The sequence below is a fragment of the Candidatus Gastranaerophilales bacterium genome, assembly GCA_028696075.1.
GTDB lineage: Bacteria > Cyanobacteriota > Vampirovibrionia > Gastranaerophilales > JAILCC01 > JAQVHS01.
In genome coordinates this window covers 173,014-220,036 of sequence record JAQVHS010000003.1, presented here as the reverse complement: position 1 = coordinate 220,036, position 47,023 = coordinate 173,014, and the positions used below count along the sequence as shown (strand labels likewise).

General features: G+C 36.8%; 54 protein-coding genes (1 of these 54 cut by a window edge). 33 read left to right on the top strand and 21 right to left on the bottom strand.

The window, feature by feature from the left end; genetic code table 11:
• Nucleotides 1–540: 540 nt before the first annotated feature.
• Genes PHX18_03705 through PHX18_03690 form a run of 4 tightly spaced genes read left to right on the top strand, consistent with a single transcriptional unit; the run spans nucleotide 541 to nucleotide 4,883 of the window.
• Complete coding sequence (locus PHX18_03705; GenBank protein MDD3593715.1) at nucleotides 541–2,142, top strand: SulP family inorganic anion transporter; 1,602 nt, start codon at nucleotides 541–543, stop codon at nucleotides 2,140–2,142.
• Between the two features lie 9 nt (nucleotides 2,143–2,151).
• Nucleotides 2,152–3,498 (top strand): aminotransferase class I/II-fold pyridoxal phosphate-dependent enzyme, encoded by a 1,347-nt coding sequence (locus PHX18_03700; protein ID MDD3593714.1) that lies wholly within the window; start codon nucleotides 2,152–2,154, stop codon nucleotides 3,496–3,498.
• Nucleotides 3,499–3,534: 36 nt separating this feature from the next.
• On the top strand, nucleotides 3,535–4,431 hold the full coding sequence (locus PHX18_03695) for a polyprenyl synthetase family protein (protein ID MDD3593713.1): 897 nt from the start codon (nucleotides 3,535–3,537) through the stop codon (nucleotides 4,429–4,431).
• Nucleotides 4,428–4,883, top strand: coding sequence for a divergent PAP2 family protein (locus PHX18_03690; GenBank protein MDD3593712.1), 456 nt, complete (start codon nucleotides 4,428–4,430; stop codon nucleotides 4,881–4,883). The genes PHX18_03695 and PHX18_03690 overlap by 4 nt, the downstream gene beginning before the upstream one ends.
• 156 nt (nucleotides 4,884–5,039) lie before the next feature.
• Here the strand turns inward: PHX18_03690 and pdxA are convergent, their stop codons facing one another.
• Genes pdxA through ssb form a run of 3 tightly spaced genes read right to left on the bottom strand, consistent with a single transcriptional unit; the run spans nucleotide 5,040 to nucleotide 7,591 of the window.
• Nucleotides 5,040–5,969, bottom strand: a complete 930-nt coding sequence (gene pdxA / locus PHX18_03685) for a 4-hydroxythreonine-4-phosphate dehydrogenase PdxA (GenBank protein ID MDD3593711.1) — start codon at nucleotides 5,967–5,969, stop codon at nucleotides 5,040–5,042.
• A 1-nt stretch (nucleotide 5,970) separates the two neighbouring features.
• Nucleotides 5,971–7,269 carry a four-carbon acid sugar kinase family protein gene (locus PHX18_03680; GenBank protein MDD3593710.1) on the bottom strand — a complete coding sequence of 433 codons (1,299 nt, stop codon included), beginning with the start codon at nucleotides 7,267–7,269 and terminating at the stop codon, nucleotides 5,971–5,973.
• Nucleotide 7,270: 1 nt separating this feature from the next.
• Nucleotides 7,271–7,591 (bottom strand): single-stranded DNA-binding protein, encoded by a 321-nt coding sequence (gene ssb / locus PHX18_03675; GenBank protein ID MDD3593709.1) that lies wholly within the window; start codon nucleotides 7,589–7,591, stop codon nucleotides 7,271–7,273.
• Nucleotides 7,592–7,941: 350 nt separating this feature from the next.
• Here ssb and PHX18_03670 point away from each other — a divergent pair, with 350 nt between their 5' ends.
• From PHX18_03670 to fliI, 12 genes are all read left to right on the top strand, one after another.
• Nucleotides 7,942–10,062: a hypothetical protein gene (locus tag PHX18_03670; protein MDD3593708.1), complete on the top strand. Its 2,121-nt coding sequence runs from the start codon at nucleotides 7,942–7,944 to the stop codon at nucleotides 10,060–10,062.
• Nucleotides 10,063–10,366: 304 nt separating this feature from the next.
• Nucleotides 10,367–11,251 (top strand): N-acetylneuraminate synthase family protein, encoded by an 885-nt coding sequence (locus PHX18_03665; protein MDD3593707.1) that lies wholly within the window; start codon nucleotides 10,367–10,369, stop codon nucleotides 11,249–11,251.
• Nucleotides 11,248–11,727, top strand: coding sequence for an HAD hydrolase family protein (locus PHX18_03660; protein MDD3593706.1), 480 nt, complete (start codon nucleotides 11,248–11,250; stop codon nucleotides 11,725–11,727). The genes PHX18_03665 and PHX18_03660 overlap by 4 nt, the downstream gene beginning before the upstream one ends.
• Nucleotides 11,728–12,110: 383 nt before the next feature.
• Complete coding sequence (locus PHX18_03655) at nucleotides 12,111–12,827, top strand: response regulator transcription factor (GenBank protein ID MDD3593705.1); 717 nt, start codon at nucleotides 12,111–12,113, stop codon at nucleotides 12,825–12,827.
• A 21-nt stretch (nucleotides 12,828–12,848) separates the two neighbouring features.
• The gene (locus PHX18_03650) at nucleotides 12,849–14,105 is read left to right on the top strand and encodes a HAMP domain-containing sensor histidine kinase (GenBank protein ID MDD3593704.1); all 1,257 of its coding nucleotides are present in this window, start codon (nucleotides 12,849–12,851) and stop codon (nucleotides 14,103–14,105) included.
• Between the two features lie 19 nt (nucleotides 14,106–14,124).
• Complete coding sequence (gene flgB / locus PHX18_03645; protein MDD3593703.1) at nucleotides 14,125–14,601, top strand: flagellar basal body rod protein FlgB; 477 nt, start codon at nucleotides 14,125–14,127, stop codon at nucleotides 14,599–14,601.
• On the top strand, nucleotides 14,601–15,101 hold the full coding sequence (flgC, locus tag PHX18_03640; protein ID MDD3593702.1) for a flagellar basal body rod protein FlgC: 501 nt from the start codon (nucleotides 14,601–14,603) through the stop codon (nucleotides 15,099–15,101). Before flgB ends, flgC begins: the two co-directional genes overlap by 1 nt.
• A 12-nt stretch (nucleotides 15,102–15,113) precedes the next feature.
• Nucleotides 15,114–15,554 (top strand): flagellar hook-basal body complex protein FliE, encoded by a 441-nt coding sequence (fliE, locus tag PHX18_03635; GenBank protein MDD3593701.1) that lies wholly within the window; start codon nucleotides 15,114–15,116, stop codon nucleotides 15,552–15,554.
• A 75-nt stretch (nucleotides 15,555–15,629) separates the two neighbouring features.
• Nucleotides 15,630–17,228 carry a flagellar basal-body MS-ring/collar protein FliF gene (gene fliF / locus PHX18_03630; protein MDD3593700.1) on the top strand — a complete coding sequence of 533 codons (1,599 nt, stop codon included), beginning with the start codon at nucleotides 15,630–15,632 and terminating at the stop codon, nucleotides 17,226–17,228.
• Between the two features lie 5 nt (nucleotides 17,229–17,233).
• Complete coding sequence (fliG, locus tag PHX18_03625; GenBank protein MDD3593699.1) at nucleotides 17,234–18,250, top strand: flagellar motor switch protein FliG; 1,017 nt, start codon at nucleotides 17,234–17,236, stop codon at nucleotides 18,248–18,250.
• A complete protein-coding gene (locus PHX18_03620; protein MDD3593698.1) occupies nucleotides 18,243–19,124 on the top strand; it encodes a FliH/SctL family protein in 882 nt (293 codons plus the stop codon). Before fliG ends, PHX18_03620 begins: the two co-directional genes overlap by 8 nt.
• The gene (gene fliI / locus PHX18_03615) at nucleotides 19,117–20,427 is read left to right on the top strand and encodes a flagellar protein export ATPase FliI (GenBank protein ID MDD3593697.1); all 1,311 of its coding nucleotides are present in this window, start codon (nucleotides 19,117–19,119) and stop codon (nucleotides 20,425–20,427) included. The genes PHX18_03620 and fliI overlap by 8 nt, the downstream gene beginning before the upstream one ends.
• A 1-nt stretch (nucleotide 20,428) precedes the next feature.
• Here fliI and dapA read toward each other — a convergent pair whose 3' ends face one another.
• The 6 genes from dapA to PHX18_03585 are packed head-to-tail and all read right to left on the bottom strand — an operon-like array spanning nucleotide 20,429 to nucleotide 25,152.
• Entirely contained in the window at nucleotides 20,429–21,307 is an 879-nt protein-coding gene (dapA, locus tag PHX18_03610) for a 4-hydroxy-tetrahydrodipicolinate synthase (GenBank protein ID MDD3593696.1), read from the bottom strand.
• An 11-nt stretch (nucleotides 21,308–21,318) separates the two neighbouring features.
• Nucleotides 21,319–22,344, bottom strand: coding sequence for an aspartate-semialdehyde dehydrogenase (locus tag PHX18_03605; protein ID MDD3593695.1), 1,026 nt, complete (start codon nucleotides 22,342–22,344; stop codon nucleotides 21,319–21,321).
• A gap of 10 nt (nucleotides 22,345–22,354) precedes the next feature.
• Complete coding sequence (gene dapB, locus PHX18_03600) at nucleotides 22,355–23,149, bottom strand: 4-hydroxy-tetrahydrodipicolinate reductase (protein ID MDD3593694.1); 795 nt, start codon at nucleotides 23,147–23,149, stop codon at nucleotides 22,355–22,357.
• Nucleotides 23,150–23,164: 15 nt separating this feature from the next.
• Complete coding sequence (locus PHX18_03595; GenBank protein ID MDD3593693.1) at nucleotides 23,165–23,707, bottom strand: 5-formyltetrahydrofolate cyclo-ligase; 543 nt, start codon at nucleotides 23,705–23,707, stop codon at nucleotides 23,165–23,167.
• On the bottom strand, nucleotides 23,704–24,714 hold the full coding sequence (gene aroF, locus PHX18_03590; protein MDD3593692.1) for a 3-deoxy-7-phosphoheptulonate synthase: 1,011 nt from the start codon (nucleotides 24,712–24,714) through the stop codon (nucleotides 23,704–23,706). The genes PHX18_03595 and aroF overlap by 4 nt, the downstream gene beginning before the upstream one ends.
• A gap of 18 nt (nucleotides 24,715–24,732) precedes the next feature.
• Nucleotides 24,733–25,152, bottom strand: coding sequence for a hypothetical protein (locus tag PHX18_03585; GenBank protein ID MDD3593691.1), 420 nt, complete (start codon nucleotides 25,150–25,152; stop codon nucleotides 24,733–24,735).
• 137 nt (nucleotides 25,153–25,289) lie between these two features.
• Between PHX18_03585 and PHX18_03580 the strand changes: the two genes are divergently transcribed.
• The gene (locus PHX18_03580; protein ID MDD3593690.1) at nucleotides 25,290–25,430 is read left to right on the top strand and encodes a hypothetical protein; all 141 of its coding nucleotides are present in this window, start codon (nucleotides 25,290–25,292) and stop codon (nucleotides 25,428–25,430) included.
• Nucleotides 25,431–25,497: 67 nt separating this feature from the next.
• On the opposite strand, the gene PHX18_03575 is transcribed toward PHX18_03580, so the two are convergent.
• From PHX18_03575 to PHX18_03565, 3 genes are all read right to left on the bottom strand, one after another.
• Nucleotides 25,498–27,687: an S-layer homology domain-containing protein gene (locus tag PHX18_03575; protein ID MDD3593689.1), complete on the bottom strand. Its 2,190-nt coding sequence runs from the start codon at nucleotides 27,685–27,687 to the stop codon at nucleotides 25,498–25,500.
• Between the two features lie 147 nt (nucleotides 27,688–27,834).
• On the bottom strand, nucleotides 27,835–28,458 hold the full coding sequence (locus PHX18_03570; protein ID MDD3593688.1) for a hypothetical protein: 624 nt from the start codon (nucleotides 28,456–28,458) through the stop codon (nucleotides 27,835–27,837).
• Nucleotides 28,452–29,246 (bottom strand): hypothetical protein, encoded by a 795-nt coding sequence (locus PHX18_03565; protein ID MDD3593687.1) that lies wholly within the window; start codon nucleotides 29,244–29,246, stop codon nucleotides 28,452–28,454. Before PHX18_03565 ends, PHX18_03570 begins: the two co-directional genes overlap by 7 nt.
• A 372-nt stretch (nucleotides 29,247–29,618) precedes the next feature.
• On the opposite strand from PHX18_03565, the gene PHX18_03560 reads away from it, so the two are divergent.
• The 12 genes from PHX18_03560 (at nucleotide 29,619) to rpsI (ending at nucleotide 35,813) form a co-directional block, all read left to right on the top strand.
• Nucleotides 29,619–30,449, top strand: a complete 831-nt coding sequence (locus PHX18_03560; GenBank protein MDD3593686.1) for a septal ring lytic transglycosylase RlpA family protein — start codon at nucleotides 29,619–29,621, stop codon at nucleotides 30,447–30,449.
• Between the two features lie 85 nt (nucleotides 30,450–30,534).
• Nucleotides 30,535–30,696 carry a hypothetical protein gene (locus PHX18_03555; GenBank protein MDD3593685.1) on the top strand — a complete coding sequence of 54 codons (162 nt, stop codon included), beginning with the start codon at nucleotides 30,535–30,537 and terminating at the stop codon, nucleotides 30,694–30,696.
• Nucleotides 30,697–30,841: 145 nt separating this feature from the next.
• Entirely contained in the window at nucleotides 30,842–31,060 is a 219-nt protein-coding gene (gene infA, locus PHX18_03550) for a translation initiation factor IF-1 (protein MDD3593684.1), read from the top strand.
• 4 nt (nucleotides 31,061–31,064) lie between these two features.
• Nucleotides 31,065–31,178 (top strand): 50S ribosomal protein L36, encoded by a 114-nt coding sequence (rpmJ, locus tag PHX18_03545; protein MDD3593683.1) that lies wholly within the window; start codon nucleotides 31,065–31,067, stop codon nucleotides 31,176–31,178.
• Nucleotides 31,179–31,284: 106 nt separating this feature from the next.
• On the top strand, nucleotides 31,285–31,650 hold the full coding sequence (gene rpsM, locus PHX18_03540; GenBank protein ID MDD3593682.1) for a 30S ribosomal protein S13: 366 nt from the start codon (nucleotides 31,285–31,287) through the stop codon (nucleotides 31,648–31,650).
• Nucleotides 31,651–31,675: 25 nt separating this feature from the next.
• A complete protein-coding gene (gene rpsK, locus PHX18_03535) occupies nucleotides 31,676–32,059 on the top strand; it encodes a 30S ribosomal protein S11 (protein ID MDD3593681.1) in 384 nt (127 codons plus the stop codon).
• A 27-nt stretch (nucleotides 32,060–32,086) separates the two neighbouring features.
• Complete coding sequence (rpsD, locus tag PHX18_03530; GenBank protein ID MDD3593680.1) at nucleotides 32,087–32,689, top strand: 30S ribosomal protein S4; 603 nt, start codon at nucleotides 32,087–32,089, stop codon at nucleotides 32,687–32,689.
• A gap of 19 nt (nucleotides 32,690–32,708) precedes the next feature.
• The gene (locus PHX18_03525) at nucleotides 32,709–33,692 is read left to right on the top strand and encodes a DNA-directed RNA polymerase subunit alpha (GenBank protein ID MDD3593679.1); all 984 of its coding nucleotides are present in this window, start codon (nucleotides 32,709–32,711) and stop codon (nucleotides 33,690–33,692) included.
• A gap of 18 nt (nucleotides 33,693–33,710) precedes the next feature.
• On the top strand, nucleotides 33,711–34,148 hold the full coding sequence (gene rplQ / locus PHX18_03520; GenBank protein ID MDD3593678.1) for a 50S ribosomal protein L17: 438 nt from the start codon (nucleotides 33,711–33,713) through the stop codon (nucleotides 34,146–34,148).
• A 3-nt stretch (nucleotides 34,149–34,151) separates the two neighbouring features.
• Nucleotides 34,152–34,973 (top strand): tRNA pseudouridine(38-40) synthase TruA, encoded by an 822-nt coding sequence (truA, locus tag PHX18_03515; protein MDD3593677.1) that lies wholly within the window; start codon nucleotides 34,152–34,154, stop codon nucleotides 34,971–34,973.
• A 6-nt stretch (nucleotides 34,974–34,979) separates the two neighbouring features.
• The gene (gene rplM, locus PHX18_03510; GenBank protein ID MDD3593676.1) at nucleotides 34,980–35,414 is read left to right on the top strand and encodes a 50S ribosomal protein L13; all 435 of its coding nucleotides are present in this window, start codon (nucleotides 34,980–34,982) and stop codon (nucleotides 35,412–35,414) included.
• A gap of 3 nt (nucleotides 35,415–35,417) precedes the next feature.
• Complete coding sequence (gene rpsI / locus PHX18_03505; GenBank protein MDD3593675.1) at nucleotides 35,418–35,813, top strand: 30S ribosomal protein S9; 396 nt, start codon at nucleotides 35,418–35,420, stop codon at nucleotides 35,811–35,813.
• Between the two features lie 62 nt (nucleotides 35,814–35,875).
• On the opposite strand, the gene PHX18_03500 is transcribed toward rpsI, so the two are convergent.
• Both PHX18_03500 and PHX18_03495 read right to left on the bottom strand, forming a co-directional pair.
• On the bottom strand, nucleotides 35,876–36,061 hold the full coding sequence (locus PHX18_03500; GenBank protein MDD3593674.1) for a hypothetical protein: 186 nt from the start codon (nucleotides 36,059–36,061) through the stop codon (nucleotides 35,876–35,878).
• Nucleotides 36,062–36,165: 104 nt separating this feature from the next.
• A complete protein-coding gene (locus tag PHX18_03495) occupies nucleotides 36,166–37,017 on the bottom strand; it encodes a hypothetical protein (protein ID MDD3593673.1) in 852 nt (283 codons plus the stop codon).
• 125 nt (nucleotides 37,018–37,142) lie between these two features.
• Here PHX18_03495 and PHX18_03490 point away from each other — a divergent pair, with 125 nt between their 5' ends.
• Nucleotides 37,143–38,087 carry a polyprenyl synthetase family protein gene (locus tag PHX18_03490; protein MDD3593672.1) on the top strand — a complete coding sequence of 315 codons (945 nt, stop codon included), beginning with the start codon at nucleotides 37,143–37,145 and terminating at the stop codon, nucleotides 38,085–38,087.
• Here PHX18_03490 and PHX18_03485 read toward each other — a convergent pair.
• From PHX18_03485 to uvrB, 7 genes are all read right to left on the bottom strand, one after another.
• Nucleotides 38,074–38,379, bottom strand: a complete 306-nt coding sequence (locus PHX18_03485) for a YlxR family protein (GenBank protein ID MDD3593671.1) — start codon at nucleotides 38,377–38,379, stop codon at nucleotides 38,074–38,076. The genes PHX18_03490 and PHX18_03485 overlap by 14 nt on opposite strands.
• Nucleotides 38,366–39,547, bottom strand: coding sequence for a transcription termination factor NusA (gene nusA, locus PHX18_03480; protein MDD3593670.1), 1,182 nt, complete (start codon nucleotides 39,545–39,547; stop codon nucleotides 38,366–38,368). The genes PHX18_03485 and nusA overlap by 14 nt, the downstream gene beginning before the upstream one ends.
• A gap of 11 nt (nucleotides 39,548–39,558) precedes the next feature.
• Complete coding sequence (locus PHX18_03475) at nucleotides 39,559–40,035, bottom strand: hypothetical protein (GenBank protein MDD3593669.1); 477 nt, start codon at nucleotides 40,033–40,035, stop codon at nucleotides 39,559–39,561.
• Nucleotides 40,036–40,282: 247 nt separating this feature from the next.
• Complete coding sequence (locus PHX18_03470) at nucleotides 40,283–40,756, bottom strand: hypothetical protein (protein MDD3593668.1); 474 nt, start codon at nucleotides 40,754–40,756, stop codon at nucleotides 40,283–40,285.
• On the bottom strand, nucleotides 40,753–41,178 hold the full coding sequence (locus PHX18_03465) for a hypothetical protein (GenBank protein ID MDD3593667.1): 426 nt from the start codon (nucleotides 41,176–41,178) through the stop codon (nucleotides 40,753–40,755). The genes PHX18_03470 and PHX18_03465 overlap by 4 nt, the downstream gene beginning before the upstream one ends.
• Entirely contained in the window at nucleotides 41,165–41,860 is a 696-nt protein-coding gene (locus tag PHX18_03460; protein MDD3593666.1) for a M48 family metalloprotease, read from the bottom strand. The genes PHX18_03465 and PHX18_03460 overlap by 14 nt, the downstream gene beginning before the upstream one ends.
• Nucleotides 41,861–41,948: 88 nt before the next feature.
• Nucleotides 41,949–43,931: an excinuclease ABC subunit UvrB gene (gene uvrB / locus PHX18_03455; protein MDD3593665.1), complete on the bottom strand. Its 1,983-nt coding sequence runs from the start codon at nucleotides 43,929–43,931 to the stop codon at nucleotides 41,949–41,951.
• Nucleotides 43,932–44,303: 372 nt separating this feature from the next.
• Between uvrB and rplJ the strand changes: the two genes are divergently transcribed.
• The 3 genes from rplJ to rpoB form a co-directional block, all read left to right on the top strand.
• Nucleotides 44,304–44,825, top strand: coding sequence for a 50S ribosomal protein L10 (gene rplJ / locus PHX18_03450; GenBank protein ID MDD3593664.1), 522 nt, complete (start codon nucleotides 44,304–44,306; stop codon nucleotides 44,823–44,825).
• 30 nt (nucleotides 44,826–44,855) lie between these two features.
• Nucleotides 44,856–45,230, top strand: a complete 375-nt coding sequence (rplL, locus tag PHX18_03445; GenBank protein MDD3593663.1) for a 50S ribosomal protein L7/L12 — start codon at nucleotides 44,856–44,858, stop codon at nucleotides 45,228–45,230.
• A 216-nt stretch (nucleotides 45,231–45,446) separates the two neighbouring features.
• Nucleotides 45,447–47,023 carry the start of a DNA-directed RNA polymerase subunit beta gene (rpoB, locus tag PHX18_03440; GenBank protein ID MDD3593662.1) on the top strand. The gene runs 1,738 nt beyond the window's last position, so the window shows 1,577 of its 3,315 coding nt (coding positions 1–1,577); it begins with the start codon at nucleotides 45,447–45,449; its stop codon lies off the right edge, out of view.

The following is a 47,023-nucleotide window of genomic DNA, read 5'->3' as shown; positions in this document are numbered from 1 at the left end:
TTAATTTATCAAATTATAACAGGCGCAGTTGGTAAAATCAAAATGTCTACGCTGGCTCCGACTTGGTGCCAATCGCCCGTTAAGAATATTAATTTATCAAATTATAACAGGCGCAGTCGGTAAAATCAAAATGTCTACGCCGGCTCCGACTTGGTGCTAATCGCCCGTTAAGAATATTATAATAAAATAAAAGGCATAAAAAAGCTATGCTTTCTTTAATCAGGGATGCATAGCTAGATAGGGATATGTGTATCGTCTTCTAAGGAGTATGTTATTATTTTATCCGTACACCCTTGGTATTACATCATTCATACTTACGATTTACTAATCTGATACTACATCATTAAGACTAGCTAATATCTGCCAAGTTGGGGTAAAACCCAACCTACATAAACTTCTCAGCTTCCCAGCTTCCTAGCCTCTCAACTTCCTTAAGCTCTTCACCTCTTCACTCCTTAAACCTAATCCCAGCCTCTCAGCTTCTTAGCTGCCCAACTTCCTTAAGCTGGCAAGAATATTTTATTGTATAATAATTAATGAATGAAAAATTATATGTTTAAACATTTTAAATCAGACTTATTTGGCGGCGTTACCGCTGCAATAATTGCTCTGCCATTGGCTTTGGCGTTTGGTGTCGCAAGCGGACTGGGAGCAAGCGCAGGGTTATTAGGCGCTATTATTGTAGGCTTTTTTGCTGCATTATTAGGCGGCACACCTTCACAAGTTTCAGGACCTACAGGACCTATGACCGTAGTGGTTGCTTCTTTGGTTGCTCTTTATTCAAATGATTTGAACATTGTCTTTTGGGCAATATTTTTAGCAGGGATTTTTCAGATTGCGGCAGGATATTTAAAATTCGGTAACTTAATTAAATATGTCCCTTATCCTGTTATTTCGGGGTTTATGAGCGGAATAGGAATTATTATTATATTGCTTCAGATTAATCCTTTGTTAGGTGAAAAATCTCTGGGGTCTACGTTAGATGTTATTACTTCTTTTGTTAATACACTAAATAACATAAGCTTAAATGATACTATAATCGGCGTTTTAGCGTTATTAACGGTTTTTTTGACTCCAAAGTCAATAAACAAAAAATTCCCTGCACCGCTGATTGCTTTGGTTGTTTGTACTGTTTTGGCATATTTTTTTATTCCCGAAGTTAAAACAATCGGCGAAATACAAGGTATAGTTCCTCATATAAAAATTGGCCTTATAAATTTAAGTGAGCTTGTTAAAATAATACCTATGGCAGGAACATTATGTATTTTAGGCTGCGTAGATTCTTTGCTTACTTCTTTGGTGGCAGATTCTGTTACAGGTTATAAGCATGATTCTAAAAAAGAACTTATCGGGCAGGGAATAGGGAATTCCATAGCAGGGATTTTTGGAGGGTTAGCCGGTGCAGGCGCTACAATGCGGACTGTTATTAATATTAAAGCAGGCGGAACTACCCGCTTATCAGGAATTATTCACTCTTTATTTTTAGTTCTTATCGCATTTGCTCTTTCGCCTTTGGTGGCAAAAATCCCTTTAGCTGTTTTGGCAGGTATTTTAGTAAAAGTAGGTTTTGACATTATAGATTATAAACTTCTTAAATTAGCTTTCGTTGCGCCTAAAAGAGATTTGATTGTTGCTATAACGGTATTATTAATAACGGTTTTAAACGATTTGATTTTTGCCGTGGGTGTAGGGATAGTACTTTCGGCAATTTTATTTGCCGTAAGTGTTGCAGATAAAACAAAAGTCAGCGTAAAACCGCTTGATAACAATGACTTTGATATTATCCCGGATAAATTAAAACAAAAAATAATACTTGTAGAGCTGGAAGGGGCATTGTTTTTTGGCACTACTCCGAAAATTATTGAAACTATAGAAAACCTCCTTGATACAAGAATTATTATTTTAAACTGTTCTTCCAGCCCTGATTTTGATATTTCGGCGGTTTTTGCGATAAGAGATTTGGCTTCAAGGCTGCACGAGCAGGGGGCAGCTGTATATTTAGTGCTTTCAAACAAAAAGAATATTAATAAATTTAATAACTTGATACCGGAAGATTTAATTTCAAAGAAAGAAATCTTTACTTCAATTTCAAAGGCTGTAGAGCAGGCAACATTAAAACTGTCAGAAAGTGAAAATAGTTAGGTTATATTTATGGAAATAATTTCTGCTGTAAAAAAACTAAAAAAATCAAGACGGGCATTTTTCGCAACGCCTGCGCATGCTCAGGGAACAGTTTTTCCGAGAGTTTTAAAGAACTTGCTTAAAGATGGTGTTTACAGATCTGATTTTTCGGAAGTAGACGGGCTTGATGATATCAGAAAACCTCAAGGCTGTATTTTAAAATCGCTTGAGCAGGCTGCTAAAATATACAACAGCAAAAAGACTTTTTATCTTTTTAACGGTTCTACATCAGGGATTTTAGCGCTTATGCTAAGTACTTTATCAAAAGACGATAAAGTTTTAGTTGCCAGAAACTGCCATATAAGTGTTTATAACGGATTAACCCTGACAGGGGCAAAGCCTGTTTGGATTATGCCCCAATACAATAAAGAATTCGGCGTTTTTTCGGATATAAATATTGAGGATATTAAATTTGCGGCAGAAAAAAATCCCGACGCTAAAGTCCTTATAATAACAAGCCCTACTTACGAAGGTATTTGTTCGGATATAAAATCAATATCGGAATATTGTAAGTCAAAAAATATTATATTTATTGTAGATGAAGCGCATGGGGCTTTGTTCAATTTTTCAAAACAGCTGCCGACTCCTGCCATATTACAGGGCGCTGATGCTTCCGTGCAGTCTTTGCATAAAAATGCCCCCGCACTAAACCAATGTGCGCTGTTACATTTATCTGAAACCGCCCTTATCTCGGAAAAAATATTACAAAAAAATCTTAATATAATAAATTCCACCTCCCCGTCGTTCATTCTGTTGGCATCAATAGAAGCTTCAATAAATTGGTTACATTCAGCAAAAGGTAGTTATGAAATAGAAAAATTGCTGAAATTTATAGCAGATTTTAAGAAAAAACTGCCGAATATAATTTTTTTAGAAAACAATGACCCTTCAAAACTGTTTTTTAGGGTTGGAGGCTACAGCGGTGAAGAATTGTCGGCATATTTAGACAGCTTTAATATAGAAGATGAACTATACAGCGCCAAGGGAGTATTGTGTCTGTGCGGAATCGGAACTTCCGCTAAAAAATTACAAAAGCTCAAATCAGCTTTGCAAAAAATACCTCTTAAAACATCAAAAAATTTTATGGAGTATACCCCGAAACTACCTAAACAGCTTCTTACTCCGTATGAAACTATGGATTATAAACATAAAAAAGTTTCGCCAAAAGAGGCGGTGGGGAAAATAAGTGCAGAAGTTCTTGTGCCTTATCCGCCCGGAATCCCTGTTTTACTGGAAGGAGAGGTTGTAGAAGAGCGGCATTTGCAATTTTTAAACCAAGAGAATGGAATTAATATTGTAGATAAAGAAGATTTATAGCTTTGCAATAGACGACCTTTATTTTATAATTGGGAGATGAAGTTGAATTTAAGAGAATATTTAGCAGAGAATAAAAAAATAATTAATGCCAAGCTTGGCGAATATTTAGAAATTCGTTTCCCTGAAATAATTTGGGAGGCAATGAGATATAGTGTTTTGGCTGACGGTAAAAGAATAAGACCGATACTTTTGCTTGAAGCGGCAAGGGTTTGCGGAGCTGATGCAGAGGTTGCTTTGCCAACAGCTTGTGCTTTAGAGATGGTGCATTGTTATAGTTTGATTCATGACGATTTACCTTGTATGGATAATGATGATTTTAGGCGAGGCAACCCCACTAACCATAAAGTTTTTGGCGAAGGTATGGCTGTACTTGCAGGGGATGCTCTTTTATCTTTTGCACCCCAGATAATAATAAAAAAGACCCCTGACTGTGTTGATAAAGCTGTTTTGTTAAGAGTTTTGAATGAATTTTATACCTCAATAGGTCCCGTGGGGATGGTTGGCGGTCAGGTGGCTGATATTCAATCAGAAAACAAAGAAATAGATATTTCTACATTTACCTACATACATACACATAAGACAGGAGAGCTGTTTAAATTTGCGCTTATGGCCGGCGGATTACTCGGCGGTGCAGATGAGAAAACCTTGAATGCGCTTGTGGATTACGGTAAATTCTTGGGTTATGCGTTTCAAATTGCGGATGATATTTTGGATATAGAGGGTGATTTGAAAACATTAGGCAAGACCCCTCATAAAGATTTGGATTCCAACAAAAACACACATCCGAAACTCTTTGGGTTAGATAATTCTAAAATAGAACTTAATGCACTTTGTGAAAAAGCAAAAAATGTATTAAAATTAAATAATATTTTATCAGAAGCTTTTGATGCCATAGCTGATAGCATTGTAAACAGTATAAGGAATAAAGAATGATTGTGAATACAGGCAAAGAAATAATAATTTCTTCATTTATAGCAACTTTTACCGCCCAGTTTTTAAAGTTTTCGTTTTATTACATAAAAAATAAAAAAATTAATTTTAGAATTTTTGCATCTACAGGCGAAATGCCGAGTTCTCACAGTGCGGCTGTTATAGCCTTGACTACGAGTGTTGGGCTTATAAGAGGATTTGAAAGTGTAGAATTTGCAATTGCTTTGATTTTTTCTTTAATTGTAATGTATGATGCAGCGGGTTTGAGGCGCAGTGCAGGTAAAATGGCTACTCAGCTTAATCTCCTGGCAGATGCTATGTGGGAACATAAACCTATCAATTGTCAGGAAAAATTGGGTGAACTTTTAGGGCATACCCCTTTAGAAGTTACAATGGGAGCGCTTTTGGGCGCTGTGGTTGCATTTTTCTACCATTTTTGGATGCTTGCAGGGTAGCAGGCAGTTCAACTTCCCAGCTTCCTTTAAAATTTAAAAAAACAACTGTCACCCTTGTATATGTCAACTAATTCGATGACAACAAGGACGTTGGGTTAAAACCCAACCTACATGAACTAAACCCCAGCCTCTCAGCTTCTCAACTTCCCAGCTTCCTTAAACCTCTTCAACTAATTTGAGGGCATTTAGCATGCTTTTGTGCGAGGCAATATTTTGATATGCAATATCAAACGCTGTTCCATGTGATGGCGAAACCCTTAGTATATCAAGCCCGATAGTTACATTCAGTACATTATCCGCCCCCAGACTCTTTATGCAGGTTAACCCCTGGTCATGGTAGCAGGCTATATAGCAATCGTAGTTTGTTTGGTTTAAAAACCCTTTCGGCAAAATAACATCTGCTCCGAATGGTCCTTCTATATCCACGCCTTCCAGGTTTAGTTCCTTAATTGCAGGTATTATTTGGGTAATTTCTTCATCGCCAATCAAGCCGTTTTCGCCTGCGTGCGGATTTAGTGCGCACATTGCGATTTTGGGATTTTGAATATTAAATTTATTTTTTAGTTCGTTGTTTAAAATTTTAACTGTTTCAATAATATTTTCTTTTGTTACGGCTTGCGGAACTTCTTTTAAAGGGATGTGTCTTGTTAAAAGAAGTATTTTGAAGTTACCTGCAACAAATAACATTTGAGCCTGATTTTTATGAGTTGACAATTCTTCCCCCAGTATTTCAGTTTGACCTGAATAGTTATATCCTGCCAGATTTAGTGCGTTTTTTGAAACAGGCGCTGTAATAATTGCTTTAATTTGTTTATTTTTGGCTAACTCACAGGCTTTTTTCAGGCATAAATATGATAACTCTCCCGAAAATCGACTCTCTACCCCGGGTTGAATTTTTTCTGTATCATAATCTATATTTATAAATTTTATTTTTGGCAAGGAAATATTTAACAGCTTTTCCGCTTTGCCGAATATTTCCCTGTTGCCGATTAAAACAAAGTCATCGGTATTGATTTCATTAAGGGATTTTATGATAATTTCGACCCCTATACCCGACGGGTCGCCCATTGTTATAGCTGTTTTCATTTTATTTATGTCTTTCAAAATATTTAAGAACATTAATTAAAGTAGACGAATTACCAAGATTTCCTGATTTAGTTACAATCCATTGTGCCTTGAAGTCTAAACAAAGAGGAATCGCAATATCAGCCTCATCTATAACCTGCAGAGTTGTACTGTCAATAGCACGGCAGCACTTGTAAGAAGTTTCGCCGCCTACAAGCACCAGTATAACATCCTGGAATACAACAACATCTTTGGTAAGTCTGGCTAAATAATCTGTAATCATGCCGGGAACATCCTCCGGATTGATTCCATGTTCCTGTGCGTATTGTGTATTTTGTTCCTCAATATGTTCTATTGCAGAAAAATGAACAACCACCAGTCTGTATTTAATTAAATTATTTAATATACGTGAAAGAATTTCATCATAAGAGTTGTTGTTTATATCTTCTAACGAAAGTTCGACAATATAAGGCTCAAATTCTTCGCTCTCTATCACTTTGGCAATTTGTATTTTTGTCAAGGTAGTTGAGCTTCCTGATACAATTAACACGGGGTTGTCGGGAATGGTTTTGTTTATATGCTGATATTCGGTTTCCGGCAGCCAAACATCAGAAAAGCATTGGGCCATGGCGGCTGTACCGCATGGAAGGATATTATAAGTGCTTTTTTCTGTGGCTAAAACGATTTGTTGTATATCTGTTGTAGAAACTGCATCTATGACAATTAACTTACGTCCTTCATCTATTAACCTTTGCAATTCGGTAAGAATGGGGCCTGCGCCTTTGGTAACGGTTTTTAAAGGAATTAATGCCACTAAATCAGGGTTTTCTATTTGTTGTCTTAATATAGTGGGAATATAAGACTCTCTTACCGGTGATTTGGGATCCCTTGCAAATTCTGTCCTATCGAGAGGCACCCCATGCAGAAGATGATATCCTCCTACTGTAGTGCGCCCTTCTGACGGAAAAGCAGGTACAACGACAGCACAATCCCAACCTAACGCTTTTAATACGGTCATGCATTCTGATGCAATATTGCCTCTAAGGGTTGAGTCTATTTTTTTGTAAAAATATTCCGTATTAAGCTTTTCGGTTAATATTTTAACGGCATTTTCTATAACAGGTATTGCCGCTTCTTTTTTTAAGTTTCTTGTTTCTGTGCTTATTGCCCATACCTGGGTTTTTAACAGTCCTTCGGGTTGTTCGGCATAATCAAATAATATTTGAGTATTAGCCCCGCTTAAATGAAACTGCAGCGCTGTATCATTCGCACCTGTTAAGTCGTCGGCTATAATGCCGATAGTTCCTGTTTGTATAAACATATTATTCTTCTTTTTTACTGCCTAGTAAGCGTATATTATTTGCACGGACAAAGTAGCGTTCTCTTTCTTCGCCGGAAGCATCTTTCCATTTGCTTATAGCAAGTTTGCCTTCTATTGAAACCAGTCTGCCTTTTTTAACATATTCACCTGCAAATTCTGCGTTTTTATCCCAAAGTTCAATGTTAAACCAATCTGTTTTTTCGCCTTCTTTGCTCCATCTGTTTACTGCCACGGAGAAAGAAGTTTTAACTTTTCCGGATTCAAAATATTTAATATCAGGATCTTGCCCTGTTCTGCCAACTACTACAACGGAATTTATCATAACTGTCCTCAATTTAACTATAGAGTGCATTATACATTAAAAGATTTTTTTTAACAAACCCTTAAGGAAGTTTGGCAGCTGAGAGGCTTTTTACTGTCATGCTGAGGAGCGGAGCGAGTCCAGTCTCTCATTATTGTACGCTCAACCATGCGACCCTGAAACGAGTTCAGGGTGACAACCTTACTGTCATGCTGAGGAGCGGAGCGAGCCTAGTATCTTACCGATTTGGAAGTTGAGAAGCTGGGAAGCCAGGCAGGTAAAGGGAAAATAATTAAAGCTATTTTAAAACGCAATTTTTTTCGCGCGATTGTTTTTATTTAAATAAGAGATGAAAAATAGAGGATAAAAGCATGACAGAAGTTTCAGCTATTGCAGCTCAAGCAGCGGCTAAAGAAGTCGTTAAACAACAGAATGCTACTAACCCCAATAATACTAACCCCAACAATGATGGTCTTATAGGCGGTTTGTTTGGTGTTGTGAATGGACTTTTAGGTAATGTTTTTGGAACATTAGGTACTGTTACAAACGGTGTTTCAGGTGTCGTAAGTCCTGTTTTATCCTTAGTTAATCAGCAGTCAAACGGCGGCGGAGTTTTCGGATATGGCTATGGAAATTCTTACGGATATTTCCCTAACTTTACCGGTACGGCAATTTCACCATTTGAAGGTATGTGCTATACAGGCGGCGGCGGTGCTAATATGTCAGGCATGCTTAATTATATGTCAGGAACATTTAATTCATATGCACCTGGTGGTATTGCAGCTTTTGGGCAGTTTCTTAATAACGTTGCTCCCGGAGTACAGCCCGTAGCTAATCAATTTGCAAATTCAAATGGTCAAGTTGATATGGGTTATGCAGATATTCTATCTAAATTGACACCTGATAACTTAAAAAGATTACAAGGGCTTGAAGCTCAAATCAAAGCTTTGGCATCAAAATCAGATAAAACTGATACTGATAAGGCTGAAATGAAAAAATTAGTAAGCGAATTGAAGTCTTTAGAAAAGGGTGTTTATGGAACTGATACTGATGAAGAATTACCTTCTGCAATATTTAAAGACAAAGATGGCAAGTCCTATATCTATTCTAATTTAGATGAAAAAGAATTGAAGCAAATTCAATCCAATAAAGCTAACTTACAAACAAAAATAGATGAGTTAAAACAAAAGCAGGAATCCTTCGTAAAATTGCAGGAGAAAATACAGTCTTATATTAACCAAAGACAAAATGTTCCTGCTATGACTCAAACGGCATATGCTGCGCTCCAGTCTGAAGGTACAAAATTGCAAAAAGAAATTGCGGAATTAGCTGCAAAGAATAATGAATATATACCAAATGCTTTTAAAGATAGTAAAACAGCAGAATACAAAAAAGCTTCTTCAACATCTTCATCAGAAGGGGATGGTTATGAGGTAGAAGATTCTAAAGAAACCGGCAAAAAAAAGAATGCAGGGGAAACAAAAAATGCACCTAAAAAAGGTTCGGCTGAAATATCCGCACAAAAAGTTTTGGATAAGCTGGGAGAACAAGGCACAGAAGATTTAAATGCTGATGAAGCAATTGTAGAAAAAATTATTTTAAGTATGCATAGTTCAAATGAACCTGACATCACTTCATTAATGAAGGAATCCGGAACTCTCAGAGCTCCGTCAAGAGTGGTTGAGGCTATTCAAAAATATTTAAAAGCTAATCCTGATACTAAACTTAATACTAATCAGCTTAACATTTTAAAAGCAATTACAAATAGTTTATTACCGGCAGGGCAAGATTTTGAAACTAACATAAAAAACTCTAATTCTAATGTTAAGACTGCGTGGTCAGGCATTACTACACGCGCAGAGAATCAAGCAAAAAAAGAAGTAAAATCTGAAAAATCGGAACAAGACCCTTCAGCTAAGAAGCCTGCAGAAAATACATCAGAAAAACTTCAATCCAAAATTAACACTATATTAGATCAAAAAACAAAAGCAGGAGCTTTAGATTGTGCTAAAATTCTTCAAGACCTTCAAAAACTATTGGACGATGGTAATATAGCAGTTGCTGACAAGCTTAAAATAAAAGAACAAATGGCAGAAGTTCAAAAATTAAAAGAAAAAACAGATGGAGAAAATCAACTTGAAACAGCTAAAGCTACCAGAGATGGCAGAAGACTTATAACAGCGATGAATGACGGAAGATGGTATTTTGCAGGAATGGGTGGGACTGATGGAACCACAGTAGATGCAATCGTCACGGAAAATAAATTAGCAGACGGTTCTTTGGCAAGGATAGTTGCCTATCTTGATAAGGCTTACCTAAATGGTGATAGTTTTATGAAAAAAACAACAATAGATTCCTGGATTGAAGGTGACTTTAGCGGTGCAAAGAAAACAGAACTTCTCGGTTTAGTTGAAAGAGCAAGAGAAGAAGCCTACCAAAAAGGTTACATCACCAAAGAAGAATATGAGAAAATGATAAAAGCACCAAGATAATTAATTGAAATAATTCTGATAAAAACAAAAGCCCTGATAATTTCAGGGCTTTTTTGTTCATCTGTTATCAGCTTCTCAACTTCCCATCTGCCTACTTATTGAAACTCTTCACCTCTTAAACCCTTAAACCTAATCACAGCTGCTGGGCTTCTCAGCTTCCCAGCCTCCCAGCCTCCTATCCCGGCTTCCTGCCAAAAACTACTTCACCTGACCCATGAAGAATTCCTTAAAAGTGTGATAAAATTAAAAGCACGGCTAGTGTTTTCGCAAAAGTTTCAGTGGTTTACTCAGGAAGGAATTATTAATGGCAAATAGTGTAAAAATCGGACATTCAATAGTAGGTGACGCTCATCCATGTTTTATTATTGCAGAGATTGGTATTAATCATAACGGATGTATTAAAACCGCAAAAAAACTTATAGATCTTGCGCAGACAAGCGGTTGTAATGCGGTCAAATTTCAAAAAAGAACCATAGATGTTGTATACACTCAGGAAGAGCTTGCTATGCCTCGTCCTAATCCTTTCGGTGAAACTAACGGGGATTTAAAAAGAGGGCTTGAGTTCGGTTATGAACAATATGCTGAAATCGATAAATATTGCAAAGAAAAAAATATGACCTGGTTTGCATCCTGTTGGGATGAAGCTTCAGTTGATTTTATAGAACAATTTAATCCGCCCTGCTATAAAATTTCTTCAGCATCTTTGACAGATGATAACCTTCTTAAATATACCAGGGCAAAAGGCAAGCCTATTCTGCTTTCTACCGGCATGAGTATGGTTGAGGAAATTGACCATGCCGTAGCGGTTTTAGGTGTTAAAGATTTAATTATTTACCATTGTACTTCTACGTATCCTACGGACAACAATGAGATTAACTTAAATGCCATAGCATTTCTGAAACAAAGATACAATGTGCCTGTAGGTTTTAGCGGGCATGAAAGAGGCGTATTGCCTTCAGTTTTATCCGTTGCAATGGGGGCATGTTCGGTAGAGCGCCATATCACCATTGACAGGACAATGTGGGGGTCAGACCATGCTGCAAGCTTGGAGCCTGTTGGTATTTGCAGGCTTGTTCGTGATATAAGGCTTACCCCAATGATACTTGGCGATGGTAAAAAGACTGTTTATGAAAGTGAAAAACCTATCATTAAAAAGTTAAGAAGAGTAAAAAGCGGCGTAAGTGTATGATAAATTTACCTAAAGATATTGAGTATATCATTACCGATTTTGACGGTGTAATGACGGATGGCTTTGTTTATATAAAAGACGGCAGCAGTGATTTTACAAAGCGTATTAACTTCAAAGATGTAATGGCTGTTTCTATTGCACAAAAAAACGGATATAGAGTAGCTATTATTTCAGGTGATGAAGGCTCTATAATAGATTACATAGCAGATAAGTTTAAACTTCAGGAAGTTCACACCAATATTCGTGATAAAAAAGAAGTTTTGCAGCAAATTCTGTATCGCCATAATATAGATAAGAAAAAAGTTGTTTTTGTCGGTGATGATGTTAATGATATTGAGTGTTTGAAGTATGTAGGCTTTCCTGTTACCGTTCAGAACGCCAATTCTAAAGTTAAAACACTTGAAGGTATTCAAATAACGGAAGCTGAAGGCGGCAACGGCGCTTTTAGAGAGATTATAGATGCGTTGGTGGACTAGGCAGCTAAGAAGTTGAGAAGCTGGGAAGTTGTCATCCTGAATTTATTTCAGGATCTCATTGTTGTACGCTGATATAAACTGTGAAGAGGTGAAGAGCATGAGACAGCTCCTCTTTAAGAACTATTGATACGAGCATGCCTTAGTGTGTAATCCTTCAAATTGACGGTTTTCAAAAGACTTGCAAAATCCCACCTAAGCCCTGATAAGTCAGCATTTTAACTGATTTATAGACCATGTGGTTTAGTCAATTTTATAACCCCTTTTTTGTTTTTTTAGACCCCAGGGTCGATGAGAAGCTCCTTTCAAAAGAGTACTATCTTTAGTGTAGATTACTAAAAAACAATTTTACTGATGGAGTATGTAATATGTATGGGGGGAAATCGATGAAAAGAGCTAAGTTAAATTCGAGCATTCAGGTGCTTGTAGTTGATGACAATTATGATCATGCCGCGGGTATTAGAGGGATTGCAAGCTTAGATGGAGGATTTGATGTTGTAGGGATTGCTACTAACGCAGACGTTTGTCTCGGTATGGTAAAAAAGTACAAACCCGATGTAATTCTAATGGATATTAACATGCCTGACGTTGATGGTATTACACTTATACAAAAAATCAAAAAAATTGATTCTGAATCAAGAATCATTGCTGTAACAGGTTATGATGATTCTGACTTAATCTACAGAGTTATGAAAGAAGGCGCAAAAGGTTACATCCTTAAAACAATGGCTTCATCACAGCTAATTCAGGGTGTTATAGAAGTTGCCAACGGCAAAATATTTATGCCTTCCATTATTGTCTCCAAGTTTTTTGAACACTTCCAGACTGTTGTTAATGAGGATAGCTGTCCGCTGTCAAATGAAGAAAATCTGTTAAATTACTTAACACAACGCGAAGAAGAAGTTTTAGATTTATTAACTCAGGGTATTACATATAAAGGTGTTGCCAATCAATTGTTTATAAGCGAAACTACCGTAAAAACCCACGTTAATAATATATTTCAAAAACTTCAGGTGAATGACAGAACCCAGGCGGTATTGTATGCTATAAACAACGGATTAGTTAAAAAAATGAGAACTAATAAAATCCGTTTGGCTGTATAGGTAGGGTGCAAGGAGCATACAATGATTAATACCGTAAGAAATGTATCTTTATTTCCGTTATTTGAAGATTTTCCAAATTTGTACGTTAAGCAAACAGTTTTGAGCCTTTTTAGAACGCTGCTTGAAACAATAATGGATTTAAGAAGTGAAAGCGTAGTTGTTTTAAAAACGGATAATTTAGACGGTATTGAAGGTATTCTGACAAGACTTTCATATTCTAACGCCAAAATCTTCAGCTATGATGATACCAGCGCATATAATAACTTTGAAATTATGCAGGATAACAATGTTAAGTTTGAAGAAAGTTTTGTACTGATTATGGCGGACAGGTTTTCGGTTGTACTGGCTTGGGCGCCTACTGATACAAAAGGTTTCTTTAATGCCTGTATAACAATGAGTTCAGCTGTTGTCGGCGAAGTTTACGAAGTTATAAAGATAAATTCTGAATTTGCTCCTGTTGAAAAACATGTATCTAAATTGCAGCTTGACCGAAGAGGCAACGTTATATTTGATGCAATATTGAATAAACTTCTGCTTAAAGTTGAAGATTATCAAAGAGATTTGATTTGTGCAAATAATGAAATTCAGGAATACAATATTCTCGAAGAAAAAGATGTAAGAAATATTCTGCGCAACTATTCGCATGAGCTTAGAAATCCCGTCGGAATGCTCGGGGTTTACGGCAAAATCTTAAATTCTCACATCGAAAAAATCAAAAACGGTCAAAGTGATATTTCTTCTTTGGAGTCGGCACAACGAGCGTCAGAGGTAATTATAAATGCTATTGAAACGATAGAAAGCACACTGTCCGAGATGTCCAATTACTCAAGAGAAATCAAATTGAATATCAAAAAAGAAAGCCTAAAAGACGTTATATCTAATGTAGTCGACTTTGCTTCGCCGTCATTTAAACAAAAAGAAGTAAGTATAATTTTTGATGCGAAATGTGATGTTGAAGTTAATATTGACAGGCATAAAATTTATCAGATTATGCTAAATCTTTTGAAAAATGCACTTGAGGCTACTGACCCTTATAAGTCCGTAAAAGTTGTATTGGATAAAGTTGACAACAATGCATGCATCACAATTAAAGACGAAGGTCATGGGGTAAGTCCGGAAATTTTACCTAAGATATTTCGTCCATACTTTACTACCAAGGAAAACAGTTCGGGTATAGGGCTTGCATTTTCTAAAGATATTATAGAAAAACACGGCGGAGAATTAGACCTGCTGACAAACAGTGAAAACGGGTGCGAGTTTATTATAAAGCTTCACTAAAAAATAAAAGGGGAGAGAGATGGATTTTACGTCAAACACAACTTCAAAAATTGTTGAAAAGGCAATGGACGGACTGTCTGCAAGACAAAAAGCCATAAGCGCTAATATTGCCAATTCTCAAACCGACAACTATACAAGGGTTGATGTTCAGTTTGAGGACCAGTTAAAAAATATAATGGCAAATGAAAGAATGCAAGAGCAGGTAAAGCTAAACAACTCTTATGCTTCACTAAAACCGATGAGTGTCAATGTCGGTATTTTACCGAATTCTTATGCATCAGATGTAATAATGGAAGCCGACAATTTTAAATCCTTTGCTCCGGAGGATATTATTGACACGGATTCGCCTGTTATCAGCAGCGGGAATAATGTTAACATAGAAGCGGAGATGGTTGAGCTTGCTAAAAATTCTTCAAAGTATAATGTTTTAGCGCAGCTGCAGTCAAAATACTTTAAGAAAATGGAAGATCAGTTTAAATCAGCGAGTACGTTATAATGAGTTTTAATTCTTTAGACATTTCAGCAACAGGCTTATATGCCCAACGGTTAAAAATGGATGCTATATCAAGTAATATAGCCAACATTAACACTACAAGAAAGCCCGACGGGTCGTTAGGACCTTATGTGAAGAAGAATGTGGTTTTCTCAGCTATTTATGACCAGGCAAGACAAGGTCCGCTGCTGCCTTCTCAGGATTTGTCGCCCGGATATGATTCGATGTCAGGCAGCATTAAGCTAAAGGGCAGTGTATCCTTTGATTCGCCTTTGGTTGCGCAGGGCGTTACCGTTAGTCAGATTGAAGATGATAAGCAGCCGTTTAAGACGGTTTATGACCCGTCGCATCCTGACGCAAATGAAGACGGTTTTGTTCAGGTTCCTAATATTAATATAGTAAATGAAATGGTCGATATGATGGTGGCAAACAGAGCTTATGAGGCTAATATTGCTTCGATTGAAGCCTCTAAAAGTATGATTAACAACGCATTAAAAATATAGTGAGGAGGAAAGATGCAGTTTGGGGATATTTCAAATTTAGCGGATTTTAATCCGATGGCGAATTTTAAATCGGATAGCAGCAATTTGCTGGGTTCTAATAAAGTTTTACAAGGGCATATTTCTGTTGAAATGCCGAAGTTTGAACACATAACCGATGAGCAGTTGAAAGAAGATTTAAAAGCGCTTTCTATCGACGGTGTTAAATCTTCAGAGGCGACTCCGGACAAATTGTATAAATCTTTTAGCTCGGCATTGTCTGACGGTTTGCAAAATGTTAATAACCTGCAAAAAGAGTCGGAAGATTTAACACAATTTTTTGCTTCAGGCGGGAATGTTGATATACACAGTGTTATGATAGCTTCCCAAAAAGCAGGACTGGGGCTTGAAATGGCGACACAGCTAAGAAATAAAATCGTAGGAGCATATAAAGAAATAACAAGAATGCAGTTTTAATTAACCTAATTTAACATTGTTGATATCATTAAAAAACACGCTACAATATAATTAAGAGGATTTGAGGGACCGGGGTTGAATAACTATTTAAATTTAATTTTTTCCGATATAAAAAAATTGTGGGACGGCTTGGAACTGTTCCAGAAAGTTTCCATTTGTGTACTGGTTATAGCTGCTGTTGCCGCTATGGTATTTTTTGTTACCAAGTCTACAGAACCTAATTGGTCTGTGCTTTATAGCGATTTGCAGGAGAATGATGTTGTCAATGTAACAGAGAGCCTTAAGAAAAACGGCTATAAATACAAGCTTAGCGATGATAAAAAAACTATTTTGGTGCCTGTTGACCAAAAAGAAGATTTGAGGATATTTGTTGCCGAAAATGATATTATAAAAGACAGTTCTCCCGGATTTGAACTTTTGGACAAAGTACAGCTCGGAGCGACAGATTTTCAGAATAAACTTACAAAACAAAGAATTTATCAAGGCGAATTAACCAGAACTATTGAACGTATAAGCGGTGTTCAAAAAGCAAGAATTCAGCTTGCAGACCCTGAGCGTTCGGTTTTTTCCGATAATGATGAAGAACCCTCTGCAAGTGTTATGCTGGTTTTAGTACCGGGCGTTACTCTTAAGACAGAGCAGGTTAAAGCGATAAAGAATTTAGTCGCTTACGGAGTTCCGCGCTTAAAACCCGAGAAGGTCTTTCTAAGCGACCAAAACGGTGATGTATTAAGTGATGAAATACATAAAAACTCAAATGACATAGAAACTTATAAAACTACTTTTGAAAAAAATACCGCAAAAAAAATAACTAAAGTTTTAGAACGTATAGTCGGCTCTGATAATGTTTCGGTAGAAGTAAGCGCGGATATTAACTTTGACAGTGCAAAAGCCACAATAGAAAAATATGTTCCTCTGGACGGCAGTAATGAGGGTATTTTAGCTTCTACACAATCAGAAACGGAACTTTATGATAAAGGTTCAAATAAGCCGCAAACAGCACAAAATCAAACTGAAACGCAAACGGCTAATGTTAATGATAAAACTATGAACTATCAAAAAAATAAGATGATAAGTAACTATAATGTATCCAAGGAAATTAAACAGGTTGTATATGCCCCGGGTTCTGTTAACAGAATGACTGTTGCCGTCGCGATAAATAAAATTTTAACGGAAGAAGAATCAAAAGAGCTGCAGGATTTGGTTATTTCGGCGGCAGGCGCTAATATCGAAAGAGGTGATATCGTAAAAATCACCAGCATGGAATTCTCCGGGTTAGATGCGGAGCAGGTAAATGCGAGCAAGATGATGAAAGAAATACAAACCGAAAATCAGGTGAATTTTTGGGTAACAAAAATAGGTCCGTTACTTGTCGTATTAATTTTGGGGTTATTTGCGTTATTTATAATCAAGTCAATGTTGAAAAAACCTTATCAAGGTGAAGTAGTTAGAGAAAATCCATCGTATGACGAGTATGATGATTATGCAATGCAGGAAGCCGAGCTTGAAAGATTAGCCCAGGAATCCCAACAGCTGCTTAGCACTTCAAATATGCCTATATTAGAAGCTAAGCTTGCGCCCGAGCTTGAAATGATGAAGTCTCAGCTTAATAATATGATTATGACAAACCCTGAAGATGCTTCAAGATTAATATTATCGTTCATTAAGGATTAACAAAAATGATAAATTTTAAAAACATGTCAAATACACAGAAAGTTGCAGCCCTGCTTATAGTTTTGGGACCTACCACTGCCGCTGAAATATTAAAAAACATTCAGGACGATGATTTAATCGAACAAATTACCATGGATATAGCAAGCCTGAATAAAGTTCCGCCGGAGGCGTTAGATGAAGTGCTTGAGGAATTTTATTCTTTGTTTCAGGCAAGCAGTTATTTGTCTTTAGGCGGTATGAATTATGCCCAAACGCTTTTAGAGCGTGTATACGGACTTGAAAGGTCACAGATGGTTTTGAACAAGCTTTTGTCTGCTATGCATTCAAACCCGTTTGAATTTTTCAATGATGCCGACCCTTCTCAGCTTGCAACTTCTTTCCAAAATGAGAACCCCCAGCTTATAGCTTTGGTTTTGGCTTATTTAAAACCTGATAAAGCAGCACAGGTCATGAACAGTTTGCCGCCTAAAATCCAGGCTGCAGTATCTGTTAAGATAGCTGAAATGGACAGAACCAACCCTGAAATTTTGAGCGAAGTAGAAAAAATAGTTGAACAAAAATTCTCTTCTGTTGTAACTCAGGACTTTTCAAAGGCAGGCGGTGTGGAGTCTTTGGCAAATATATTGAACAGAGCCGACCGCTCTACCGAAAAAGTTATTATTGAAACGTTGGAATTCCAGGACCCTGAATTGGCAGAGCAGGTGCGTGAGCTTATGTTTGTATTTGAAGATATTATTCTGCTTGATGACAGATCAATCCAAAGACTTCTTAGGGAAATTGATTCACGTGAACTCGCTTTAGCCCTTAAAGGTGCGAATACTGAAGTAAAAGAAAAGATTTTCAAAAATATGTCCGAGCGTGCGGGTGAAATGCTTAAAGACGATATGGAATATATGGGGCCTGTTCGTGCGAAAGAAGTTCAGGAAGCACAAAGCAAAATTGTTTCTGTATTGCGCGCATTGGAATCTTCAGGCGAAATTATAATTATGAGAGCCGGAGCTGAGGATGAGTTCATTGTATAAAAGGATACAAAGCGATTCTATAAAACTTGGGGAGTCTTTTATTTTATCCGGCGAAACCCAGGAGGATGAAGTTAAAAATCTTACCATGCAAAAGAAACTGCTTAACGATGAGGTTGGTATTTTGCAGGCTAAAATTGATGAGCTTAATGACCGGCTTAAAGACTCTTTGCACCAAAAAGAACATATGCTTTCCGATGCTAAAAAACTTGTTGAGGATATAAAACTCAAAGCGGATATCAAAGCTAATGAAATTATTCAGGAAGCTAGTATGAAAAAAGAAGAAATTTTTCAGGAAGCAAGGAACGAAGGCGTAGAAGAAGGCTTTAAAAAAGGTTATGAAGACGGGATTGAAAACTTTAAGCAAGAATGCATCAAACGGATAGAGTCTTTAAATGCGCTTACTAACGCCGCTTTTGAAGTGAAAAATGAGATTGTTTTTTCATCGGAAAAAGAAATAATAGAGCTTGCCATGCTTATAGCTTCCAAGGTTGTACAGGTGGAATTTGTTAACAATGCAGAGTGCTTTAAAAATATGACAACAACGGCTCTTTCCATGCTCAAGGAAAAAGAAGATATAAAAATAGTTGTAAATCCAAGATTATTAGAGTATGCATCAGAATTTGCAGAGGAATTGAAGGCGAGAATAACAAACCTTGACCGGATAAAAATTATTCAGGACAAGACAGTTTCTTCTGACGGGGTTGTGGTAGAGAGTTTAAGTTCAAGGATTGATGCAAGAATTTCTTCGCAGATAGAGAAGCTCTCAAGGGTGCTTTTAGCTGCAAAAAATATGGACGAAACTGTCGATGAGCAGGTAGAGAAGCAAATTCAAAGTAAATTATCAAAAAATAAAAATAAAGATAAAGATGTTTGATTTAACAAAATACAAAAATTTAATAAAAGAAACTAATTCTATGAATGAAATAGGCAAAGTCATTCAGGTAATAGGTCTTGTTATAGAAGCCGACGGACCTGCTGCCAGTATCGGCGATTTATGCCATATTTATACGGATTCTTCTGCCCTGCCTATTTTTGCCGAAGTCGTAGGGTTTAAAGAAAACAAAATTCTTCTTATGCCGCTTGGTGATATGGAAGGCTTAAAGCCGGGGTCAATTGTTATGAATACTCAGGCACCCATGCAGATAAAAGTCGGGCATGAGCTTTTAGGCAGAGTTTTAGACGGTCTGGGAAATCCTATAGATGCTAACGTTCAGGTAAAGTCCAATAAATTTTATTCTACCAATAAGCCTAATATAAACCCTCTTGCGAGAAAAAGAATTGATGAGCCGTTATCTTTGGGCATACGCTCTGTAGACGGATTTATGACAGTCGGTAAAGGTCAGCGTATGGGGATTTTTGCAGGCTCGGGCGTCGGTAAGAGTACGACTTTGGCTATGATAGCAAGAAATACAACCGCAGACTTAAATGTAATAGCGCTTATAGGAGAACGCGGACGTGAAGTCAGGGAATTTATTGAAAACTCACTTGGTGAAGAAGGCTTAAGCCGTTCCGTAGTAGTTGTTGCTACAAGTGAACAGCCTTCTTTGGTTAAAATAAAAGCCGCTTATGTTGCCACCGCTATTGCGGAGTATTTTAGGGATTGCGGGCATGATGTTTTATTTATGCTTGATTCGATGACCCGTATTTCAATGGCTCAGCGTGAAGTCGGACTTGCTGTCGGTGAACCTCCCGCAACGAGAGGTTACACTCCTTCTGTATTTGCCCTTATGCCTAAGCTTATGGAACGGACGGGCGCAGGTGAAAAAGGAACCATTACGGGTCTTTATACAATATTAGTTGAAGGTGATGATTTTAATGAACCTATTTCTGATACCGCAAGAAGTATTCTTGACGGGCACATAATGTTATCAAGGGAGCTGGCTCACAAAAACCACTATCCTGCCGTGGATGTTCTTCAAAGTATAAGCCGTGTAATGACTGATATTACTACAAAAGAACATAAAGCAGCAGCGGGTAAACTCAGAAACTTGCTCGCTGTTTACCAAAAAAATGCCGACCTCATTAATATAGGCGCGTATATTAAAGGTACTGACGCTAACGTAGATAAAGCGCTTGAGTTAAATGAGCCTATAAATGACTTTTTAAGACAAGGTCTTGATGAAAAGACCCCTTATGATGAAACTATAGAGCGTATAATGCAAATTGCCGAATCTTAGATTATTGTGTAATTGCCAAAAGTTCTTCTCTTTGTTTGCTGTTTAAACTGACAAGAGGGCTTCTTACAAAGTCATTTAATATTCCTCTGTTGGCAAGAGCGCATTTAATAGGCGTTGGATTAGGCGCCATAAATATTTTTTTAAATACAGGGTATAGTTTTATATGGAGGTCTTTTGCTTCTTGTACTTTACCTGCTTTAAACAGTTCTATCATTTCTTTTATTTCGCTGCCTATAATATGAGAAGCAACACTCACTACCCCTGCTGCACCAAGCGCCATCATAGGCAGGGTGAGTGAATCATCGCCGCTGAAAACATCAAATCCGTCAGGTACTAAAGAAACTATTTCGCTTACCTGGTCTAAATCACCGTTAGATTGTTTTACCGCAAAGATAGTTTTATTTTCTTCAGCGATAGCCGCAATGGTTTCAGGCAGCATATTAACTCCTGTTCTGCCCGGAATATTATATAACATAATGGGAAGGTTTACGCTTTTCGCTATATCTCCGAAGTGTTTAATCATACCTTCCTGAGAAGGCTTGTTATAGTAAGGTACTACGCTCAAAATTGCATCTACGCCTAAGGCTGCAACCCTTTTAGATTGTTCTGCCGCCGTTTGTGTACAGTTTGAGCCGGCACCCATCATAATTTTTACTCTGCCCTGAGATATTTCTTTTACTGCTTTGAGCAAGTCCAATTCTTCCTTATGTGTTAAAGTAGGTGATTCTCCTGTCGTACCTGCTACAAGTATTGTATCCGAACCATTGTTTATGAGATGGTGGACAAGTTTTTCAAGCGCATTGTAATCAATGGTTAAATCTTCCTTGAAAGGAGTTACCATTGCTGTTATCACGCTGCCGATTTCAAATCTTTTTGTCATAGTTAACTCCTTTAACTGTTTCTTACTAATTTCATACTTACAAGTTTTTCTGCAATTCTTACGGTATTTAAAGCGGCGCCTATTCTTAGGTTATCAGCTACTACCCACATTGCAACAGCATTATCAAATGCCAAATCTTTTCTTATACGACCGACATATACAGGGTCTTTGCCTGCTGCGTATTTTGGCATCGGGTATATTTTATTTGCTATATCATCCATTACCTCAACACCATAGGCTGTTTCAAGGATTTCTTTTGCTTTTTCAACACTTAACGGTTTTTCAAACTCAACTGTTACGGCTTCCGAGTGCCCTATGTATACAGGAACTCTCACAGCTGTGCAGCTGATAGGGGTTTCTTCTTTCAGATGAAGAATTTTTTTTGTTTCGTTGACAACTTTCATCTCTTCCTTTGTATAGCCGTTGTCGCAAAATACGTCTATTTGAGGAATAAGGTTAAATGCAATCGGTTTTACAAATGCTTTGGTTTCAAATTCTTCACCGTTCAGCTCGGCTCTGGAATGGGCTTCAAGCTCATCCATAGCCTCTTTCCCTGCCCCGCTTACTGCCTGATATGTGCTTACAATAAGTCTTTTTATGCCTGCATAATCATGCAAAGGCTTTAAAGGAAGCATTAACTGCGATGTTGAGCAGTTAGGATTGGCAATTATTCCTTTATGTTTTTTCAAATCCTCATCGTTTACGCCTGCTATCACAAGAGGGATATCTTTTTCCATACGAAAAGCGCTGCTGTTATCTACTATGACTGCTCCTGCTTTTAGAATATCATCAAGCCAGGCTTTGCTTGTGGAGGCTCCTGCCGAAGCAAGTACTATATCCGTAGCTTCAAAAGATTTTGCGGTAGTTTCTTCAACGGTATATTCTTTATTTTTAAAAGTTATTTTCTTGCCTGCGCTTCTTGCGCTTGACAGCATTTTTATTGAATTTATAGGGATATTGCTGTTGCTTAGAACACTGAGAATTTCAGAACCAACTACCCCTGTTGCGCCTAATACCGCTAAATTTATTCCGCTCATATTTATATCCTCATAAAATATTATCTAAACCATACACAAATTCATTGTTGGCACATACATATCTGATGCTCATTAAAACGCCGTCCATATAGCATTTTCTGTCAACACTGTCGTGTCTTATGGAAAGAATTTGACCTAATGAGCCGAATAATACTTCCTGAGATGCCATATACCCCGGCATTCTTACAGAATGAATATGGATATCAGACGGAGCTGTTCCTCCCCGGGAACCCTTGATTAACTCTATATCATCAATGTTTCCGTTAGTAAAATTCTCTTTTGCTTCAGCCATAAGCTGAGCTGTTTTAATTGCAGTGCCTGAGGGCGCATCTTTTTTCTTATTGTGGTGATATTCGATAATTTCCGCATTGTCAAAGTACTTTGCCGCCATTTTTGCAAACATCATCATTAGAACAGCGCCTGTAGTGAAGTTTGGAGCTATCATTCCCGATAAATTCCTGCTTTTGGAAATAGACTTTAGTTCTGCTATTTCTTCTTCTTTTAACCCCGTAGTACCGATAACAGGTCTTGCGCCTGCTTCAAAAATCAGTTTTGCGTTTGTAAATACACTGTTTGGGTCGGTAAAATCAACAACTACATCAGGTTTTAGGGTAATTACAGCTTCTTTAAGATTATTTTGCACCTGTATTCCGTTTGGTTTATTTAAAGCTATGCTGCCGATATCCTCGCCGATTTTTATGACATCTACGGCTCCGATAAGCTGTATATCTTCAGACGCATCAACAGCTCTTACAACTTCGCTTCCCATCCTGCCGCAGGCGCCTGATACCAAAACTTTAATCATGAAAATTCTCCTTACTTACTTATTAATTATCTCATAAACATGAAATTGGGTAATTATAAGGTCTGATTTCACGTCCCAAGTATCACAAGGGAGGTTTTCCAGTAGCAATTCATGCGGTATTAACACAACTTTAGCCGCTTTAATCTTGTTGAGCGTTAAAAACTTATCGTAATAACCCTTCCCGTATCCCAGTCTGTTGCCGTTGACATCTGCCATAAGCGCGGGGAGAATAATCAAGTCTGTTATTTTTGGGGCTATTACTTCTGTTTGAGGCTCTTTTATGCCGTAAATATTCTCTTTCAAAACATCACCTGTTTTGTAAGGACAAAAGTTCATTGTATCACCGAATATTTTAGGCAGATAAAAATTTTTATTTTCATCAAATAACGGGGTTAAGTTTATTTCGCTTCCAAAAGGGTAGTATAGTGCAATATTTTTTGAATTTTGCCATACGGAAGTATTCAGCAGTTTGGCAATAATAAGTTTGCTTATATCATGCATATTAATTTTGCTGCGAATTTCTTTAGCCGGATTTCTTAATTCTTTTTTTGAATTCATAAACTACGCTTAACTATTGGTGCTATTGCTCTTATTTGTGAGTATAATTCTTCAAATTGCTTGGGATAAAGAGATTGTGCTCCGTCGCATAATGCACATTCAGGATTATGATGTACTTCTACTATTAATCCGTCGCAACCTGCAGAAATTGATGCTAAAGACATGGGTGCAACTTTATCGCGAAGACCCGTTGCATGACTCGGGTCTGTAAAAATCGGCAGGTGGCTTAATTTTTTTACTATAGGAATAGCAGAAATATCAAGAGTATTACGTGTCATAGGTTCAAATGTTCTTATACCTCTTTCGCAAAGTATAATTTCTCTGTTACCGCCTGACATAATATATTCTGCTGACATAAGCCATTCTTCAATCGTTGCACTTAATCCCCTTTTTAACATAACAGGTTTATCAAGATGCCCGAGTTCTTTTAGCAGGTTAAAGTTTTGCATGTTCCTTGCGCCTACCTGCAATATATCAATATACTTTAGAAACAGGGGAATTTGGGAAATATCCATTATTTCAGATGTTACAATCATGTTGTATTTATCGGCTACTTCTCTTAAGATTTTCAATCCTTCTTCGCCTAACCCCTGAAAAGCGTAGGGAGATGTTCTGGGTTTAAAAGCGCCGCCTCTTAAAATTCTTACACCGATTTTTTGGAGTGCACCGGCTGTAGCATCTACCTGTTCATAAGATTCTACACTGCATGGACCTGCTATGAGAGCAAGTCTTTCCCCGCCTATTTCAATGTCCTTTATTTTAATAACGGTATCATTAGGCTGGAATGTTCTGCTTACAAGCTTGTAACCTGAAGATATTTTTATTATTTTTTCTACACTGTCGATTAGCTCAAATTCACGAGCATCAATGCTTCTGCCGCCTACAGCACCTATTACGGTGTGTATATCGCCTTTTGAAATATGTGCATCAAATCCGTTTGCTTTTATTATTTTTACAACATAACCTATCTGCTCATCAGAAGCAGATGATTTCATTACTATAAGCATCTTAATCCCTTTTTCGTATTATTCTTCCGTTTTATTTCCTTCAGAATTTGCCTGTTCCTGAGCAGGAACTAATAAAGAATTTATAGTATATTTTCTGCTTAAAATTTCTTGTTCGCCTTCGTATACGAGGAAGGTTAAATCTTTAATGCTGTAGTCTACCGTAATTCTTAGGTTTTGAGCCATCGCATTGTATACGAAATCTTCATTTGGGATATTAACGGTAATTTCGCCGACATCTATCATTACGTCAGTATTGGTTTTAGCTTTGATTGTTAATTTCTTTTCTCCGGGCGCCCAGTTGGGACCGCAAATTACTACAAGATCAAATACAAATTCTGCAGGAAGCGCTACTGCCGAAAAGTTATCAAAAATATTGATACAGCTAAGCTTGTTATTCTTGTAGGTAATATTTTCCGCTATTATTAGATACTCTGACATTTTATACTCCTTGTTTACTGACTAGGATTATTATACATGAAAAATTAAAAATTAAAACACCTCATGGCAATTTTTGGAGACTAATTGTTTTTATTAATATAAGAGAAAGAGGAAGTTTATATTAGGAGAAATTGGAAATGAAGGAATTAGATTTTGAAGAAAAGAAGTTTTTTGAAAAACAAATAAAAAGCCCTGTTATGCTTACATTAGCCACAAAACTCAGTTTAGACCAGGCAAAGTTAGTTACCGACATGGCAAAATGGAAAAGATTTGAATAGTTAAGCCAAAAGCCGATATCAAAAAGATATCGGCTTTTTTAACGGCTTTTTATTTATTATTTTGTTATTATTTGTCACATACGCCAAAGGCAACTTGTACAACTTCATTAGGATTGATTTGAGAAATCTTTGTACCGTCAGAAGCAATTACGAATGCGATTTCGTCTGTAGTAATGTCAACAAGTCCCGCTACACCGCTAAGGCCTGTTCTTGTAACATCTATAGGAGCTTTAACCAAGGCAACCGCTGATTGGCCGTAACTCTTGAATGCAGAGCCGAGTTTACCCTGGAAGAGTTCTCCCATACCTGTACCAAAATTACCTGAAGCAGCTTCTGCGCCGTTACCTGCGACAACTAATGCGCCGCCAAGCGTTCTTGCTGTATTACCTATAATAGAACCTGCCCATGTGAATGGTGTCTTCGCAATTCTTGATACTACATTAGGTTTGTGGTTTTCAAGAACTTGAACGGCAAGTACTTCCTGAGGCAGAGGTGAGCTCATATCTTCATTCTTAATTTCTGTAAATACAACTTTTAAAGCACCTTGAGAGTCTTTTGTCGGTCTTACAACTTCAACAATTTTACCTCTTACTAAAGAACCTTCGGGATAAAGCTTGCCATCTATCTTGATACATTCTGTTGAACGGGCGCGGAATGATTCTCCTGCCTGATTTTCTCTTGCAGAAATACTGTCGTCAAATTTTACTTTTAATGTTGGTACTTGCATAATTTCGTCGGTTTCAACGTAAGCAGCAGCACCTGTTTCAGCACAACCGCAAGCTATAGGAGCAGCATCAATACCTATTGCAACTCTTGCAGTAGCTAACATTGCTACGATTTCTGCTCTTGTTGCTTCATCATTTGCTCTTAAAGTATTTGTTTCCGGACAAGTATTTAACAAACCTGCCTGAATAGCTTTTGCTACAGGAACTTTACTCCAAGCAGGGATGGAAGAAGCGTCTGAATATTTAGATAAAATTTGTTCAGCTTTACAATCATCCATATCACAAGGACTTAATGATTTTGCCATTGTAACCAAAGCTTCCGCTCTTGTTACATTTGCATTAGGTTTAAATCTGCCGTCAGGATATCCTGCGACTAACCCGCCGTTAACGCCTTTATCTATAACTTTATTAGCCCAGTGTGATTGCGGTACATCGCTAAAGATAGCTTTATCATAGTAAGGTTCACCCTGATAATTTAATCCTGATACAACAAGGCTTGTGAACTCTGCTCTTGTAACATATCTGTCAGGTTTAAATGTATGGTCGGGATATCCTGCTACTACTTGTGCAGCGGCTAATCTGTTAATATCATTAGCTGCCCAGTAAGAAGGGGAAATATCTTTAAAAGAGTTTGTAAGAGGTGTTGCTGCACCCGTTGTTTTTACAAGGTCTATCTTGTCAAAAGATTTTTCTACAACCTGCATACTGGAATTAGAGTGGATAGTCAAAGGACAGCCTTTAGGAGCAGTACTGTTTACATTACCGCTCAGGTCAAGATCACATCCTTTTTTATTAATTGTTGGTAAGCCTGCCGCAGCACCCGTAATTACGTTGCCGCCTATAGGTTCATTTTCGCTTACCATTATGCCTTTAGAATCACTTGTGCCGGCAACTGTTGCGCCGCCTAAGCCCATTGCAGTTGATTCACTGGCAAATATTGACGGTACGCCGTACACGTTTTTAGGATAAGCATAAACCTGTATTTCTTTGTCCGAGCCTTTTACATATCCCGGTGATACAGCACAGTCCGGTCCTAATTGGTTTGTGTTGCATTTAGGGACGGGACAGGGATCAGCGACCGGTTCTGCACAAGGGTTACAAGAGTTACAAGGGTCTTTAACAACCGGACAAGGGCATGCAGGTGATACGTCGCAAGGGTCGCAAGGGTCACAAGGATCAATTACAACCGGGCAAGGACATGCCGGCGATACTTCTACAAAGTCCATTACTTCATTATCACAACAAGGACTGGGTATTTCAGGTTTTTTGCAAGGATCACAATCTAATCCTGCTGCGGCACCTGTTTCTGTGTTAACTCTAACACTACTTGGCATTGCAAATGGTTTTGGGCATCCGCAATCGGCAATTCTGTCGTCTGTAACAAATTGCACATCATCTTTGACTGAAATAATTTCAATCTCATCGATACAATTTGAGGCAGTATTCGCACTATCCATACAATAACCGGGGCTAGCTATGACTAAAACTCCGAAAGATAATGCAGCTGCGATGTTAAGTCTTCTATTTTTCATTTTATTCCTCCATAAGTAAAAAACTGCAGTCTTAAACAATAAAAACTTTTTTACATATGGGCATTATCTATCCTAGCTGCAAAATCTTTATTACCTTCTTGGATAATTTTAGAGAGTAATATTATTTTACATTACTGTTTTTTATGGCTAAAATTCTTTAAAAACCTTTGGTTGAGGTCTTCCGTGCCCATTTTCCTGAGGACATTTTTTATTCTTCTCTAAATACTTATCCTTTATACAGGATGCTAAAGGAGTAGATAAAAACGGCACTATAACACGTTTGGCAAGGATTGTTGAAATAACAAGAGATCCCAGAAGATCAAATCCTGCAAATACTGTATCTTTGAATTTATCGGTAGTATCAGATATTCTTTGTCTGATTAAAACCTCGCCTTTTCGTGCTATTTCTTCGGGTTTAACCCTTTTAAATACGGCATCTTTAATCTTATTGAAGTTAATTCTCTTTGCTATATGTTTATCAAATACTTTGCGTAATATAGGTTGGAACAGCAATGTAAGTAATACCTGAGAGGTAATCATTAATACCCCGTTTGCCAAATCCAGTGATGCAACAAATTTTCTCTTATCTTCGGGTATTTTTTCATTTGCAAGGCTTTGCTTTACGTAGTAATAACAGCCTACGGCATCTTTAGCAACAATTGAGGCTATGGCAAAACCCGTTACATAGGACTTTTTGTCCGAGTTTCTTATATGTCCTTGTACTATTTTGCTCTGGGCAATAGATCTGATTACATCATTTGGAGTTAACATTTTTTGTTACCCCCTTTCTTTCCCCTACTTATAGAAGGGAAGAAGAAATCCATAAACCTCGGGTAAATCCAGTTTAATACCCAGCAGGTAAACGGCATTATTGCAAGGGTAACAAACATTCCGGTGAATATTTTAAGTCTTTTAAGGTTTGTTATATTTTGGGTAATTTTGCTCTCAATCGCGTTTTCTGCGGCTTTCATAATAAATTCTCCCTTGTATCCTTGAGCTCTCAGACCTTTTACTATTTTTGTAATTTGTTTATTTTTTAATTCGGTTTTCTTTGCGGCTAATATAGTTGCTGCTGCTTCTTTTGTTTTGCCTTTGAGGGAGTTTTTCATAGAGCTTATAAGTACTTTGTCCGGAGGGTTCATTGATAAATCAAATGCAGGACCTAATTTACCGTGGTGAGCAAGTTTGTCAAGGTATTTATTTGCCTGAGTGTTTATTCCTATTTGGGTTAAAACCGCAAGTACGGCTGATATCGGTTGTCTTAAAGCGCTGTAAGTTTTGGTATCTTGGTTCTCCTTAGAGATAGGGTTCCAGGCAATAAAAATGGGTGCAACAAGCGCTGTCCCCAATGCATTGACCAGTATGTTAAAATTTTCGTTGGCTTTTTCTTTTACATTGAAAAAAAATTTTGCCAGTTTATTTTGTATTATTTCGTCTTTTACAAGTTGGTTAATTAGCTTTGTGTTACTGCCGCAAAAGTTGATATGATTATCCCTTCTTATATTAATGCTTTTTGCTTTTACAGGCGGACTATTAAATTTTTCTATACCGTGAAGCATAAGAAACAACCTTTGCAAAAACTACCAAATACAATCCTTACTACATATACTAAAACAAAAATTTTAAAAAAATTGCGTTATTACTTGTTTTCGACATTTTTTGTTAAGAAATGTTAAAAATTTTGATTTCTTATAGGGTAATTTTGAATGAACACCCTTTAATCTCCTTCTCTAACAGCAAAAAAATAATATTGTAAATTTTATTTTTAAAATATAAATTAAGGTCGGAAGAACTCGAAAAGTATTGTTATGAAAGTTCTTTGTATGCTTTTTTGAATTATCGGTTCTCATTTGACAAATCAGCCCGAGTGTTTTTAACTGTAAAAAAGTCAAGGTGACTATATAGGCTAGGATAATACGAGGTTTAATTTTATGATTATTAACAAAAAGTTTAGTTCTTTGTTAAAGTGCTTTTTGCTGGTATGTTTGATGACTATTTTATCTTTTGATTTTAATGTAATGGCGGAAGAAGCGGAACCTGCTATGCTTGAACATTCTGTTCCCGTAAAAACGGTCAAATATACCCCGGCTTCTAAAGACAGGGGGCATATTATTTATATTGATAATGTTCAGGCTATATGGATTATGAAAGATTTAAACGGTTTTTCAAGTGAACAGAGGGCTAAAATTGCAGCACGGAAGTTAAATGATTTTTTAGCGTCAGGTCAAGACCCTAAAGTTATTCGTCCCGTTAAGAATGCTAATGCCACTTATTTAAAAGCCGGTGATGAAATAATAATAACGGTAGATGATGTTAATGCTAAAGCAGTAGGGGTTTCTGTTCATGAATTGGCTTATAGCTGGGCAAATAATACAAGAAAAGCTTTAGGCGCTCCGGCTCTGAAAAAAGATTATCAGGAAATGACAAGGGGCTATTCTTCGAATGTTAACAGCCGCTATATAGGTCATACTATGGTTGGTATGGCATCTTGGTACGGCGGACAGTTTCACGGAAGACGCGCTTCTGACGGCAGCAGATTTAATAAAGAAGAATATACCGCAGCTCACAGAATTTACCCTTTTGGTACTTTGGTTAAAGTTACAAATTTAAAAAATCATAAAACTTGCGTTGTTAAAATTACTGACCGCGGACCTTACGCGCACGGGAGAATTATTGATTTGTCCAAAAAGTCCGCAGAAGATTTAGGTATCCTGAAAAGCGGCGTAGGTAAGGTAAAGCTTGAAGTCGTAGGGTCTTATTAGAGATTTATTTAAAGTATTTTTACTTTAGCAATTTTCTCATTAAAATTGTTTTTATATTAATACGAGCTAAAGAGGAAATATTTTCATGAAACCTTACTATGATTTTGGGGATTCGTATCCTAAGTACACATTTGCGTTAGAAAAATTGAAAATCAAGGCTGCTTTGATTCGTGCAGCCAGAAAGTCAAAAGCCGCTATTATTGCTCTGAATGAGTATGTAACTGATTTAAAATTCGGTTTGCTGTAAAAGCGTCATTGTAAAAAAAAATTTGAAGGATTTGTTAAAAAGCAAATCCTTTTTGTGTTATGAAAATATAAGGACTGAAAAATCGCTGCTTGTAAAATAGTATGTTTGAATTAAAATGGGATTGTATATACTAATAGAGGTTTAAATGTCAAAAGAAGTAATAGAATTTGAAGGAACAATACAAGAGTCTTTGCCTAATGCTATGTTTAAGGTTGTATTAGAAAACGGTCATCAGGTTTTAGCTCATATTTCCGGAAAAATCAGAAAAAACTTTATTAGGATATTACCGGGAGATAAAGTGAAAGTTGAACTTACCCCGTATGACTTAACAAGAGGACGCATAACATATAGATTGAAAGGATAAAAAAATGAAAGTTAGAGCATCAGTTAGACAAATGTGTGAACACTGCAAAGTTATTAAAAGAAAAGGCAGAGTGGCAATTATTTGTGAAAACCCGAAGCATAAACAAAGACAGGGATAGTATTTCACAGTAATTAAGCGGCTGCAAGTATAATTACTTGAAACTTTTTTATGTTTTTTTTATTATTTTATACTATTAGTACAGAAATATTGACAAAGGAGTCAAAATGGCAAGATTAGCAGGGGTTGATTTACCTCGTAATAAAAGAATGATAGTAGCTTTGACCTATATCTACGGAATTGGTCCAAAGATTTCCGCTGATATCTTAAAAGCATGTAATATTAGTGAAGATACAAGATCTGATGATATAACGGAAGATGAAATCAGCAAGTTAAGAACAGAATTAGAAAAATATCATATTGAAGGAGATTTAAGAAGAATGGAGTCTATGAACATAAAAAGACTCAGCGAAATTAACTCTTTCAGAGGAATGCGCCACAGAAGAAAGCTTCCTGTGCGCGGTCAAAGAACTAAGACAAATGCAAGAACCAGACGCGGAAAGAAGACCGGTCCGGTATCTAAAAAGAAATAATAATTTAAGGAGAATATAGAAAGTCATGGCAAAAGTTAAGACTAAAAAGAAAGAAAAAAAGAATGTACTACAAGGTGTAGTGCATATTCAATCTACTTTTAATAATACTATTGTAACATCTACCGATGCACAGGGAAATGCAATAGCATGGGCATCTGCCGGCACCTGCAGCTTTAAAGGCGCAAGAAAAGGTACCCCGTTTGCTGCGCAGTCTGCTGCTGAATCCGTTGCAAAAAAATCAATGGACCAAGGTATGAAAAAAGTAGAAGTTCTTGTTAATGGACCCGGCTCAGGCAGGGAAACAGCGATAAGAGCGCTTCAAGCGGCTGGTTTAGAAATAACGTTGATTAAGGATGTTACACCGATTCCTCATAACGGTTGCAGACCTCCTAAGAAACGCAGAGTTTAGTAAGTAATAAGATAAAGGAGCCCCAAATTGGCTAGATATACAGGACCGACCAATAAATTATTCAGAAATTACGGCGTAAAAGATTTGTCAGCAAAGAAACTTGTTTCTTCTATGACACAATACGCTTCAGGTCAACATGGACAAAACAGAAAGAAAATATCTGAGTACGCACTTCAGTTAAAAGAAAAACAAAAAATCAGATTAACATATTTAGTAAGCGAAAAACAATTTAGCAAGTACTATGAAAAAGCAACTAAAAAACAAGGTGTAACCGGTACTACAATGCTTCAATTTTTGGAAACAAGATTAGATAATGTCTTGTTTAGAGCAGGGTTTTCAATTACCCGCCGCCAATCAAGACAGCTTGTAGGGCATGGACATCTTTTGGTTAACGGGAAAAAAGTAGATATTCCGTCTTTTTTGGTTAAACAGGGTGATGAAGTTGCAGTCAGAGCTAAAAGTTCCGATTTGTTCAAAGGAATTATAGAAACTATAGATCAGGCACAAAGTCCTGCTTGGATGAGTGTTAATGCAGAAACACAAAAAATTAAAATTGAGAGACTTCCCGAGAGAGAAGAAATTGATCCTGAGTTCAAAGAACAATTGATCATTGAGTACTATTCTAAGTAGCACTAGGAGGCGAAAGATAATGGATTTAAAAATTAAATGTATAAATTCTACCACAAGTTCTGACGGTTCAATGTACGGCAAGTTTGTAATGGAACCTTTAGAAAGAGGTTTTGGTACAACAATAGGCAACTCATTAAGAAGAGTTTTGCTCTCAAGCCTTGAAGGCGCAGCTGTCAGTGCGGTCAGAATAGAAGGTGTTACACATGAATATACTTCAATCCCCGGGATTGAAGAAGATGTAATTGATATAATTCTTAATTTAAAGAGTCTGGTTGTTAAATCAGAATTTAAAGAACCTCAAACTTTGAGAATAGATGTAGATAAGTCAGGTCCTATCCTGGCAAGTGATATTCAATTACCTGCAGGTGTGAAGGTTATTAACCCTGATTGGCTTATCGCTACGGTATCAGAAGGCGGAAGTTTTCATGCCGATATTATTATTGAAACAGGCAAAGGCTACGTTACTGCAGAAGCAATGACAGAATTAAACGGAATTGCTTCAATAGATATGCTTCCTATCGATGCATCGTTTATGCCTATTAAAAAAGTCAGCTATTCCGTAGAAAATACACGTGTAGGACAGAATATCGACTACGATAAGTTAACATTGGAAATATGGAGCAACGGAAGTGTTGATGTTTCAACCGCTCTAACCGATGCGTCAAACATACTTATTGAGCACTTTGTTGCAGTAAGCGGTTTTGCGGGCGCTCCTCTTCCTAATTTAGTTTCATCTTCAAACGCAATTATTGAAGATGAAAATCAAGAAGATGACCAGGCTGTAAGTATTACAATCGAAGATTTGGAACTCTCGGTAAGAGCTTACAACTGTTTAAAAAGAGCCAGCATTAATTCAATGGCTGAATTAATGAAGAAATCGGAACATGATTTATTGAATATTAAAAACTTCGGTAAAAAATCTTCTGACGAAGTAATAGAAAAATTACGTGCTTTTGGGTTGGATTTAGCTCCAAATCCTGAAGGTGTCGAATTAGGCGAATAATAAAAAGGACAAATAAAAATGAGACATCAATGTAAAAAACATCAATTAAGCAAACCGCAAGATCAAAGAAAAGCTCTTCTTAGATCTTTGGTATCGTCTTTGATTATGCATGATGAAATAACAACAACAATGGCAAGAGCAAAAGCTTTAAAACCATATGCAGAAAAACTTATTTCCCTTGCTAAAAAAGGCGATTTAGCTGCAAGAAGACAAGCCGTAAGGTTTCTTTTTGACCAGCCGACGAACAGATTGTTAAATCCCGAATCAGGAGAAGTTTTTGAGGTGGATGGAGATATCCCTGAAAAAACCAAACTTGTTGATGAAACGGTTTTAAGAAAATTGTTTGGCGAAATTGCTAAAAAATACGCTGACAGAAACGGCGGTTGCATCAGAATATTCAGAATGCCTCCAAGAAGAGGCGATTCATCTGAAATGGCTTTGATTCAGCTGGTATAACGAATGTATACTTGCAGGTATGCATTAGTTGTAGAATACGTAGGAACAGACTTTCACGGAAGTCAAATACAACCCGATACCAGAACGGTACAGGAAGAAATACAAAAAGCTCTTACTATTTACTTCAAAGCCCCTGTAAAAACGGTTTTCTCAGGAAGAACGGACGCAGGAGTCCACGCTAAGGGACAAGTTTTGCACTTTGACATTAAAAATAACGATGTAGATTCTAATCGCTTTTTATATGCGATAAATTCTATTTTGCCTGACGATATCAGTGTTAGTGAAATTGTTGAAGTAAACAGGTCATTTCATGCACAAAAGTCGGCAGCTTATAGATGGTATCGTTATACGATTGCCAATCGGAAATATAAAAATGCTTTTGATTCGAGAATTTTGCATGAAAGAACAAAGCTTGATATTGATTTGATTAATCAAGCCTTGGACTCCTTAACAGGAGAACATGATTTTTCAAGTTTCTGTTCTTTGAAAACCTCGAATCCGAATAAAGTTTGTAAACTTTATTACGCTAAAGCTCATAAAGACGGCGATTATATCTATATTGATTTAGTAGCAAATCGATTTCTCTACAATATGGTAAGAATTATAGCAGGAATGATTTTAGAAATTGGAAGGAATAAACTTACCCCGCAGTTTGCTTATGAACTTTTAATTTCCAAAAATCGTACAAAGGCTCCTAAAACAGCTTCTGCTAACGCTCTTACTCTGGAATTTGTAGGGTATAAAAATAAAGGCTTTGATAATGTGGTTTTTAACAAAACAACCTTATCTGAGCAATTAAAAGACACACAACATGCTAAAAAATAAGGAGGCATCATGAAAACATATTCAGCCAAGCCTTGTGAAGTAGAAAGAAAATGGTACTTAATCGACGCAGAAGGGCAGATTTTAGGGCGTTTAGCTTCTAAAATCGCTAACATTCTCCGCGGTAAAAATAAACCTGAATTCACTCCTCACATTGATACGGGTGATTTTGTAATTGTAATAAACGCTGATAAAGTTGCAGTTACAGGTAAAAAAGTAACAGATAAAATGTATTATTCCCACTCCGGTTATCCGAGCGGGTTAAAAACAGCATCTTATAAAGAATTAATGGAAAAATTTCCTGCAAGAGCTTTGGAAAAAGCTGTTAAGGGAATGCTTCCACACAATACTTTAGGTGCTGAGCAGTTTAATAAGTTGAAAATTTACGCAGGTTCGGAGCATCCTCATTCAGCTCAGCAACCTGTAGAAATAAAGGAGATATAACTTATGGCAGAAAAAGAATACAGAGCAGTAGGCCGCAGAAAAACTGCCATTGCAATAGCAAGACTATCAAAAGGTAAAGGCAGAGTTTTCATTAACAATAAAACTTTAAAAGCTTATCTTGGCGAAAGACTTACGCTGGAAACAATGATATTTCAGCCTTTAGCTTTAACAGGCAATGAAACAAAATTTGATATCAGAGTAAAAGCTATCGGCGGTGGTGTAAGTGCGCAAGCAGGTGCCATAAGACACGCTATTTCTAAAGCTCTTTTAGAAGTAAGTCCCGAATACAAACAAGTTCTTAAAACAGAAGGTCTTTTGACCCGTGATTCAAGAATTAAGGAAAGAAAAAAATACGGAAGAAAAAAAGCAAGAAAACGCTTCCAATTCTCAAAGAGATAATATTTCAAAATATAAAAAAAAGGATGCTTATGCATCCTTTTTTTTATGGTTCAATGGGGGGATTAACTTGCGAGTTGCTTTTGGTTCTTTTTCATATTAACTACATTTCTGTTGTTCCAGGATAACATTTCGATATAGTCCCAAACCAATTCTTGGGGAAGCGTTTTAGCAGAGGATGTAGCATTGGTGTTTTTATCCTTGTATTCTGAAATTATTCTTCTGTCAAGTTCGTATTGGGCACCTATCATTTTTTAAGTCCTTGTATATATCTCGTATATATATAAAGTATATACAAAGAACTTGATTTCATTTTCTTCCTAAAAGTTTACATAATTTAACATTTCAGTAAAAATTACTTTTTATTATGGAATTCCAGAGCTTTTGTTTTAGGGTTAAAAAACCAGCCTTCTGTTAATTTAAAGACACGAAAGGCTGCGCCTTCGCCATGTTCTTCAACCCAGCGCATATTGTCAAAGCTATCGCTCATACCCTGCCCTCTGCCGTTTGTAACAGCTATATGTCCGGGTAGTCCTTCTTTAGAATAGACAACAATATGCCCTGCCGGTAATGCTCTTAACTCTTCAGGAGTAAGATTTTTACCCGTTTTGGATAGAATCTCTTGGAATTTGTCATTATGTCTTTCGAAATATTTTACGGCATTAGATGCTATACCTAAGGGCATATCCCCGTAGTCTTTTATTACACCTGAAGTAAGCAGCGCATGCTTTGCTCCCGTATAGCAGTTACCTGCTGTTTTGAAATATGCCGCTATTCTTTGGGCATTTTTTGCTAAAATCAAATCTTCATAATCACTGCAGGTTTCAAAATTTATACCTTTTGTTTTTTCCAGCGCATAGGTTTTAAATTTTAGCCCGCTGAATATATGTTTAATTCTGCCTTCAAGCATTATTCTCGAGAAATCACCTATATTTTGGTTATTGGTACTTATTGCACTTAATGCAGGGTCAGCATTAAGTAAATTTCGCATATAATTTTGTCTTATTTTTTGCCCTCCAAGCATTGCTATAAAACCGATTAAACCTATTCCTGTCAGGTTTAAAAATTTTCTTTTTAAAGAAGGTGATTTTAAAACAGTGTTTGTCGCTATAGACGCAGGTTTGATTTTTCCTGCAAAAGCCATATCAGACAAAGTATTATGCGGATATTTATTAGTGTAGGTATTATTTACTCTTTGAATTCTCATTATTAAAAAACCTTCTATTTATGTTTATATTAAATCACAACATATTGGAATTTGCCGGATTTTTGTTAAATATTTTATAAAAATACGGATAGTTAAATATTTTCCTTTATGCTAGAATTACGGACATGATGACTAATACAAAAACTTTGATAGAAGAAGATATACAAGCATTTAATAATTATTTTGATGAGTTTATAGAGAGAGAAACAGCAAATATTAAACCCTTAACATCGGCTATGCAGATATTTAAAGGCAAGCAAATTCGCCCGAGATTAGGTATTTTGATTGCTAAATGTTTTTCTTCTCTTAATGTTAACCATTTTGATTTTTTAATATCCGTGGAGCTTATACATAACGCATCGCTTTGTCATGACGATGTTTTAGACGAAGCTGATTTGAGAAGAAGTCAGGACACTTTTAATAAAATTTTTGGGAATTCCACTGCTATTTTAATGGGAGATTTTCTTTTAACTTTGGCGCTTGCCAAGTTATCTGATATTGATAATAACGAGCTTAATCGTATTTTTTCATACGCAATGAAACAGCTGATACAGGGTGAAATTATGCAAAACCTTAATTTGTATAATCTGCCGACTATTGAACAATATATTGCAAAGTCAAGAGATAAAACCGCTGTATTATTTGAATTGGTAGCAAAAGCATGTACTTTTTATATAAATAATGCTGATGAGCAAACCAAGCAGGCTGTGCAGGATTTTGCCATGTATTTGGGAATATTATTCCAGATTGTTGATGATATCAAAAACTTTAAATCAGACGACGGTAAACCTATTTTAAATGATTTAAGAGAGGGTGTGTTGACTTTGCCGTTGATTTATCTTGCTCAAGATTACCCTCAAATAATGGAAATATTTGATAAAGCTGATATTACAGATGAGGATGTGCTTAACGTCAGAGCATTGCTTGATAAATATAATTCTTTAGATAAGGCTGTTGAGTTTGCAAACGATTATAAATTAAATGCTTTGAAAAATTTGGAGTTTTTCCCCGAGAATGAATATAAAGCGGCACTTGCGGAATTAACGCAAAGCGTTTTTAATCGCATATAGTTTTCAATTGTTCGATTATGTACTGGGGAACGTTACCTTTTAAAAATTTGCCAAGCTTGTGTTTTTTAAGCGCATTTTTAATGCATTCCTGATTTTTGCATATATAGCAAGAGCGTCCAAATTGTTTATTTGCAGGGTTTATAATTATTTCTTCCGTTTGATGGTCTTTTAAAATTCTTATCAGCGCGGTTCTTTCAAATTTTTGTGAACATCCGATGCATTTTCTTACCAAAGAAGGCTCTTTTTTAGAGCCTTCTTTAGCTGTTTGACTTTCGTTGTTATTCTTCTTCATAGTCCTCAACGAGTTCTTCTTCGGTGATTTCTATTTCTGTTTCTTCCTCTTGTTCGGCGTATTTTTGCGGTTCTTGCTCTTCCTGATAGTCTTGCTCATAATAGCCGCTTTCCTCAACTTGGCTTAAAGACTTAATATCAATCTTCCAGCCTGTTAATCTGTGAGCCAGCCTTACGTTTTGTCCGCCCATACCGATAGCTAAGCTTAATTGGTCGTCAGGTACTACAACCAAAGCTTCTTTCGCTTCTTCCGAGTCCTCTAATATATCAACGGAAATGATTTTCGCAGGTGAAAGCGCATTTACAATATATTCAACAGGGTCATCAGAATATCTTATGATATCAATTTTTTCGTTCTTTAATTCACCCACAATAGTTTGAATTCTGCTTCCTCTCGGTCCTATGCAGGCTCCTACAGGGTCAACGTCAGGGTCAGTGCTTGCTACCGCTATTTTTGTTCGGTAGCCCGCTTCTCTTGTGATATTTTTAATTTCTACCAAACCGTCTTCAATTTCAGGCACTTCAAGTTCAAAAAGTTCTTGTACGATTTTAGCGTGAGTCTGAGAAACTATTACCTGCGGAAGTTTCGCTGTTTCTTTTACATCGAGAACATAAACTCTTATTCTGTTTCCGGGCTTATAGTATTCATTTTTCAATTGTTCTTTAGGCGGCATAATAGCTTCTGTTTTGCCAAGATTTACAACAACGTTTCTGTACTCTATTCTCTGAACAATACCTGTCATCAGTGTGTCTTTTTTGCTCATATATTCATCAATGATAATGTTGCGCTCAGCCTCTCTTATCCGTTGGGTAATTACCTGTTTTGCCGCTTGCGCTGCAATCCTGCCGAAGTCTGCCGGGGTTACTTCTATATCAACCACCTTATCTATTGCTGCTTCAGGGTCAATTTTCTTCGCATCCTTAAGTGAGATTTCCAGACTTTCATCCTCTACTTTTTTAACGGTTATCTTTTCTCTGTAAATGCCTATTTCACCTGATTTTTCGTACAAAATAGCTTTTACGTTCGTTGCCATTTTATCCTTAATTTGTTTTTTGTATGCGCTAACCATTGCATCGCACAGAGAACCCAAAATAATATCTTTTGATATTCCTTTTTCTCTTTCAATTTGTTCTACCGCATCCATTAGTGCTGAACCGAATTTAATCATTTTACTCTCCTTTATTCAAAACATAGTTGTGCATTTAGTATATTTTCTTCTTTTATAAGTATTTCTTCTTTTGTTTCTTCCTCTGTAACCAACAACCCCTGATTTTTTTGAAAATCAAGAATTCTGCCGAATATTACTTTGGTCAAATTTTCTTCTCTTAGTTTGAGTTTTACTTTTTTCCCTTTAAATATTGTATATTCTTTGGATGATTTAAGTTTTCTTTCCAAACCCGGACTGCTGACTTCAAGGTTGTATTTAACGGGAATAATTTCGTCTAAAAAATTATCTATTGAGCGGGTAAGGTTTTCGCAATCCTCCAGATTGACCGGATGCTCGTTGTTAAAGATGAATATTCTCAAAAACCATCTGCCGGATTCTTTTTGAAAGTCGATTTCTATAGGTACAAGCCCGTTTTTCATGCAGGCATTCTCAATAACCGGTGTTATCTTTTCCAATATTTCTCTTTTGTTAAGATTTTCTTTGTGCATTTTGACTTTCTTCCTTGGTTGGGAATATTTTAGTATCCTGCGTGCCATCAGACTTTCGGATTATTTTCAAATTTAACGAGCCGTCAAATTCCAAAAAGCACCCAATCCCTAAAAATTGAAGAGAGTGGACGACCACTCTCTTCAAGATATTTTTATAATAGCATTATTGTTTGAATTTGGCAAGAAAAGGTTTTGAGCTTACTAGCAAGGTAGGCTCTACCAAGCAGAGTTTCCTTGGCTAGTTGCATTATTTATAGTCAATCCATATGGTAGTGTTCCATTTATCTCTTTCTGGATTATAATTTATTTCTTTACCTCTAAATACAACACCTATATATTCAAAGAACCTTCTCGTTCTAGGTTGCAACCCTTTTAGTACATTTAATCCATTTATAGATAATTCGGTTTCGTATGGTCCTTGATAGATTCCATTGTGTTTTACCCATACCTTTCTACTCCATATATTAGCGTTATCATAGCAAAAGCCATTTTCTGTTACATAATCAACATAAACTACAACAGGAGTACCAGCCGTATAAATCACCTTATTATCCATTTTAACATCGGTAACCAACTTAAATAATAACTTATCACCTACCGCAATTTCATCATGTGCCGTTGTAATTATTTCAGTAGGCATTATTTTTAAAGGCAATGGTTGAGCTGATGCATAGTTTAGTGTAAAACACATTGTAAGTATTATAAATAGTATTCTTATCATTTTTGCTCCATATAAACTGTAAACACATCTCTATTTGGTTTTATATGAATTTCCTTACCTCTATTTAAGAGTCCTCTTGAAAGGTTTTCATAATAATCTTTGTATCTTGCAGGTTCTCCGTCTGCATAAACATTCCCGTTTAGTTTAATATTACCAGATGATAAATGTTCAATTAGGATACTTGCAGATTTCCCATAAGGTCCATTGTCTTCCAGGTGTGTTACCATTCCCGTGACTATATCACCTTTTTTAAGGTTTTGAGTATCATTTAAGACCTTAAAATCAATATAGTCTCCCTCTTGAATTTCATCTCTACAGGTCGTTATTTCGGAAACGGGGGTTATTTCAACTGCAATTTCTTTTGCAAATGTAACCCCCATTCCAAATATAAGACTTATAGCTAATATGCTATAATTTCTCATTGTTTTGCATTTCTCTGTTCTTTTGCTTTTGCTCAAAACCCTTAATTTTTGCATAGTTTGAGTTTATATAGTTTATATAGTTAACATTATGTACCATTGGACCAGATAAATATTCGGGGTATTTGGTGTATATGTGCTTATACATTTCAAACAATCTTCGACTACCTTTTGGATGAGATAGATACCAATCCCAATATGGTTCATCTAATGTCTTATTTGCAAAAGCTATTGCTGCAACAGGGTTATAACCGGCCTTTACCATATAGTCTATACCAACTAAATCTGCTTTAAATTCATACTTCTTAGGCATCCACTTCATTGCGAAAACTCTAAATGGAGATTCATACGTTTCCATTGAGTGGGCTATTTCATGAGATAGTAAATATGCTAGTTCATCATCATTATCCATTGCAGATAATGAACCGGATAAGACCGTAATATTTCTTGTATATAAGTTAGCCAAAGCGTTTATTACGTTGTCAGTTTTCAAAGTAACAGGAGCTCTGCCTTTTAATTTATTTGCAGATATAATCTTGTTTGCAACCGCTGTAACCTTCTTTTCTTGCACACCTGTTCTTTCCCAAAAATCCTTGTTTGTCACATCATTTTGTACGTATACAGTTGCAGCGTTTGCAGCCAAAGTTGTACACAATAAAGCTAGCAATAACAGTACTTTCTTCATATTTTTATCTCCTTTCGAGGTAATTAACCAGCTACCTCACGTATGTATATTACCACAAATCATTAAGTTGGGGTAATATTAATTGTTTTTAAACCATCTCTCTAAGCTTTTTCAGCTTATCTCTTATTTGTGCCGCTCGCTCAAAGTCCAGAGATTTTGCCGATTTGTGCATATCTTTTTCAAGTTTTTCTATTAACTTAGGCAGGTCTTTGCGCGATATATTATTTTCTACCATTTGCTCCGCTATGACATCTTCTACTTCTCTTACTCCGGAAATCAGTTGAAGCAGGCTGTTTTGAGTATCTTTAATGATTGTTTTTGGGGTTATATTATTTGCCCGATTGTATTTATCCTGAATTTCACGACGGCGCTTTGTTTCATCGTAAGCTTTTTGGATACTGTCTGTTACCCTGTCTGCGTACATAATTACATGCCCGAAAGAATTTCTTGCCGCCCTTCCTATTGTTTGGATAAGGCTTGTTTCACACCTTAAGAACCCTTCTTTATCAGCGTCCATAATAGCAACAAGGCTTACTTCAGGCAGGTCAAGCCCTTCTCGCAGGAGGTTTACACCTATAAGCACATTAAATTCGCCTAATCTTAAATCCCTAAGTATCTCGACACGCTCAAGCGAGGTTATTTCGCTGTGGAGATAGCGGACTTTTACTCCGAGCTGCGCAAAATAATCGGTCAAGTCTTCTGACATCTTTTTGGTAAGGGTTGTTATTAATACTCTTTCGTTACGCTCTGCCCGTATGTTTATTTCATTTAATAAATCATCAACCTGATTTTCTATCGGTCTTATATCTATTTTAGGGTCTAAAAGCCCGGTAGGGCGTATTATTTGCTCAACTATCTGTTGGCTCTGCTCTTTTTCAAAATCCCCGGGAGTTGCCGAAACGTATATTCTTTTGCCGATGCGCTCATAAAATTCTTCAAACTTCAAAGGTCTGTTATCCCTTGCGCAAGGTAACCTGAACCCATACTCAACCAAAGTATCTTTTCTGGCTCTATCGCCATTGTACATGGCTTTTAGCTGAGGGATGGTGGCATGCGATTCGTCTATTATTACCAGAAAACCTTTCGGGAAATATTCAAGCAAAGTAGCCGGCGCACTGCCTATCGGACGGTTTTCAATTATTCTTGAGTAGTTTTCTATGCCGTTACAATAGCCCATTTCTTTTATCATTTCTATATCGTGCATTGTTCTTTGCTGCAGCCTTTGGGCTTCAAGGATTTTATTTTGGCTCTCAAAAAATCTAACCTGTTCGTTCAATTCTTTGTGAATGTCGTTAATTATCCGCTCGGAATCCTCTTCACCCTGTATGTAGTGAACCGCGGGAAATATAACGGTTTCCTCCAAAAAATCACCGACTTCGCCTGTTACGGGGTCTATCATAATAATTTTTTCTATTTCATCTCCGAAAAAATAAAACCTTGTAATTATACTTTCGTATGCGGGCATGATTTCTACAATATCGCCCCTTGCTCGAAATGTTCCCCTCTTCAATTCCACATCGTTACGCTCATATCGGCTTTGGACAAGTTCTTTAAGAAACGCATCACGATTTTTCTCTTGTCCTACCTGCAATTTTATAGAACCTCTAAAGTAGTTTTCAGGCAGCCCTAACCCGTAAATACAACTTACACTTGCCACAACTATAACATCATTCCTTGTGTATAGGCTGCGAGTTGTACTGTGGCGCAGTTTGTCGATTTCGTCGTTTATGGTGGCTGATTTTTCTATATAAACATCGCTTCTTGGTATATAAGCTTCGGGTTGGTAGTAGTCATAATAGCTTATGAAGTATTCTACGGCATTATTCGGGAAAAACTCCCTTAGCTCACCATACAGCTGAGCCGCTAAGGTTTTATTGTGGGCTATTACAAGTGTCGGTTTTTGTATTTCCTGAATTACGTTTGCCATTGTAAACGTTTTGCCCGAACCTGTAACCCCCATAAGAGTTTGAGTTTCGCAGCTGTTATTAATGCCGTTTACTAACGCCTGTATGGCTTTTGGCTGGTCGCCCGAAGGCTTGTATTTTGATTGTAAGTCGAATTTTCTTTCCATGATTAATATCTTATCACCTATATTTACTCATTGCATTAACGGAAGTTTTTAAAAAACCGCTTGCATTTCAACTATGTTTATTTTAGATTATTACTTGAGGTCGCAGACAATTGGTCGAACCGGCAAGAGGTAGTAAGTTTTGAGCTTGTATTCTTGAACGGTTCTTTAAAGAGAAATCGCCAATCGAGGTTTCAAAAGTTAAATTAATAAATTAATTACACTAACTTTTAATTCAATCTCACCTGCCTCAAAGCAGGTTTTTTAATGCCTCGGAACCGGCGGTTTTAATATCACCGGATTTCTGCCTCAAGTTAAACCGAACACAATTACTATGTGGCTATGCCACCCCAAAGAAGGGAGATAAAGACGCAAATGGCAACAAAAGCTCAAAAAAATGAAAAAATCGAACAAATTAAAGAATCTTTTTCAAAAGCAAAAGTTGCAATTGTAAGCAATCCTACAGGATTGAGTGTTGCTGAAATTACCGAATTAAGAAGAGCGCTTCAAAAAGAAGGTTCTGATTATACGGTGTTAAAGAACACACTTGCAATCAAAGCTATTGAAGGCACGGAATTTGAGTGCTTAAAAGATGTTCTTAAAGGACCCAGCGCAATTGCATTTGGTTTTGAAGACCAGGTAGCGCCTGCAAAAGTCCTTGCAAAATTCACAAAAGAATTTGAAAAAGCTGCTGCAAAAGGCGGCGCATTAGATGGCAAATTGTTAAACGAAGCAGAGGTTAAATCCTTGTCATCATTGCCAAGCAAAGAAGAACTTATTGCAAAATTACTCGGAAGTATCAACTCACCCGCATCAGGTATTGTTGGTTGTACAAACGGTGTAATAAGTGCATTGGTTCGTGCTATAGATCAAGTTAGACAACAAAAAAGTGCGTAAGTTAAGAAAGATATAAAGGAGAATTAAAAAATGTCTACAGTTGTTGAAATTTTAGAAAAAATCGAAAAATTAACTCTTATTGAAGCTGCTGAATTAGTAAAAGCTATGGAAGAAAAATTTGGTGTTAGCGCCGCTGCTCCTGTTGCAGTTGCTGCTGCTCCGGCTGCCGCTACAGAAGCTGCTGCTGAAGAAGCTTCAGAAGTTACGGTTGTTTTAGTCAGCGCAGGTGCTAATAAAATCAACGTTCTTAAAGAAGTTAGAACTATCACGGGATTAGGATTAAAAGAAGCTAAAGATTTAGTTGACGGCGCTCCTAAACCAGTTAAAGAATCTGTTAAAAAAGAAGAAGCTGACGCTATCAAAGCTAAATTAGAAGAACTTGGTGCTACGGTTGAATTCAAATAAACACCAAATTAATTTACTTTTACGGTAGTTAATTAATGGTGTTATGAAATTTACGGATAAAAAATACAATTTAATATTTTGATGGTTAAAGTACTCAGGCTAATGCCCGAGTACTTGACTATCATGTTTTTTGAAGTACCATTTATTATGGTATCATGTACGACTTTTACAGTTAAAAAATAATACTATGTGCAACATTATTAGAAGAGGTTTGCAATGACAATAACAGAACATAAACAGAGAATTACTCCGATGGGGATGCCTACAACCAGACTGGATGACCTTCCGGACTTGATTGAAGTTCAGAAGAAATCTTTTGAATGGTTTTTAACAGAGGGTTTGAAGGAAGAATTGCTTTCTTTCTCCCCTATTAAAGACTATACAGGTAAATTGGAGCTTCACTTTTTGCCAAACTACACGTTTGACAATGCAAAATATACAATTGAAGAGGCAAGAATACACGATGCAACTTACGCAAAACAATTAAGAATTATGATGCGTTTGGTAAACCGGGATACCGGTGAAATTAAAGAACAAGAAGTTTACATTGGTGATATACCGACCATGACCGACAAAGGTACGTTTATCGTTAACGGCGCAGAAAGGGTTATAGTTAACCAAATCGTTCGTTCTCCGGGTATCTACTACAAAGTTGAAGTTTCACCTACAGGTAAAAGGCTTTATAATGCCACATTAATTCCTAACAGAGGAGCATGGCTTAAAATAGAAACCGACAGCAATGATGTGATTCACGTTAAGATTGATAAAAACAGAAAAATCTTAGCTTCAACACTCTTAAAAGCGCTTGGCATAAGCACGCAGGAAATGGAATCTTTATTCAGCCACAGTGAATATTTAAGAAAGACTTTAGATAAAGACACAACCGAAACGACTGAAGATGCGTTGATTGAAGTCTATAAGAAATTAAGACCCGGCGACCCTGCCAGCGCTGCAGGCGGTAAATCAATCATCGAAAGCCGTTTCTTTGACGAGAAAAAATATGATATCGGCAAAGTAGGCCGTTATAAAATGAATAAAAAATTAGGTTTGAACGTAGCGGAACATACAAGAACTCTTACTATTCAAGATATTGTTGCCGCTATTGAATACTTAATTAACCTTACTTATGATGAAGGAAATCTTGATGATATTGACCACTTGGGAAACAGGAGAATCCGCTCCGTCGGAGAACTTCTTCAAAACCAATTCAGAATAGGTTTATCAAGATTGGAAAGAATTGTAAAAGAAAGAATGACACTGCAGGATGCAGAAACTCTTACTCCGTACAACCTTTTGAATACGAAACCTTTGGTTGCGGCTTTGAGAGAGTTTTTCGGTTCTTCTCAATTATCACAATTTATGGACCAGACAAATCCTTTGGCGGAACTAACTCACAAAAGAAGAATTTCAGCTTTGGGACCCGGCGGATTATCAAGAGAAAGAGCCGGATTTGCAGTTCGTGATATTCACCCTTCACAATACGGCAGAGTTTGTCCGGTTGAAACACCTGAAGGACCTAACGCGGGTTTGATAGGCAGTTTGGCAACACATGCCCGTGTTAATGATTATGGTTTTATCGAAACGCCTTATTTTCTCTGTGAAAACGGAGTGGTTACGGATGAAGTACGTTATTTAAGCGCCGATGAAGAGGAATCTTTCCGTGTAGCGCCTAATGACATTGAATTAAACCCCGATAAGTCTATTAAGACAGAGTTTGTACCTGTCCGTTATAAATCGGAGTTTACAATGAGTGTCGCAAAACAAGTGGACTATGTAGGTGTTTCTCCTATACA

Excerpts from the sequence above, each read along its gene's own strand:
- PHX18_03495 (MDD3593673.1), bottom strand. The coding sequence starts at position 37,017 with ATGAGAATTCAAAGAGTAAATAATACCTACACTAATAAATATCCGCAT.
- fliE (MDD3593701.1), top strand. The coding sequence starts at position 15,114 with ATGCAGTTTGGGGATATTTCAAATTTAGCGGATTTTAATCCGATGGCG.
- aroF (MDD3593692.1), bottom strand. The coding sequence starts at position 24,714 with ATGCTTATAGTAATGAAATCATCTGCTTCTGATGAGCAGATAGGTTAT.
- fliI (MDD3593697.1), top strand. The coding sequence starts at position 19,117 with ATGTTTGATTTAACAAAATACAAAAATTTAATAAAAGAAACTAATTCT.
- PHX18_03665 (MDD3593707.1), top strand. The coding sequence starts at position 10,367 with ATGGCAAATAGTGTAAAAATCGGACATTCAATAGTAGGTGACGCTCAT.
- PHX18_03460 (MDD3593666.1), bottom strand. The coding sequence starts at position 41,860 with ATGAAGAAAGTACTGTTATTGCTAGCTTTATTGTGTACAACTTTGGCT.
- PHX18_03705 (MDD3593715.1), top strand. The coding sequence starts at position 541 with ATGAAAAATTATATGTTTAAACATTTTAAATCAGACTTATTTGGCGGC.
- PHX18_03585 (MDD3593691.1), bottom strand. The coding sequence starts at position 25,152 with ATGTCAGAGTATCTAATAATAGCGGAAAATATTACCTACAAGAATAAC.
- truA (MDD3593677.1), top strand. The coding sequence starts at position 34,152 with ATGTATACTTGCAGGTATGCATTAGTTGTAGAATACGTAGGAACAGAC.
- uvrB (MDD3593665.1), bottom strand. The coding sequence starts at position 43,931 with ATGGAAAGAAAATTCGACTTACAATCAAAATACAAGCCTTCGGGCGAC.
- PHX18_03680 (MDD3593710.1), bottom strand. The coding sequence starts at position 7,269 with ATGTTTATACAAACAGGAACTATCGGCATTATAGCCGACGACTTAACA.
- PHX18_03490 (MDD3593672.1), top strand. The coding sequence starts at position 37,143 with ATGATGACTAATACAAAAACTTTGATAGAAGAAGATATACAAGCATTT.
- PHX18_03595 (MDD3593693.1), bottom strand. The coding sequence starts at position 23,707 with ATGAATTCAAAAAAAGAATTAAGAAATCCGGCTAAAGAAATTCGCAGC.
- dapA (MDD3593696.1), bottom strand. The coding sequence starts at position 21,307 with ATGACAAAAAGATTTGAAATCGGCAGCGTGATAACAGCAATGGTAACT.
- PHX18_03690 (MDD3593712.1), top strand. The coding sequence starts at position 4,428 with ATGATTGTGAATACAGGCAAAGAAATAATAATTTCTTCATTTATAGCA.
- PHX18_03605 (MDD3593695.1), bottom strand. The coding sequence starts at position 22,344 with ATGAGCGGAATAAATTTAGCGGTATTAGGCGCAACAGGGGTAGTTGGT.
- PHX18_03655 (MDD3593705.1), top strand. The coding sequence starts at position 12,111 with ATGAAAAGAGCTAAGTTAAATTCGAGCATTCAGGTGCTTGTAGTTGAT.
- PHX18_03670 (MDD3593708.1), top strand. The coding sequence starts at position 7,942 with ATGACAGAAGTTTCAGCTATTGCAGCTCAAGCAGCGGCTAAAGAAGTC.
- rplQ (MDD3593678.1), top strand. The coding sequence starts at position 33,711 with ATGAGACATCAATGTAAAAAACATCAATTAAGCAAACCGCAAGATCAA.
- PHX18_03575 (MDD3593689.1), bottom strand. The coding sequence starts at position 27,687 with ATGAAAAATAGAAGACTTAACATCGCAGCTGCATTATCTTTCGGAGTT.
- PHX18_03485 (MDD3593671.1), bottom strand. The coding sequence starts at position 38,379 with ATGAAGAAGAATAACAACGAAAGTCAAACAGCTAAAGAAGGCTCTAAA.
- PHX18_03475 (MDD3593669.1), bottom strand. The coding sequence starts at position 40,035 with ATGCACAAAGAAAATCTTAACAAAAGAGAAATATTGGAAAAGATAACA.
- PHX18_03650 (MDD3593704.1), top strand. The coding sequence starts at position 12,849 with ATGATTAATACCGTAAGAAATGTATCTTTATTTCCGTTATTTGAAGAT.
- flgB (MDD3593703.1), top strand. The coding sequence starts at position 14,125 with ATGGATTTTACGTCAAACACAACTTCAAAAATTGTTGAAAAGGCAATG.
- PHX18_03525 (MDD3593679.1), top strand. The coding sequence starts at position 32,709 with ATGGATTTAAAAATTAAATGTATAAATTCTACCACAAGTTCTGACGGT.
- nusA (MDD3593670.1), bottom strand. The coding sequence starts at position 39,547 with ATGATTAAATTCGGTTCAGCACTAATGGATGCGGTAGAACAAATTGAA.
- dapB (MDD3593694.1), bottom strand. The coding sequence starts at position 23,149 with ATGATTAAAGTTTTGGTATCAGGCGCCTGCGGCAGGATGGGAAGCGAA.
- rplJ (MDD3593664.1), top strand. The coding sequence starts at position 44,304 with ATGGCAACAAAAGCTCAAAAAAATGAAAAAATCGAACAAATTAAAGAA.
- PHX18_03700 (MDD3593714.1), top strand. The coding sequence starts at position 2,152 with ATGGAAATAATTTCTGCTGTAAAAAAACTAAAAAAATCAAGACGGGCA.
- PHX18_03565 (MDD3593687.1), bottom strand. The coding sequence starts at position 29,246 with ATGCTTCACGGTATAGAAAAATTTAATAGTCCGCCTGTAAAAGCAAAA.
- pdxA (MDD3593711.1), bottom strand. The coding sequence starts at position 5,969 with ATGAAAACAGCTATAACAATGGGCGACCCGTCGGGTATAGGGGTCGAA.
- rplL (MDD3593663.1), top strand. The coding sequence starts at position 44,856 with ATGTCTACAGTTGTTGAAATTTTAGAAAAAATCGAAAAATTAACTCTT.
- rpsM (MDD3593682.1), top strand. The coding sequence starts at position 31,285 with ATGGCAAGATTAGCAGGGGTTGATTTACCTCGTAATAAAAGAATGATA.
- fliG (MDD3593699.1), top strand. The coding sequence starts at position 17,234 with ATGATAAATTTTAAAAACATGTCAAATACACAGAAAGTTGCAGCCCTG.
- rpsI (MDD3593675.1), top strand. The coding sequence starts at position 35,418 with ATGGCAGAAAAAGAATACAGAGCAGTAGGCCGCAGAAAAACTGCCATT.
- PHX18_03580 (MDD3593690.1), top strand. The coding sequence starts at position 25,290 with ATGAAGGAATTAGATTTTGAAGAAAAGAAGTTTTTTGAAAAACAAATA.
- PHX18_03560 (MDD3593686.1), top strand. The coding sequence starts at position 29,619 with ATGATTATTAACAAAAAGTTTAGTTCTTTGTTAAAGTGCTTTTTGCTG.
- PHX18_03555 (MDD3593685.1), top strand. The coding sequence starts at position 30,535 with ATGAAACCTTACTATGATTTTGGGGATTCGTATCCTAAGTACACATTT.
- PHX18_03470 (MDD3593668.1), bottom strand. The coding sequence starts at position 40,756 with ATGATAAGAATACTATTTATAATACTTACAATGTGTTTTACACTAAAC.
- PHX18_03465 (MDD3593667.1), bottom strand. The coding sequence starts at position 41,178 with ATGAGAAATTATAGCATATTAGCTATAAGTCTTATATTTGGAATGGGG.
- PHX18_03660 (MDD3593706.1), top strand. The coding sequence starts at position 11,248 with ATGATAAATTTACCTAAAGATATTGAGTATATCATTACCGATTTTGAC.
- PHX18_03570 (MDD3593688.1), bottom strand. The coding sequence starts at position 28,458 with ATGTTAACTCCAAATGATGTAATCAGATCTATTGCCCAGAGCAAAATA.
- flgC (MDD3593702.1), top strand. The coding sequence starts at position 14,601 with ATGAGTTTTAATTCTTTAGACATTTCAGCAACAGGCTTATATGCCCAA.
- infA (MDD3593684.1), top strand. The coding sequence starts at position 30,842 with ATGTCAAAAGAAGTAATAGAATTTGAAGGAACAATACAAGAGTCTTTG.
- ssb (MDD3593709.1), bottom strand. The coding sequence starts at position 7,591 with ATGATAAATTCCGTTGTAGTAGTTGGCAGAACAGGGCAAGATCCTGAT.
- PHX18_03695 (MDD3593713.1), top strand. The coding sequence starts at position 3,535 with ATGAAGTTGAATTTAAGAGAATATTTAGCAGAGAATAAAAAAATAATT.
- rpmJ (MDD3593683.1), top strand. The coding sequence starts at position 31,065 with ATGAAAGTTAGAGCATCAGTTAGACAAATGTGTGAACACTGCAAAGTT.
- PHX18_03500 (MDD3593674.1), bottom strand. The coding sequence starts at position 36,061 with ATGATAGGTGCCCAATACGAACTTGACAGAAGAATAATTTCAGAATAC.
- rpsK (MDD3593681.1), top strand. The coding sequence starts at position 31,676 with ATGGCAAAAGTTAAGACTAAAAAGAAAGAAAAAAAGAATGTACTACAA.